Source organism: Variovorax monticola (genome assembly GCF_051216855.1).
Taxonomy (GTDB): Bacteria; Pseudomonadota; Gammaproteobacteria; order Burkholderiales; family Burkholderiaceae_C; genus Variovorax.
This window is the reverse complement of the sequence record NZ_JBPJZP010000008.1, coordinates 283,380-336,690: the sequence shown is the minus strand read 5'-3', so window position 1 is coordinate 336,690 and position 53,311 is coordinate 283,380. Positions and strand designations below refer to the sequence as shown.

56 protein-coding genes (2 of these 56 only partly in view) are annotated in these 53,311 nt (G+C 67.9%); 30 read left to right on the top strand and 26 right to left on the bottom strand.

Going from position 1 to position 53,311, the window contains the following annotated elements:
• Both kefF and kefC read left to right on the top strand, forming a co-directional pair.
• Positions 1-531, top strand: partial view of a glutathione-regulated potassium-efflux system oxidoreductase KefF gene (kefF, locus tag ACSFA5_RS28255; protein WP_435447362.1) — the 3' portion only. The gene continues 201 nt to the left of window position 1, outside the view; only the last 531 of its 732 coding nucleotides appear in the window; the start codon falls outside the window, past its left edge; it ends in the stop codon at positions 529-531.
• 2 nt (positions 532-533) lie between these two features.
• The gene (kefC, locus tag ACSFA5_RS28250) at positions 534-2,393 is read left to right on the top strand and encodes a glutathione-regulated potassium-efflux system protein KefC (RefSeq protein WP_435447361.1); all 1,860 of its coding nucleotides are present in this window, start codon (positions 534-536) and stop codon (positions 2,391-2,393) included.
• 27 nt (positions 2,394-2,420) lie between these two features.
• Here the strand turns inward: kefC and ACSFA5_RS28245 are convergent, their stop codons facing one another.
• Positions 2,421-3,371, bottom strand: a complete 951-nt coding sequence (locus ACSFA5_RS28245; protein ID WP_435447360.1) for a M14 family metallopeptidase — start codon at positions 3,369-3,371, stop codon at positions 2,421-2,423.
• A gap of 4 nt (positions 3,372-3,375) precedes the next feature.
• Positions 3,376-4,380, bottom strand: coding sequence for a Bug family tripartite tricarboxylate transporter substrate binding protein (locus ACSFA5_RS28240; protein ID WP_435447359.1), 1,005 nt, complete (start codon positions 4,378-4,380; stop codon positions 3,376-3,378).
• Between the two features lie 124 nt (positions 4,381-4,504).
• Here ACSFA5_RS28240 and ACSFA5_RS28235 point away from each other — a divergent pair, with 124 nt between their 5' ends.
• Positions 4,505-5,392 (top strand): MurR/RpiR family transcriptional regulator, encoded by an 888-nt coding sequence (locus ACSFA5_RS28235; RefSeq protein WP_435447358.1) that lies wholly within the window; start codon positions 4,505-4,507, stop codon positions 5,390-5,392.
• Here the strand turns inward: ACSFA5_RS28235 and ACSFA5_RS28230 are convergent.
• Positions 5,381-6,280, bottom strand: a complete 900-nt coding sequence (locus tag ACSFA5_RS28230; protein WP_435447357.1) for an amidohydrolase family protein — start codon at positions 6,278-6,280, stop codon at positions 5,381-5,383. The genes ACSFA5_RS28235 and ACSFA5_RS28230 overlap by 12 nt on opposite strands.
• A 103-nt stretch (positions 6,281-6,383) precedes the next feature.
• Between ACSFA5_RS28230 and ACSFA5_RS28225 the strand changes: the two genes are divergently transcribed.
• The 10 genes from ACSFA5_RS28225 to ACSFA5_RS28180 are packed head-to-tail and all read left to right on the top strand — an operon-like array spanning position 6,384 to position 18,724.
• Positions 6,384-7,157 carry a crotonase/enoyl-CoA hydratase family protein gene (locus ACSFA5_RS28225; protein ID WP_435447356.1) on the top strand — a complete coding sequence of 258 codons (774 nt, stop codon included), beginning with the start codon at positions 6,384-6,386 and terminating at the stop codon, positions 7,155-7,157.
• The gene (locus ACSFA5_RS28220) at positions 7,154-9,007 is read left to right on the top strand and encodes a feruloyl-CoA synthase (protein WP_435447355.1); all 1,854 of its coding nucleotides are present in this window, start codon (positions 7,154-7,156) and stop codon (positions 9,005-9,007) included. Before ACSFA5_RS28225 ends, ACSFA5_RS28220 begins: the two co-directional genes overlap by 4 nt.
• A 22-nt stretch (positions 9,008-9,029) precedes the next feature.
• Positions 9,030-9,794 (top strand): SDR family NAD(P)-dependent oxidoreductase, encoded by a 765-nt coding sequence (locus tag ACSFA5_RS28215; protein WP_435447354.1) that lies wholly within the window; start codon positions 9,030-9,032, stop codon positions 9,792-9,794.
• Positions 9,795-9,835: 41 nt separating this feature from the next.
• Positions 9,836-10,972, top strand: a complete 1,137-nt coding sequence (locus tag ACSFA5_RS28210) for an ABC transporter substrate-binding protein (protein ID WP_435447353.1) — start codon at positions 9,836-9,838, stop codon at positions 10,970-10,972.
• A 34-nt stretch (positions 10,973-11,006) separates the two neighbouring features.
• On the top strand, positions 11,007-12,047 hold the full coding sequence (locus ACSFA5_RS28205; protein WP_435447352.1) for a branched-chain amino acid ABC transporter permease: 1,041 nt from the start codon (positions 11,007-11,009) through the stop codon (positions 12,045-12,047).
• A gap of 1 nt (position 12,048) precedes the next feature.
• Positions 12,049-13,860: a branched-chain amino acid ABC transporter ATP-binding protein/permease gene (locus ACSFA5_RS28200; RefSeq protein WP_435447351.1), complete on the top strand. Its 1,812-nt coding sequence runs from the start codon at positions 12,049-12,051 to the stop codon at positions 13,858-13,860.
• A 1-nt stretch (position 13,861) separates the two neighbouring features.
• Positions 13,862-14,599, top strand: coding sequence for an ABC transporter ATP-binding protein (locus tag ACSFA5_RS28195; protein WP_435447350.1), 738 nt, complete (start codon positions 13,862-13,864; stop codon positions 14,597-14,599).
• A 40-nt stretch (positions 14,600-14,639) separates the two neighbouring features.
• A complete protein-coding gene (locus tag ACSFA5_RS28190; protein ID WP_435447349.1) occupies positions 14,640-16,376 on the top strand; it encodes a tannase/feruloyl esterase family alpha/beta hydrolase in 1,737 nt (578 codons plus the stop codon).
• A gap of 35 nt (positions 16,377-16,411) precedes the next feature.
• Entirely contained in the window at positions 16,412-18,178 is a 1,767-nt protein-coding gene (locus ACSFA5_RS28185) for an acyl-CoA dehydrogenase family protein (protein WP_435447348.1), read from the top strand.
• Between the two features lie 54 nt (positions 18,179-18,232).
• Positions 18,233-18,724, top strand: coding sequence for a MarR family winged helix-turn-helix transcriptional regulator (locus tag ACSFA5_RS28180; protein WP_435447347.1), 492 nt, complete (start codon positions 18,233-18,235; stop codon positions 18,722-18,724).
• Positions 18,725-18,749: 25 nt separating this feature from the next.
• Here the strand turns inward: ACSFA5_RS28180 and ACSFA5_RS28175 are convergent, their stop codons facing one another.
• Complete coding sequence (locus ACSFA5_RS28175) at positions 18,750-19,403, bottom strand: TetR/AcrR family transcriptional regulator (RefSeq protein ID WP_435447346.1); 654 nt, start codon at positions 19,401-19,403, stop codon at positions 18,750-18,752.
• Between the two features lie 132 nt (positions 19,404-19,535).
• Here ACSFA5_RS28175 and ACSFA5_RS28170 point away from each other — a divergent pair, with 132 nt between their 5' ends.
• The 3 genes from ACSFA5_RS28170 (at position 19,536) to ACSFA5_RS28160 (ending at position 21,919) form a co-directional block, all read left to right on the top strand.
• The gene (locus ACSFA5_RS28170) at positions 19,536-19,982 is read left to right on the top strand and encodes a VOC family protein (RefSeq protein ID WP_435447345.1); all 447 of its coding nucleotides are present in this window, start codon (positions 19,536-19,538) and stop codon (positions 19,980-19,982) included.
• Positions 19,983-20,010: 28 nt separating this feature from the next.
• Entirely contained in the window at positions 20,011-21,474 is a 1,464-nt protein-coding gene (locus ACSFA5_RS28165; protein WP_435447344.1) for a DHA2 family efflux MFS transporter permease subunit, read from the top strand.
• An 85-nt stretch (positions 21,475-21,559) separates the two neighbouring features.
• Positions 21,560-21,919 (top strand): DUF1428 domain-containing protein, encoded by a 360-nt coding sequence (locus ACSFA5_RS28160; RefSeq protein WP_237676000.1) that lies wholly within the window; start codon positions 21,560-21,562, stop codon positions 21,917-21,919.
• A gap of 15 nt (positions 21,920-21,934) precedes the next feature.
• Here ACSFA5_RS28160 and ACSFA5_RS28155 read toward each other — a convergent pair whose 3' ends face one another.
• Entirely contained in the window at positions 21,935-22,693 is a 759-nt protein-coding gene (locus ACSFA5_RS28155; RefSeq protein WP_435447343.1) for a sulfite exporter TauE/SafE family protein, read from the bottom strand.
• A 129-nt stretch (positions 22,694-22,822) separates the two neighbouring features.
• Positions 22,823-23,653, bottom strand: coding sequence for an intradiol ring-cleavage dioxygenase (locus ACSFA5_RS28150; protein ID WP_435447342.1), 831 nt, complete (start codon positions 23,651-23,653; stop codon positions 22,823-22,825).
• Positions 23,654-23,830: 177 nt separating this feature from the next.
• Between ACSFA5_RS28150 and ACSFA5_RS28145 the strand changes: the two genes are divergently transcribed.
• Together ACSFA5_RS28145 and ACSFA5_RS28140 are read left to right on the top strand one after the other, a co-directional pair.
• Positions 23,831-24,760 (top strand): LysR family transcriptional regulator, encoded by a 930-nt coding sequence (locus ACSFA5_RS28145; protein ID WP_435447341.1) that lies wholly within the window; start codon positions 23,831-23,833, stop codon positions 24,758-24,760.
• A gap of 126 nt (positions 24,761-24,886) precedes the next feature.
• Positions 24,887-25,369: a DoxX family protein gene (locus ACSFA5_RS28140; RefSeq protein WP_435447340.1), complete on the top strand. Its 483-nt coding sequence runs from the start codon at positions 24,887-24,889 to the stop codon at positions 25,367-25,369.
• A gap of 23 nt (positions 25,370-25,392) precedes the next feature.
• Here the strand turns inward: ACSFA5_RS28140 and ACSFA5_RS28135 are convergent, their stop codons facing one another.
• The gene (locus tag ACSFA5_RS28135) at positions 25,393-26,148 is read right to left on the bottom strand and encodes a Crp/Fnr family transcriptional regulator (RefSeq protein WP_435447339.1); all 756 of its coding nucleotides are present in this window, start codon (positions 26,146-26,148) and stop codon (positions 25,393-25,395) included.
• A gap of 56 nt (positions 26,149-26,204) precedes the next feature.
• Between ACSFA5_RS28135 and ACSFA5_RS28130 the strand changes: the two genes are divergently transcribed.
• A complete protein-coding gene (locus ACSFA5_RS28130) occupies positions 26,205-27,866 on the top strand; it encodes an adenylate/guanylate cyclase domain-containing protein (protein WP_435447338.1) in 1,662 nt (553 codons plus the stop codon).
• Between the two features lie 123 nt (positions 27,867-27,989).
• Positions 27,990-28,346, top strand: a complete 357-nt coding sequence (locus ACSFA5_RS28125) for an alpha/beta hydrolase (RefSeq protein ID WP_435447337.1) — start codon at positions 27,990-27,992, stop codon at positions 28,344-28,346.
• 24 nt (positions 28,347-28,370) lie between these two features.
• Here ACSFA5_RS28125 and ACSFA5_RS28120 read toward each other — a convergent pair whose 3' ends face one another.
• From ACSFA5_RS28120 to ACSFA5_RS28095, 6 genes are all read right to left on the bottom strand, one after another.
• On the bottom strand, positions 28,371-29,432 hold the full coding sequence (locus ACSFA5_RS28120; RefSeq protein WP_435447336.1) for a maleylacetate reductase: 1,062 nt from the start codon (positions 29,430-29,432) through the stop codon (positions 28,371-28,373).
• Positions 29,433-29,539: 107 nt separating this feature from the next.
• Positions 29,540-29,953, bottom strand: coding sequence for a DoxX family protein (locus ACSFA5_RS28115; RefSeq protein ID WP_435447335.1), 414 nt, complete (start codon positions 29,951-29,953; stop codon positions 29,540-29,542).
• Positions 29,950-31,338 carry an MFS transporter gene (locus ACSFA5_RS28110; protein ID WP_435447334.1) on the bottom strand — a complete coding sequence of 463 codons (1,389 nt, stop codon included), beginning with the start codon at positions 31,336-31,338 and terminating at the stop codon, positions 29,950-29,952. The genes ACSFA5_RS28115 and ACSFA5_RS28110 overlap by 4 nt, the downstream gene beginning before the upstream one ends.
• The gene (locus ACSFA5_RS28105) at positions 31,335-32,546 is read right to left on the bottom strand and encodes a 3-hydroxybenzoate 6-monooxygenase (RefSeq protein WP_435447333.1); all 1,212 of its coding nucleotides are present in this window, start codon (positions 32,544-32,546) and stop codon (positions 31,335-31,337) included. Before ACSFA5_RS28105 ends, ACSFA5_RS28110 begins: the two co-directional genes overlap by 4 nt.
• Position 32,547: 1 nt before the next feature.
• On the bottom strand, positions 32,548-33,537 hold the full coding sequence (locus ACSFA5_RS28100) for an amidohydrolase family protein (RefSeq protein WP_435447332.1): 990 nt from the start codon (positions 33,535-33,537) through the stop codon (positions 32,548-32,550).
• A 7-nt stretch (positions 33,538-33,544) separates the two neighbouring features.
• Positions 33,545-34,540: a Bug family tripartite tricarboxylate transporter substrate binding protein gene (locus ACSFA5_RS28095; protein WP_435447331.1), complete on the bottom strand. Its 996-nt coding sequence runs from the start codon at positions 34,538-34,540 to the stop codon at positions 33,545-33,547.
• Between the two features lie 74 nt (positions 34,541-34,614).
• Between ACSFA5_RS28095 and ACSFA5_RS28090 the strand changes: the two genes are divergently transcribed.
• The gene (locus ACSFA5_RS28090; RefSeq protein WP_435447330.1) at positions 34,615-35,064 is read left to right on the top strand and encodes a MarR family winged helix-turn-helix transcriptional regulator; all 450 of its coding nucleotides are present in this window, start codon (positions 34,615-34,617) and stop codon (positions 35,062-35,064) included.
• Positions 35,065-35,129: 65 nt separating this feature from the next.
• Here ACSFA5_RS28090 and ACSFA5_RS28085 read toward each other — a convergent pair whose 3' ends face one another.
• The 6 genes from ACSFA5_RS28085 to ACSFA5_RS28060 all read right to left on the bottom strand — a co-directional run bounded on the left by ACSFA5_RS28085 (position 35,130) and on the right by ACSFA5_RS28060 (position 40,682).
• The gene (locus ACSFA5_RS28085) at positions 35,130-35,984 is read right to left on the bottom strand and encodes a DUF5677 domain-containing protein (RefSeq protein ID WP_435447329.1); all 855 of its coding nucleotides are present in this window, start codon (positions 35,982-35,984) and stop codon (positions 35,130-35,132) included.
• A 67-nt stretch (positions 35,985-36,051) separates the two neighbouring features.
• A complete protein-coding gene (gene rtcA / locus ACSFA5_RS28080; RefSeq protein WP_435447328.1) occupies positions 36,052-37,089 on the bottom strand; it encodes an RNA 3'-terminal phosphate cyclase in 1,038 nt (345 codons plus the stop codon).
• The gene (locus ACSFA5_RS28075) at positions 37,086-37,214 is read right to left on the bottom strand and encodes a hypothetical protein (RefSeq protein ID WP_435447327.1); all 129 of its coding nucleotides are present in this window, start codon (positions 37,212-37,214) and stop codon (positions 37,086-37,088) included. Before ACSFA5_RS28075 ends, rtcA begins: the two co-directional genes overlap by 4 nt.
• Positions 37,211-38,197 carry a ribonuclease Z gene (locus ACSFA5_RS28070; RefSeq protein WP_435447326.1) on the bottom strand — a complete coding sequence of 329 codons (987 nt, stop codon included), beginning with the start codon at positions 38,195-38,197 and terminating at the stop codon, positions 37,211-37,213. The genes ACSFA5_RS28075 and ACSFA5_RS28070 overlap by 4 nt, the downstream gene beginning before the upstream one ends.
• A gap of 64 nt (positions 38,198-38,261) precedes the next feature.
• Positions 38,262-39,485, bottom strand: coding sequence for an RtcB family protein (locus ACSFA5_RS28065; protein ID WP_435447325.1), 1,224 nt, complete (start codon positions 39,483-39,485; stop codon positions 38,262-38,264).
• Between the two features lie 45 nt (positions 39,486-39,530).
• Entirely contained in the window at positions 39,531-40,682 is a 1,152-nt protein-coding gene (locus tag ACSFA5_RS28060) for a slipin family protein (RefSeq protein WP_435447324.1), read from the bottom strand.
• Positions 40,683-41,378: 696 nt separating this feature from the next.
• On the opposite strand from ACSFA5_RS28060, the gene rtcR reads away from it, so the two are divergent.
• The 6 genes from rtcR (at position 41,379) to ACSFA5_RS28030 (ending at position 46,471) form a co-directional block, all read left to right on the top strand.
• The gene (gene rtcR / locus ACSFA5_RS28055) at positions 41,379-42,998 is read left to right on the top strand and encodes an RNA repair transcriptional activator RtcR (protein WP_435447323.1); all 1,620 of its coding nucleotides are present in this window, start codon (positions 41,379-41,381) and stop codon (positions 42,996-42,998) included.
• A 125-nt stretch (positions 42,999-43,123) separates the two neighbouring features.
• Positions 43,124-43,651: a 2'-5' RNA ligase family protein gene (locus ACSFA5_RS28050; RefSeq protein WP_435447322.1), complete on the top strand. Its 528-nt coding sequence runs from the start codon at positions 43,124-43,126 to the stop codon at positions 43,649-43,651.
• A 22-nt stretch (positions 43,652-43,673) separates the two neighbouring features.
• Positions 43,674-44,267: a 3'-5' exonuclease family protein gene (locus ACSFA5_RS28045; RefSeq protein WP_435447321.1), complete on the top strand. Its 594-nt coding sequence runs from the start codon at positions 43,674-43,676 to the stop codon at positions 44,265-44,267.
• Positions 44,264-45,124, top strand: coding sequence for an alpha/beta hydrolase (locus ACSFA5_RS28040; RefSeq protein ID WP_435447320.1), 861 nt, complete (start codon positions 44,264-44,266; stop codon positions 45,122-45,124). Before ACSFA5_RS28045 ends, ACSFA5_RS28040 begins: the two co-directional genes overlap by 4 nt.
• Before the next feature lie 2 nt (positions 45,125-45,126).
• Positions 45,127-46,104 (top strand): bifunctional Delta(1)-pyrroline-2-carboxylate/Delta(1)-piperideine-2-carboxylate reductase, encoded by a 978-nt coding sequence (gene lhpI, locus ACSFA5_RS28035; RefSeq protein WP_435447585.1) that lies wholly within the window; start codon positions 45,127-45,129, stop codon positions 46,102-46,104.
• 136 nt (positions 46,105-46,240) lie between these two features.
• Positions 46,241-46,471 (top strand): hypothetical protein, encoded by a 231-nt coding sequence (locus ACSFA5_RS28030; RefSeq protein WP_435447319.1) that lies wholly within the window; start codon positions 46,241-46,243, stop codon positions 46,469-46,471.
• A gap of 29 nt (positions 46,472-46,500) precedes the next feature.
• Here ACSFA5_RS28030 and ACSFA5_RS28025 read toward each other — a convergent pair whose 3' ends face one another.
• Together ACSFA5_RS28025 and ACSFA5_RS28020 are read right to left on the bottom strand one after the other, a co-directional pair.
• Positions 46,501-46,863 carry a hypothetical protein gene (locus ACSFA5_RS28025; protein ID WP_435447318.1) on the bottom strand — a complete coding sequence of 121 codons (363 nt, stop codon included), beginning with the start codon at positions 46,861-46,863 and terminating at the stop codon, positions 46,501-46,503.
• 118 nt (positions 46,864-46,981) lie between these two features.
• Positions 46,982-47,587: a TetR/AcrR family transcriptional regulator gene (locus ACSFA5_RS28020; protein ID WP_435447317.1), complete on the bottom strand. Its 606-nt coding sequence runs from the start codon at positions 47,585-47,587 to the stop codon at positions 46,982-46,984.
• A 126-nt stretch (positions 47,588-47,713) separates the two neighbouring features.
• On the opposite strand from ACSFA5_RS28020, the gene ACSFA5_RS28015 reads away from it, so the two are divergent.
• Positions 47,714-48,247 (top strand): DinB family protein, encoded by a 534-nt coding sequence (locus tag ACSFA5_RS28015; protein ID WP_435447316.1) that lies wholly within the window; start codon positions 47,714-47,716, stop codon positions 48,245-48,247.
• A gap of 32 nt (positions 48,248-48,279) precedes the next feature.
• Here ACSFA5_RS28015 and ACSFA5_RS28010 read toward each other — a convergent pair whose 3' ends face one another.
• Complete coding sequence (locus tag ACSFA5_RS28010) at positions 48,280-48,696, bottom strand: hypothetical protein (protein WP_435447315.1); 417 nt, start codon at positions 48,694-48,696, stop codon at positions 48,280-48,282.
• 325 nt (positions 48,697-49,021) lie between these two features.
• Between ACSFA5_RS28010 and ACSFA5_RS28005 the strand changes: the two genes are divergently transcribed.
• Positions 49,022-49,600 carry a DJ-1/PfpI family protein gene (locus tag ACSFA5_RS28005; RefSeq protein WP_435447314.1) on the top strand — a complete coding sequence of 193 codons (579 nt, stop codon included), beginning with the start codon at positions 49,022-49,024 and terminating at the stop codon, positions 49,598-49,600.
• Between the two features lie 59 nt (positions 49,601-49,659).
• Positions 49,660-50,076 (top strand): ribbon-helix-helix domain-containing protein, encoded by a 417-nt coding sequence (locus ACSFA5_RS28000; RefSeq protein WP_435447313.1) that lies wholly within the window; start codon positions 49,660-49,662, stop codon positions 50,074-50,076.
• A gap of 309 nt (positions 50,077-50,385) precedes the next feature.
• Here the strand turns inward: ACSFA5_RS28000 and ACSFA5_RS27995 are convergent, their stop codons facing one another.
• The 4 genes from ACSFA5_RS27995 to ACSFA5_RS27980 form a co-directional block, all read right to left on the bottom strand.
• The gene (locus tag ACSFA5_RS27995; protein WP_435447312.1) at positions 50,386-50,841 is read right to left on the bottom strand and encodes a PIN domain-containing protein; all 456 of its coding nucleotides are present in this window, start codon (positions 50,839-50,841) and stop codon (positions 50,386-50,388) included.
• Positions 50,842-50,849: 8 nt separating this feature from the next.
• Entirely contained in the window at positions 50,850-51,998 is a 1,149-nt protein-coding gene (locus ACSFA5_RS27990; protein WP_435447311.1) for an ImmA/IrrE family metallo-endopeptidase, read from the bottom strand.
• A 204-nt stretch (positions 51,999-52,202) separates the two neighbouring features.
• Positions 52,203-53,213 carry a Bug family tripartite tricarboxylate transporter substrate binding protein gene (locus ACSFA5_RS27985; protein ID WP_435447310.1) on the bottom strand — a complete coding sequence of 337 codons (1,011 nt, stop codon included), beginning with the start codon at positions 53,211-53,213 and terminating at the stop codon, positions 52,203-52,205.
• Positions 53,214-53,310: 97 nt separating this feature from the next.
• Position 53,311: a 1-nt sliver of a Bug family tripartite tricarboxylate transporter substrate binding protein gene (locus ACSFA5_RS27980; protein ID WP_435447309.1), read on the bottom strand. It continues 1,019 nt past the right edge of the window; a 1-nt sliver of its 1,020-nt coding sequence is all that appears in the window; the start codon falls outside the window, past its right edge; only part of the stop codon is in view: it crosses the right edge, with 1 base visible at position 53,311.

Here is a 53,311-nt window from a genome sequence, read left to right as displayed (position 1 = left end):
CTCGCCCAGGCCCGGCTGGTGGTGCTGCTGCACCCGATCCAGTGGTATTCGATGCCCGCGCTGCAGAAGCTCTGGGTCGACGACGTGCTCGCCTACGGCTGGGCCTACGGCCCCGGCGGCAACGCGCTGCAGGGCAAGGACCTGTGGCTGGTCGCCACCACCGGCAGCCCCGAGGCCAGCTACCACCCGCAGAACTACCACCGCTATTTTTTCGACGCCTTCCTGCCGCCCTACGAGCAGACCGCCGCGCTGTGCGGCATGCGCTTCCTGCCGCCGCTGCTGTTCCACGGCGCGCGCAGCGCGCCCGAAGCCGAGGTCGCCGCGCACATCGAAACCTTCGCCCAGCGCCTGGGCAGCTATCCCGCGTGGCCCGAGATCGAGGAGATCGACGCCTGCGTGGCCTGCCCCGTGCCAGAGAGCGACCGGCCGACGGAGGACGACATCGGCAAGATGGCGGGCAGCGCCTTTCACGCCGCCATGACGCGCGGCCTGGCGGTGGCGTCCGCCGCGGCCACCGACAAGGTGGCCTGAGCATGGAACACGCACCCGCCTGGCTGACCAGCAGCCTGATCTACCTGGGCGCCGCCGTGCTGGTGGTGCCGCTGTCGAAGTATCTCGGGCTCGGCTCCATCATCGGCTACCTCGTGGCGGGCATCGCCATCGGTCCCTGGGGCCTGCGCCTCGTGTCCAGCGTGGAGGACGTGCTGCACTTCGCCGAGTTCGGCGTGGTGCTGATGCTGTTCCTGGTCGGCCTCGAACTGGAGCCCAAGCGCCTGTGGAACCTGCGCCGGCCCATCTTCGGCTGGGGCGCCGCGCAAGTGCTGAGCTGCGCCGCCGTGCTGTTCGCCGCCGGCTATGCCGTGGGCGCCGAATGGCGCGTGGCGCTGGTGGCGGCGCTGGGCCTGGCGCTGTCGTCCACCGCCATCGCGCTGCAGGTGTTCGGCGAGCGCAACCTGATGAAGACGCCCGGCGGCCAGGCCGGCTTCTCGATCCTGCTGTTCCAGGACGTGGCCGCGATCCCCATCCTGGCGCTGCTGCCGCTGCTGGCCGGCGCCACCGCCGCCGAGCAAGCCGTCACCGGCCTGGACCGCGCGCTGGAGGCCGCCAAGATCCTCGGCGTGATCGGCGGCATCATCCTCGGCGGCCGGCTGCTGCTGCGCCCCGTGCTGCGCTGGATCGCGCGCAGCAACACGCCCGAGATCTTCACCGCCGCCGCACTGCTGCTGGTGGTGGCCATCGCCGCGCTGATGCAGCTGGTGGGCCTGTCGATGGCGCTGGGCGCCTTTCTCGCCGGCGTGCTGCTGGCGGAAAGCGAGTACCGGCGCGAGCTGGAGACCGACATCGAGCCTTTCAAGGGCCTGCTGCTGGGCCTGTTCTTCATCGCCGTGGGCATGTCGATCGACTTCGGCGTGCTCATCGCCAGCCCCTGGATCATGGCCGCGCTGGTGGTCGGCTTCATGGCCGTCAAGCTGGTGGTGATCTATTCGCTCGCCAAGGCCATGGGCATCGCCTACCAGGAGCGCCCCGTGTTCACGCTGCTGCTGGCGCAGGGCGGCGAGTTCGCCTTCGTGGTGTTCCAGGCGGCGGGCCCCGACGTGCTGCCGCCCGAAATCACCTCGCTGCTGATCGGCGGCGTGGCGCTGTCGATGCTGCTGTCGCCGCTGCTGCTGGTGCTGCTCGACAAGTTCGTGCTGCCGCGCTACAGCCGCAACACCGGCCCGCAGCTGGAAGAAATCTCGGAGCAGCAGGACGCCAAGGTGCTCATCTGCGGCTTCGGCCGCTACGGCCAGATCGTCGGGCGCATGCTGATGTCGCAGGGCCTGCGCGTGACCGTGCTCGACCACGACGCCGACACCGTCGAAGGCCTGCGCCAGTTCGGCTTTCGCGTGTTCTACGGCGACGCCACGCGGCTCGATCTGCTGCGCACCGCCGGCGCCGGCTCGGCCAAGGCCATCGTGGTGGCGGTGGACGACATCGAGCAGTCGCTCGAAATCGTCGACCTGGTGCGCGAGAACTTTCCGCAGGCCCGCATCATCGCGCGGGCACGCAACGTGACGCACCTGTTCCAGCTGCGCGACCGCGGCGTGACCGATGTCGAGCGCGAGGTGTTCGAGTCCTCATTGCGCAGCGCCCGCTCGGTGCTCGAGGCGCTGCACTGGCCGGCGCACGAGGCGCGCGAATCGGCCATGCGCTTTCGCCTGCGCAACCTGAAGCTCACCGACGAGATCTATCCGCACTACAAGGACCGCGCCAAGCTCATCGCGGCCAACAAGGAAGGCCGCCAGCAGTTCGAGGAGCAGATGGCGCGCGAACGCGAGGAGCGCCAGAAGCGCTCGGGCCGCGACTGGGATCGGCTGGAAGAAGACGAGCCGTCCGCGCAGCGCGAGCCCTGACAGGCGCGCGCCCGCGTGCGCCGGCGCCTAGACAGCCACCGTCAGGTAGACGCCTTCGCGCCCGACCAGCGCGGCGCGCGTGGGCATGAAGATCGTGCAGTCGTCGCAGGGCGAGCGAATTTCCTGGCCCGCATCGACGGCGATCAGCTCGCCCTTCTGGAAGGTCTCGAAACCGAGCACGGGCCGCGCGAAGGCAAAGCCCTCGGTCTTGACCATGTGCACTTCGAGCAGCCGGAAGCGGCGCGCGGGCGCCCTTGCCGGTACGCCCGGCAATGCGTCGACCAACCCCAGGTGCGCCAAAAAGCGCAGCGTCACGTCGGTGGCCAGGTCGGCCGCCGACTGGCTGAAATGCTGGCCGCATTCCACCACCAGCGCACCGCCGTCGACGCCTGCTTCACCATGCCGGCCGTAGGCCGTCACGCCCGTGCCGGGCGCGCCACCCAAGGGCATCACCAGGTGCACCAGCGGGTTGCCGATGGCCAGCGCCAGCCCCGCGTTGCGCTCGAACTCCGGGTACACCCAGAAAGGCTGCACCGGCGCGCGCGTCGAGTGGATGTCCAGCACGTAGTCGGCCGCGTCCAGCACCGGCCGCAGTTCGCGTGCGCGGCACAGCTCGGGGCTTTGCTCCGCGCCGTCGAGCATAGCTTTCGACCAGATGCGGTTGAGGTTGTGCACCAGCTGGCGGTTCTCGTAGGGCCGCTCGATGTCGAAGGCCTCGTAGGCCTCGACGTTCGCGAAGCTCACGGTGAGCGTGCCGATCTTCGGGCGCACGCCCGCGTCCAGCAGGTGGGTGGCCGCGACCATGCCGCAGATCTCGTTGCCGTGCGTCAGTGCATTCACCAGCACGTGCGGCCCGGGCCGACCCGATGCGAAGCGGTGTACGTAGTCGATGCCGGTGTTGCCTTGCCGGTAGGCCGAGATGTCGCGCGGCAGCACCTCCAGCGGCGCGGTGTCGGGGGCGAACGATGTGTCGGTCATGGCGTCACTCGCCCCGGATGCCGGCGCGCCGGACCATCTCGCCGTAGACCACGAGCCGCTCTTGCATCATGGCCGTGAACTGCGCGGGCGTCTGCACCTCGGGCGTGAGCGAGCCGCGCGACAGCAGCGCCTCGGCCATGGCCGGCTGGTCGGCCACCGAACGCACCGCCTTGTGCAGCGCGGCAATGACCTCGGGCGGCGTCTTCGCGGGCGCGGCCAGGCCGATCCACGAAGTGGTGTTCAGCACCGGGTAGCCCAGCTCGGCGAAGGTCGGCACGTCGGGCAGCGCCGCGACACGCGTGGGCGACGCCACGGCCAGCGCGCGCAGCTTGCCGGCCTGGATGTGCGGCAGGAAGGGCGCGAGGTTGTCCAGCCCGAACTGCACTTCGTTGGCGATCAGCGCGGTCACCAGCGGACCGCCGCCGCGGTAGGGCACGTGCGTGGCATCGAGCTGCAGCTGCGACTTCATCAGTTCCACGTTGAGCTGGCCCATGCTGCCCGGCCCCGCGCTGCAGAAGTTGAGTTGGCCCGGGCGAGACTTCACCAGCGCGACGAACTCCTTGAAAGTCCTGGCCGGCACGGCGGGGTTGACCAACAGCACGTTGATGGAGCGCGCCAGCTGGCTGATGGACGCAAAGTCCTTGATCGGGTCGTAGCCCGGGTTGGCCTGCGTGAGCGGGTTGGCCAGGTGCGAGCTCTGCGAGGACACCACCAGCGTGTAGCCGTCGGGCTTGGCGCGCGACACCTGCGCGCTGGCGATGGAGCCGCCCGCGCCGCCCCGGTTGTCGATGACCACCGCGGTGCCCAGTGCCTTCGACAGCGGATCGGCATACAGCCGCGCGATCAGGTCCACCGAGCCGCCCGCGGGGAACGGCACCACCAGCGTGACAGGGCGCGACGGCCAGGCGTCGGCCCGCGCCGCCAGCGGCGCCAGCGGCGCCAGGGCGGCAAGACCGGCGCCGAGCAGCGTGCGGCGGCGCAGGGCGGGAACGGTGAAGTTGGAATTCATGGGGCGTCCTGATGCGGTGGGTCGGGTTTAAAAGTGCGCGCATTGTTGCAAGACGATTTCATTTTTGCAATGAGTATTGCAAAATTGGGGCTGGCTTCCCTCGGCATGCAGAATGCCCGCGACCATGAATCTGAACCAACGCATCTCGGGCTACGGCAAGAAGCTCACCAAAAGCGAGCAGCGCCTGATCGCGGAACTGCAGGCGCGGCATCCACAGGGACTGCTCGACTCCGCAACGGGCCTTGCAGTGAAGGTCGGCACCAGCGCCTCCACCGTGGTGCGGTTGCTCGCCAAGCTGGGCTACGAAAGCTATGCGCAGGCGCAGCTGGAAGCCCGCCTGGAAGTCACCGCGCTGCTGGCCTCGCCCGCCACGCGCGCCGACGCCGTCATCGGCGACGACGCCTCCATCCGCACCTGCCTGGACAACGCGCTGCTGCACGACCAGCACAACCTGGCGGCCACCTTCGCCGCGCTCGACGTGGGCGCGTTCGAAGGCGCGGTGCGCCTGCTCACGCAGCGCAAGGTGCGCGTGCACGTGCTGGGCCAGCGGCACGGCGCGCAGTTGGCCAACCACCTGGCCCTGCACCTGAACATGTGCCTGCCCGACGTGCGCTCGATGACCTCGGCGAGCCCGCTGCTGCTCGAAGACCAGTTGCTGTGGATCGACGAACACGACGTGCTGCTCACGCCCACCTTCAGGCGCCACTCGCTGGCCATCGTGCGCGCGGCGAAGTACTTCCGCGAGAAGGGCGCGAAGGTCATCGTGATGACCGACGGGCCGACGGCCCCGGCCGCCGCATCTGCCGACCACCTGCTGCTGGTGCGCACCTCGAGCGCCTCGCCGTTCGACTCCTACACGGCGGCGCTCTCGGTCTGCAACGCACTGATCACCGCGGTGGCGCAGCGCCGCAAGAAGGAACTGGGCGCTGCGCTGCAACGCGGCGACGCCCTGTGGGAACAGCACTGGAACGACGCGGCCGACCCGGCGCGCCGCGCGGGCTCAAGCCGCTGAAGCGCCCGGTGCCGGCGCAGCGGCCGCGTCCAGCCTCAGCAAACGCACTGCGTTGCCCTTCAGGATGCCCGGCATCACCTCGGGCTTGAAGCCTGCCACCTCGAAGTCGCGCATCCAGCGGTCGGGCGTGATCAGCGGGTAGTCGCTGCCGAACAAAATGCGGTCCTTCAGCAGCGTGTTGGCGTACTGCACCAACTGCTTCGGAAAGTACTTCGGGCTCCAGCCCGACAGGTCGATCCACACGTTGGGCTTGTGCGTGGCCACGCTCAGCGCCTCGTCCTGCCAGGGAAAGCTGGGGTGGGCCATGACGATCTGCATGTCGGGAAAGTCGATGGCCACGTCGTCCAGGTGCATCGGGTTGCTGTATTCCAGCCGCAGGCCGCCACCGCAGCGCATGCCCGAGCCGATGCCGCTGTGGCCGGTATGAAAGATCGCCGGCAGGCCGTACTCGGCAATCACCTCGTAGATCGGCCAGGCCATCCTGTCGTAGGGGTGAAAGCCCTGCACCGTGGGATGGAACTTGAAGCCCTTCACGCCGTGCTGCTCGATGAGCCGGCGGGCCTCGCGCGCGCCCATCTTTCCCTTGTGCGGATCGATGCTGGCGAAGGCGATCATCATGTCGCTGTTGTTCTTTGCGTGCTCCGCGATCTCCTCGTTCGGGATGCGGCGGCGGCCCATGTTCGACTCCGCGTCGACCATGAACATCACCAGCCCGATCTTTCTTTCACGGTAGTACGCCACGCTCTCGGCAATGGTGGGCCGGCCGCTGGCGCCGAAGTACTTGTCGGCGGCGCGGTCGTACTCCTCGCCGTAGTTGTCGAACGGGTTCCAGCAGCTCACCTCGGCGTGGGTGTGGATGTCGATCGCAATCAGGTTCTGATGGTCCATGTGGTTGTCTCCGGTACGGGTAAGCCCTAGGGAATCGAGGCCTCAAGTGCCTTGAATTGATTATTTCTCATAACCATAATCCAACGCAACCCCGAACACCATCATGACCAATCCAGACCTTCACATCGAGATCCGCGACGAAGTCGCCATTGTTCGCCTCACGCGCGGTGCCAAGCGCAACGCGCTGTCCGACGGGCTGATCCTCGCGCTGCGCAACACCTTCGAGACGCTGCCGTCCACCGTGCGCGCCGCGGTGCTCGACGGCGAGGGCCCGCACTTCTGCGCCGGCCTCGACCTGAGCGAACTGAAGGAGCGCGACGCCGGCCAGGGCATGCAGCACTCGCGCCTGTGGCACGCCGCGCTCGACCTGCTCCAGCACGGCCCGGTGCCGGTGGTGGCTGCGCTGCACGGCGCGGTGGTGGGCGGTGGGCTCGAGCTGGCCAGCGCCTGCCACATCCGCGTGGCCGACCGAAGCACCTTCTATGCGCTGCCCGAAGGCTCGCGCGGCATCTTCGTGGGCGGCGGCGGCTCGGTGCGCATTCCCAAGCTCATCGGCGTGGCGCGCATGACCGACATGATGATGACCGGGCGCGTGTACAACGCCGAGGACGGCGAGCGTGCCAACTTTGCCCAGTACCTGGTCGACGAAGGCACGGCCTTCGACAAGGCCCTGGAGATCGCCAGGCGCATCGCCACCAACGCGCCGCTGACCAACTACGCGCTGATGCACGCCCTGCCGCGCATCGCCGAACAGTCGGCCGACCACGGCTTCTTCACCGAGGCGCTCATCTCCGGCATCGTGCAGGCCGCGCCCGAAGCCAAGGCGCGCGTGCGCGACTTCCTCGAAGGCCGCGGCGCCAAGGTGAGCAAGGGATGACCGCCGTTCGATACCGCCCGCTGGCCTTCGGCGTCACGCGCGCCACGCTGCGCGACGGCGCGCCGGGCACGCAGTACCTGAAGGCCGAGACGCAGCTCGAGGCCTACCGCGACCGCATGACCGACCGGCTGCAGCACTGGGCCGACACCGAGCCCGAGCGCACCTTCATCGCCCGCCGCGAACGGCTGGCCGACGGCAGCACCGGCGACTGGATCCGCGTGAGCTACGCGCAGGCACTGCACAAGGCGCGCGGTATCGGACAAGCCCTGCTGGACCGGGGCCTGAACGCCGAGCGCCCCGTGGCCATCCTCAGCGAGAACGGCATCGAGCACGCGCTGCTCGCGCTCGGCTGCCTGTACGCCGGCGTGCCCTACTGCCCCGTGTCGCCGCCCTACTCGCTCGTGAGCCAGGACTTCGAGAAGCTGCGCCACGTCTTCGACACACTGACCCCCGGCCTGGTGTTCGCCACGGACGCCGCGCGCTACGGCCGCGCGATCGCCGCCGTGGTTCCGGCCGGCACCGAAATCGTGATCGCCGACGGCACGCTCGAAGGCCGCGCCGTCACCTCGTTCGACGCGCTGGCCGCCACGCCCGCCACGCCCGCCATCGACGACGCGATGCGCGCGACCGGCCCCGACACCATCACCAAGTTTCTCTTCACCTCGGGCTCCACCAAGATGCCCAAGGCCGTCATCAACACCCACCGCATGTGGTGCGCCAACCAGCAGCAGTTGCGCCAGTCGATTCCGGCCCTGGGCGACGAGCCGCCGGTGCTGGTCGACTGGCTGCCCTGGAACCACACCTTCGGCGGCAACCACAACGTGGGCATCGTGCTGGACAACGGTGGCACGCTCTACGTGGACGACGGCAAGCCCACGCCCGGCGGCATGGCCGAGACGCTGCGCAACCTGCGCGAAATTGCGCCCACCATCTACTTCAACGTGCCCACCGGCTTCGAGGCCATCGCGCAGGCGATGGAAACCGACGCCGTGCTGCGCCGCAACCTGCTGTCGCGCGTGAAGATGTTCTTCTACTCGGGCGCCGCGCTCTCGCAGCCCGTGTGGGACAGCCTGCACAAGACGCAGGAATCGGAAGTGGGCGAGCGCATCGTCATGGGCACCGGCCTGGGCATGACCGAGTCGGGCCCGTTCGCGCTGTACGTGACCGGCCCCGACGTGAAGTCGGGCGACGTGGGCCTGCCCGCGCCCGGCATCGAGCTGAAGCTGATCGACGTCGACGGCAAGACCGAGGTGCGCTACCGCGGCCCCAACATCACGCCGGGCTACTGGCGCGCGCCCGACGCCACGGCCGAGGCCTTCGACGACGAAGGCTTCTTCTCCACCGGCGACGCCGTGAAGTGGATCGCCGACGACAACATTCACCGCGGCCTGCGCTTCGACGGCCGCATCGCCGAAGACTTCAAGCTGGCCACCGGCACCTTCGTGAGCGTGGGCCCGCTGCGCGCGAAGATCATCGCGGCCGGCGCGCCCTATGTGCAGGACGCGGTGCTCACCGGCATCAACCTGAAGGAAGTCGGCGCGCTGATCTTCACGACGCAGAAGGTGCGCCAGCTTGCAGGCCTCGGTGCCGACGCCCCCATGCAGCAGGTGCTCGAAAGCGCGGCGGTGCAGGCGCACTTCCAGCAGGTCGCCAACGACCTGGCAGCCGCCGGCACCGGCAGCGCCAACCGCATCGCGCGGCTGCACCTGATGGCCGAGCCGCCTTCCATCGACAAGGGCGAGGTGACCGACAAGGGCTCCATCAACCAGCGCGCCGTGCTCAAGCACCGCGCCGCGCTGGCCGATGCGATGCACGGCGGCACCCTGCCCTTCACCCTCACACCGCGCTAGACATTCCAGGAGACCACACACCATGAAGATCGAAGGACAAGCCGCCCTCGTTACCGGCGGCGCATCGGGCCTGGGCGAAGCCACCGCGCGCGAACTCGCGCGCCTGGGCGCCAAGGTCGCCGTGCTGGACCGCAATGCCGCGCTCGCCGAGAAAGTAGCTGCCGACATCGGCGGCGTGGCGTGCGTCTGCGACATCACCGACACCGACAGCGTGAACGCCGCGCTCGACAAGGCCGAGGCCGCGCACGGCCCCGCGCGCATCCTGATGAACGTGGCCGGCATCGGCAGCGCCAAGCGCATCGTCGGCAAGGACGGCAACCCCGCGCCGCTCGAAGACTTCGTGCGCGTGGTCAACATCAACCTCGTCGGCGGCTACAACATGGCGCGCCTGTTCGCGGCGCGCTGCGCCAGGCTGGCCGCGCTCGACAACGGCGAGAAGGGCGTGATGCTCTTCACCGCGTCGGTCGCAGCCTTCGACGGCCAGGTGGGCCAGCAGGCCTACAGCGCATCGAAGGGGGGCCTGGTCGGCATGACGCTGCCGATGGCGCGCGACCTGGCACAGCACGCCATCCGCGTGTGCACCGTGGCGCCGGGCCTGTTCGCCACGCCGCTGCTGCTGGAGCTGCCCGAGGCGGTGCAGCACTCGCTGGCCGCGTCCATTCCCTTCCCGCCGCGCCTGGGCAAGCCTTCGGAATTCGCCGAGCTGGCCTGCCACATCGTGACCAACGGCCACCTCAACGGCGAAGTCATCCGCATCGACGGCGCGCTGCGCATGGCGCCGCGCTGAGCTTTCCTTCTTTCTTCCCGCTTCCACATCAGGAGACAACGATGACCTTCAAGAAGACCGCCCTGGCCGCCGTGCTGGCGCTCATTGCCATGGGCGCCGCCCATGCCGACATCACCATCGGCGTGGTGCAGCCGCTCACCGGCCCGGCCTCGGGCCTGGGCATTCCGGTGAAGAACGGCATCGCCATCTGGCCCAAGACCATCGCCGGCGAAGCCCTCAAGGTGGTGGTGCTCGACGACGCCACCGACCCCACCACCGGCGTGAAGGATGCGCAGCGCCTGGTGACCGAAGACAAGGTCGACCTGATCGTCGGCTCCAGCGCCACGCCGGTCGCCATTCCCATGGCCGACGTGACGGCCGAAGCCGGCACGCCGCAGCTGTCGACCGCCCCGGCCGGCCTGCCGCCGGGCAAGGACAAGTGGTTCTTCCGCCTCCCGCAGTCGAACGACGTGATGGCCTTCGCGGTGGTCGCGCACATGAAGAAGCAGAACGTGAAGACGGTCGGCTTCCTCGGCTACACCGACGCCTACGGCGAGCTGTGGCTCAAGGCACTCACCGCCGAAGCCGCCAGGAACGGCATCAAGATCGTCGCCACCGAGCGCTTCGCGCGCGCAGACACCAGCGTGACCGGCCAGGTGCTCAAGCTCACGTCGGCCAACCCCGATGCCATCCTGATCGTGGCCTCGGGCAGCGGCGCGGGCATGCCGCAGAAGGCGGTGATGGAGCGCGGCTTCAAGGGCAAGGTCTACCAGACGCATGCCGCCGCCACGCAGGACCTGATGCGCACCGCCGGCAAGGACGCCGAAGGCACCTTCGTGGTGTCGGGCCCGGCCACCGTGGCCGAGCAACTGCCCGACAGCCACCCGTCGAAGGCGGCCGCCGTGGCCTTCGTGCAGGGCTACGAAAAGGCCTATGGCGCCGGCTCGCGCAACCAGTTCGCCGGCCACGCGGCCGACGCGCTCACGGTGCTCGAAAAGGCCGTGCCGGTCGCGCTGAAGAAGGCCAAGCCCGGCACGCCGGAGTTCCGCGCCGCGCTGCGCGACGCCTTCGAAGGCATGGGCCGCACGGTGCTCGCGCACGGCGTGCTCAACTGGACGGCGCAGGACCACTGGGGCTACACGACCGAGACCGGCGTGATGCTCAAGGTGGTGAACGGCGCGTTCAAGGTCGAGCAGTAATCCATCCGCGCAGCAGCCGCAACCGACACAAGCCATGGATTTCTCGATCGCCAGCATCCTGACGCTGGACGGCCTCACCAATGGCGCGATCTATGCCCTGCTGGGCATGGGCATCGTGCTCGTCTTCACGGTGACCCGCGTCATCTTCATCCCGCAGGGCGAATTCGTGGCGTACGGCGCGCTGACGCTGGCGATCTTCCAGACCGGCAAGACGCCTGGCACGGTGTGGTTGCTGCTCATCCTGGCCGGCGTGGCCGCGCTGATGGACCTGGTCACCACCTGGCGCCACAGCGGCAGCGCGGCCAGCGGCCTGAAGGCGGCACTGCGCACGCTCGCGGCGCCGGTGGTCATCTGCGCGGCGTCGGCCTGGGCCGGCCCGCGCAACCTGCCGCTGGGCGTGCAGGCGCTGCTCACGGTGTTCATCGTCACGGCCTTCGGCCCGCTGGTGTACCGCGTGGCCTACCAGTCGCTGGCGGGCGCGAGTTCGCTGGTGCTGCTGATCGTCTCGGTCGGCGTGCACTTCGCGATGACGGGCCTGGGCCTGCTGTTCTTCGGCGCGGAGGGCTTTCGCAACCCGCCGTTCTGGGACGAGCGCATGGCGCTCGGTCCGCTCAACGTGAGCGGGCAGGCGCTGATCATCTTCGGCGTGTCGGCGGCGTTGATCGTGCTGTTGTGGCTGTTCTTCGAGCGCAGCCTGTACGGCAAGGCCTTGCGCGCCACGGCGGTGAACCGCCTGGGCGCGCGGCTCATGGGCATCTCGACGCAGGCCGCGGGGCAACTGACTTTTGCGATGGCGGCGCTGATCGGCGCGCTGTCGGGTCTGCTGATCGGGCCGACCACCACGGTGTTCTACGACTCGGGTTTTCTCATCGGCCTGAAGGGTTTCGTCGCCGGCGTGATCGGCGGGCTCGCGAGCTATCCGGGTGCGTTGCTCGGTGCCTTGGCGGTGGGCGTCATCGAGGCGTTCGGCTCGTTCTGGGCCAGCTCGTTCAAGGAAGTGATCGTGTTCACCATCATCCTGCCGGTATTGCTGTGGCGCTCGCTGACCAGCGGCCATTCGGACGAGGAGCATTGACATGGAAGCGCTCCTGAACCCTTCCTCGGCCCGCGTGCCCGACAAGAGCGCCCTGCGCACCTGGGGCCCGCTCGCGCTGATCCTGGTGCTGGTCGCGTTGCCGCTGTTGCCGCTGCCCGACTTCTGGATCATCCAGCTCAACTACATCGGCATCTACACGCTGCCGGTGCTGGGCCTGGTGCTGCTCACCGGCGTGGGCGGCCTCACCTCCTTCGGGCAGGCGGCGTTCGTGGGCATCGGGGCGTACACCACCGCCTACCTCACGGTGAACACGGGCCTGTCACCATGGGTCACGCTGTTCATCGGGCTGGCGTTGACCGGCCTCAGCGCCGCGCTCATCGGCGCGATCACGCTGCGCATGTCGGGCCACTACCTGCCGCTGGCGACCATTGCATGGGCGCTGTCGCTGTACTACCTCATGGGCAACCTCGACGCGCTGGGCAAGTACGACGGCATCCTGGGCGTGAAGGGGCTGTCGCTGTTCGGCTTCGAGTTCGGCCAGCAGCGGTTGTTCTATGGCGTGGTGTGGGCCTTCGCAATTCTGGCGGCGTTCGCGGTGATTCGCCTGCTCGACTCGCGCAGCGGCCGCGCCATCCGCTCGCTGGCGGGCGGCTCGCAGATGGCCGAGGCCATGGGCGTGAACACGCTGCGCTTCAAGATCGGCATCTTCGTGCTGGCGGCCATGCTCGCCTCGGTCTCGGGCTGGCTGTTCGCGCACTTCCAGCGCACGGTGAACCCCTCGCCCTTCGGGCTGAAGATGGGCATCGAATACCTCTTCATGGCGGTGCTCGGCGGCGCGGCCCATGTGTGGGGCGCCATTGCCGGCGCGGGCATCGTCAAGCTGCTCGAAGACCAGCTGCAGGTGCTGCTGCCCCGGCTCATCGGCACGGCCGGCAGCTACGAGCTGATCGTGTTCGGCATCATGATCGTGCTGGTGCTCAAGTACCTGCCCGACGGGCTCTGGGCCTTCGTCGACCGGCGCCTGCCGCGACCGCGCCGCAGCGTCGACTGGCAAGGCGCCAAGGACCTGCCCGCGCGCACCAAGCCGGCCACCGGCGAGGTGGTGCTCGACGTGCAGGCCATCCGCAAGACCTTCGGCGGGCTGGTGGCGGTGAACGACATCAGCTTTCAAACGCGCGCCGGCCAGATCGTCGGCCTCATCGGGCCGAACGGCGCGGGCAAGTCGACCACCTTCAACCTGGTGACCGGCGTGCTGGCCCTGTCGGGCGGCGCGGTGCGCTTCCGGGGCGAAGCCATCGGCGGGCTGGGCGCGCGGCAGATCGCGCAGCGCGGCGTGTCGCGCACCTTCCAGCACGTGAAGATGGTGGCCGACATGACGGTGCTGGAAAACGTGGCGCTGGGCGCGCACCTGCGCGGGCGCAAGGGCGCCATCGCCGCGATGCTGCGCATCGACCGCGCGGAAGAGCGCGCATTGTTCCGCGAGGCCGAGCGCCAGCTGCAGCGCGTGGGCATGGGCGACCACCTGCACGAGTTGGCGGGCAACCTGGCCATGGGCCAGCAGCGCCTGCTGGAGATTGCGCGCGCGCTGTGCGCCGACCCGGCCCTGCTGCTGCTCGACGAGCCCGCGGCCGGCCTGCGCCACAAGGAAAAGGAAGCGCTGGGCCAGGTGCTTCGCCAACTGAGCGGCGAAGGCATGAGCGTTCTGCTGGTCGAGCACGACATGGGGCTGGTGATGGACATCTGCGACCACATCGTGGTGATGGAGTTCGGCACGCACCTGATGGAGGGCACGCCGGCCGAAGTGCAGCAGAGCGACAAGGTGCGCGCCGCGTACCTGGGCACGGAACATTGACATGACGACAACACCTTTGCTCCGCATCCGCGACCTGCACGCCGGCTACGGCCGCGCCGAGGTGCTGCACGGCATCGACCTGGAGGCCGGCCAGGGCAGCGTCGTGACCGTGATCGGCCCGAACGGCGCCGGCAAGTCCACGCTGCTCAACGCGCTGATGGGCGTGCTGCCCGCCAAGGGCGTCATCGAATTCAAGGGCCAGCCGATTGCGGCGCTGTCGCTCGAAGAACGCGTGATGCTCGGCATTGCACTGGTGCCCGAGAAGCGCGAGCTGTTCGGCACCATGCCGGTGGAAGACAACCTGGTGCTCGGCGCCTTCCGCCAGGTGCGGCTGCGCAACAAGCAGTGGCGCGACCGCATCGACGAGGTGTACTCGCTGTTCCCCCGCCTGAAGGAACGCCGCGCCCAACTGGCCGGCACGCTCTCGGGCGGCGAACGGCAGATGCTGGCCGTGGGCCGCGCGCTCATGTCGCGCCCCACGCTGCTGATGCTCGACGAACCAAGCCTGGGCCTGGCGCCGCTGGTGGTGCAGGAGATTTTTCGCACGGTCGATGCGCTGCGCGCCACGGGCGTGACCATCCTGCTGGTGGAGCAGAACGCGCGCGCCGCGCTCGAAGTGGCCGACCACGGCTACGTGCTCGAAATGGGCAGCGTGAGCCTCGAGGGCGAAGCGAAGAAGCTGGCCGTCGACCCGCGCGTGATCGACACCTACCTGGGCACCGCCAGGAAGGCGGCCTGACAACAAAGAACGCCGCGGCCATCGGCGGCAAGGAGACGACATGACACTGCACCGCCACCTTCCCCTCGGCCTGTGCGCGACCGCGCTCGGCGTCGCCGCATTGCTCGCGGCATGCGCCAGCCGTGTGCCCGCGCCGCATGCGCCGCTGGCCGCCGCACGCCCCGGCACGCTGCAGGCCTGCACCGACCTGGCCGCCCGCGCCGCGCTGCCGGGCACCGTCTACACCTCGGTCACCGATGTGCCGGCCGGCACCGTCACGGTCGGCGGCATGACCATGGCCGCGCCCGCGCACTGCCTGGTGCAGGGCCGCATGAACGAACGCACGAGCCCCGTCGACAACCAGCGCTACGCCATCGGCTTCGAGATGCGGCTGCCCGCCGCATGGAACGGGCGCTTCTTCTACCAGGCCAACGGCGGGCTCGACGGCGTGGTCGTTCCCGCGCTCGGCGGCATCGGCGGTGGCGGCCCGCGCAGCAGCGCGCTGCAGATGGGCTTTGCGGTCATCAGCGCCGACGCGGGGCATGCCGGCGCGATGGGCCCGCGCTTCGGGCTCGACCCGCAGGCGCGGCTCGACTACGGCTACAACGCCGTCGCGCAGCTCACGCCGATGGCGAAGAACCTCATCGCCAAGGCCTACGGCCGCGGCCCCGACCGCTCCTACTTCGGCGGCTGCTCCAACGGCGGGCGGCACGCGATGGTGGCGGCGGTGCGATCGGCAGACCTGTACGACGGCATCCTCGCGGGCGACCCCGGCTTCAACCTGCCGAAGGCGGCGGTCGCGCAGCTCTACGGCGCGCAGCAGTACGCGGCCGTTGCGCGTGCGAAGACACCCACGGGCGAGCCCGACCTGCAGAGCGCCTTCACGCCCGCCGAGATGAAGCTGGTGGCCGACCGGGTGCTGCAGCGCTGCGACGCGCTCGACGGCCTGGCCGACGGCATCGTGTCGAACGTGCAGGCCTGCAAGACGCGCTTCGACATCCAGACCGCCGTGCCCACGTGCGCAGCAGGCGCAGCGGGTGCACGCGACGGCACGTGCCTGAGCGCACCGCAGAAGAATGCGCTGGCCAACGTGTTCAAGGGCGCGCGCAACAGCGCGGGCCAGCCCGTGTACAGCAGCTTTCCGTTCGACGCGGGCGTGAGCGGCGCCAACTGGCGCGAGTGGAAGTTCGCGAGCCCGCAAACGCGTGACGCGGGCGCCGTGGCCTTCATCTTCAGCACGCCGCCGCTGGCCGACCGCGCGCAGGGCCTGCCCTTCGCGCTGGGCTTCGACATGGACCGCGACGCACCGCGCATCGCGGCCACCGACGGCGTGTTCCGCGAATCGGCGCTGTCGTTCATGACGCCGCCAGCCGCCGCCGACCTGGGCGCGCTGCGCGACAAGGGCGGCCGCATGATCGTCTACCACGGCACCAGCGATCCGGTGTTCTCGTCCGACGACACGGCCGCCTGGTACGAGCGCGTGCAGGCCGCGAACGGGGGCGACGCGTCTTCGTTCGCGCGCTACTTCCCCGTGCCCGGCATGAACCACTGCGCGGGCGGCCCGGCCACCGACCAGTTCGACATGCTGAGCGCGCTGGTCGACTGGGTCGAGCAAGGCAAGGCGCCTGCGTCCGTCACTGCTTCCGCGCGCGGCGCGGGCACGCCGGTGCCCAATGCCGAAGTGCCGGCCAGCTGGTCGGCGCAACGCACGCGGCCGCTGTGCCCCTACCCGCAAGTCGCCACCTACGCCGGCGGCGACACCGAGCGCGCCGGCAGCTTCGTCTGCAAGGCCCCCTAGTTTTTTTCCGAACCCGTGCCGAACCCGAGCCCCCGATGGACTACCAGCCCCGCCCCGACGACATCCGTTTTTTGCTGAATGCCGTGCTCGACGCGCCCGCGCGCCTGCGTGCGCTCGCGCCCTTCGCCGAGGTCGACGAGGCGCTGCAGTCGCAGGTGCTCGAAGAGGCCGGCCGCTTCGTCGGCGAAGTGGTGGCGCCGATCAACCGCGGCGGCGATGAAATCGGCTGCCGCTTTGCCGATGGCGAAGTGATGTCGCCGCCCGGATTCTGCGAGGCCTACCGGGCCTTCGTCGACGGCGGCTGGCCCGCGCTCTCCGCCGCCACGCAAGACGGCGGCCAGGGCCTGCCGGCGGTGCTCGAAGCCGTGCTCTACGAATGGCTCGGTGCCGCGAACCACGGCTTCACGATGGCGCCCGGCCTGCTGCATGGCGCCTACGCCTGCCTCAAGCACCACGGCAGCGAAGAACTGAAAACACGCTATCTGCCAAAGATCGCAAGCGGCGAATGGCTCGCGACCATGTGCCTCACCGAGGCGCACGCGGGCAGCGACCTGGGCCAGGTGCGCACGCGCGCCACACCGCAGATGGGGCAAGCCGACGGCAGCCTGCGCGTGAATGGCGGCAAGATCTTCATCTCCGGCGGCGAGCACGACCTGACGCCCAACATCGTGCACCTCGTGCTGTGCCGCTTGCCCGATGCGCCCGCCGGCCCCAAGGGCCTGTCGCTGGTGCTCGTGCCCAAGCTGTTGCCCGACGGCGCGCGCAACGCGGTGCACTGCGAGCGCATCGAGGAGAAGATGGGCCTGCACGGCAGCCCCACCTGCACGCTGCGTTTCGACGACGCCACCGGCTGGCTGGTCGGCGAGCCCGGCCGCGGGCTGGCCGCTATGTTCGTGATGATGAACTCGGCGCGCCTGCATGTGGCGCTGCAGGGCATCGGCCTGCTCGACGCCGCCTGGCAGAAGGCCGACGCCTATGCCGCCGAACGCCGCCAGATGCGCGCGCCCGGCCCTGTGCCCGCGAGCCGCGGCAGCGAGAGCGCCGACCTCATCGCAGAGCACCCGGCCGTGCGCCGCATCCTCGACACGCAGCGCGCCTGGATCGACGGCGCGCGCACGCTGGCCTACCGCAGCGCGCTGATGCTCGACGTGGCCGCGCACGACGCCGACCCCAAGGCGCGCGAGCGCGCGCAGCGCTGGTGTTCGTTCGTCACGCCGGTGCTCAAGGCCGCGTGCACGCAGCAGGCCTTCCAGGGCGCGAGCGAATGCCTGCAGGTGTTCGGCGGGCACGGCTACGTGCGCGAGTGGGGCATCGAGCAGGTCGTGCGGGACGCGCGCGTGACAATGATCTACGAGGGCACCAACGAGATCCAGGCCATCGACCTGCTGGTGCGCAAGGTGCTGCCTGACGCCGGCGCGGGCATGTCGGGCGTGCTGCTGGAGCTGCGCGACACGCTCGACGCCTCGCGCGAGGCCGACGCCGACGTGCAGCGCCGGCTGGCGCAGCTGCGCTACCTGGGCACCACCGTGGCCATGGCCGCGCATGCCAACCCGGTGCTGCCGTATGAAGTGGCCGACGACTACCTGCGCGTGACGATGCTCACGATGATGGCGTGGGCCTGGGCGCGCATCGAGGCGGTGGCGCCGCAGGACGCCGGCAAGGCCCGCTCGGCCGCTGCCTTCCGCCGCTGGGTGCTGCCCGAGTTCGAGATGCGCCTGGGCATCGTCAAGAAGGCCTGCGAGGCGGTGGCGCTCACGCATTCGGCACAGCAGGTGGGGGAGCGCCCCGGTGTCGCGCAATAGCCGTCGGGCGGCGGGCCGGACGTCGGGGTCGATCCGCGCGGTTACGCTCGGGCCATGGCGTCTTCCCCGAAATCCGTTCCCGCAAAAGGCGAGCTGAGCATGGCCTCGCAAGGCAAGCCGGACCGGCTCGACGCGCGCATGCTCGAAACCCTGGTGGGCTACAACGCCCGCCGCGCATGGCTGATCGTCACCGACCTGTTCGCGGAGCGCATGGCGCCCTACGGCCTCAAGCAGATCGACTTTTCCGTGCTCTCGCTGCTTGCGCACAACCCGGGCGCCACGTCGCGCCAGCTGTGCAACACGCTGGACATCCTGCCGCCCAACCTCGTGAGCCTGGTGGCCACGCTGGACAGCCGAGGCCTCATCGAGCGCCGGCCGCATCCGCACGACGGGCGCGCCGTGGGCCTGCACCTCACGCCGGCCGGCGAAACCCTGATCCGCGAGGCCGAGCAGGCCGTGGTGCAGCTCGAAGCCGAAGCCAGCGCCAGGCTCAGCGCGCGCGAGCGCGAGACGCTGATCAAGCTGCTGCAGAAGATGTATCTCTAGGCCCGGCTTGCTGCGGGCCTGATGGCTAGAGCCCGCGCTCGACCATGTCGATGAGGCGCTGGCCCAGCGGCTGGATCACCTCGGCGCCCATGCCGCGCAGCGGCCCGTCGATGATGAGCAACGCCAGCCCGTGCACCGCCGACCACGCCAGGTACTCGGCGTTCGGGCGCCGTGCCGGGTCGAGCACGCCCGCATCCACGAGCCGGTCGATCGCCTTGCCCAGCAGCTGGAACGGGTCCATCCCGCTCGCGCCGGCCTTGGCCGGGCCGATGTCGCCGCGGCCTTCGTCGGAAATCACGAACGCGGTGCGAAACAGGCCCGGTTCGGCCTGCGCGAACCCCAGGTAGGCGGCGCCGATGGCGCGCACCTGCGCGCGCGCGAAGTCGGCGGGCGGCTGGTCGCAGGGCAGCGCGGCCAGTTCCTTTTCCATTGCGCCCGCCGCCGCGGCCAGGGCCGCCCCGCGCACGGCCAGCAGCAACTCGTGCCGGCTGCCGAAATGCCGGTACGCCGCGTTCGGCACCACACCCACGCGCCGCGTGGCTTCGCGCAGCACCACTGCGTCGGGGCCCCCGTCGCGCGCCAGCTCGATGCCCGCATCCAGCAAGGCCCGGCGCAGGTCACCGTGGCGGTAGGTGCTGCGGGCGGCAGGCAGGCTTTCAGGGACGTTGTTGAGCTTCATCGAAATTCCATGTGGACACTGTCCATTGTCCCTGTTAATCTTTGTGTACGGTGTACACAATGTAGTCCCATCGTTTGCAGCGCCTGACACCGGGGCGTTCAGACGCACCCTCACCCGTTCAAAGGAATTGCCATGAAAGTCCAGTCCTACCTCTCGTTCGAAGGCCGCTGCGACGAAGCGCTCGGCTTCTACAAGAAGGCGCTCGGCGCCGAGGTCGTGCAGCTGATGCGCTACAGCGAGGCACCCCCCGCCACATCGTCCCCGCCTTCGGACAACGCCGACGCCAGCTGCGGCGGCGCCATGCCCGCCGGCGACAAGGTGATGCACGCGGTGGTGCGCATCGGCGAGACCGAGCTCATGGCCTCCGACGGCCGCTGCTCGGGACAGGCCGAGTTCAAGGGCGTGATGCTCGCGCTCACCGCCGCCACCGACGCCGAGGCGCGCCAGTGGTTCGACGCACTGGCCGACGGCGGCCAGGTGCTGCAGCCGCTGATGCCCACCTTCTTCACCTCCAGCTTCGGCATGCTGAACGACCGCTTCGGCCTGGGCTGGCTGCTGGTGGTGGCGCAGCCGGGCTGACCAACCGCACGCAAGGAACCCACCCCCCATGACTGCGCAACCCGACAACCGCAAGCGCTGGCTCGCCCTGATGGTGCTGTGCCTGGGCGTCCTGATGATCGTGCTCGACACCACCATCGTGAACGTGGCGCTGCCCTCCATCCGCACCGACCTGGGCTTCAGCGAGACCTCGCTGGTGTGGGTGGTGAACGCCTACATGCTGACCTTCGGCGGCTTCCTGCTGCTGGGCGGGCGCCTGGGCGACCTCTACGGTCACCGGCGCGTGTTCCTCGCGGGCCTGGTGCTGTTCACGCTGGCTTCGCTGGCCTGCGGGGTGTCGACCTCGCAGGGCCTGCTGGTGGCGGCGCGCGCGGTGCAGGGCCTGGGCGGCGCGGTGGTGTCGGCCGTGTCGCTCTCGCTCATCATGAATCTGTTCACCGAGCCGGCCGACCGCGCCAAGGCCATGGGCGTGTACGGCTTCGTGTGCGCGGGCGGCGGCAGCATCGGCGTGCTGCTGGGCGGGCTGCTCACGAGCACGCTGAGCTGGCACTGGATCTTTCTGGTGAACCTGCCCATCGGCGTGGCGGTGTACGCGCTGTGCGTGGCGCTGCTGCCCGGCGCGCGCGGCCACGCACACGGCGAGAAACTCGACGTGGCCGGCGCGGTCACGGTCACGCTGTCGCTGATGCTCGCGGTGTACGGCGTGGTCAACGGCAACGAGGCCGGCTGGGGCTCCGCGCAGACGCTGGGCCTGCTCGGCGCGGCCGTGGTGCTGCTGGCCGCGTTCATCGCCATCGAGTCGCGCGTGCGGCATCCGCTGATGCCGCTGGGCCTGTTCCGCCTGCGCAGCGTGGCGGTGGCCAACGTGGTGGGCGTGCTGTGGGCCGCGGCCATGTTCGCGTGGTTCTTCATCTCGGCGCTGTACATGCAGCTGGTGCTGAACTACACGCCGATGCAGATCGGCCTGGCCTTCCTGCCGGCCAACGTGATCATGGCGGTGTTCTCGCTGGGCCTGTCCGCCCGCATCGTGATGCGCTTCGGCATCCGCAAGCCGCTGGCCGCGGGGCTGTGGCTCGCGGCCATCGGCCTGGCACTGTTCGCGCGTGCGCCGGTCGACGGCAGCTTCGTGCTCGACGTGCTGCCCGGCATGATGCTGCTCGGCCTGGGCGCGGGCATGGCCTTCAACCCGATGCTGCTGGCCGCCATGAGCGAGGTGAGCCCGGCGGAGTCGGGCCTGGCCTCGGGCGTGGTGAACACCGCCTTCATGATGGGCGGCGCGCTCGGCCTGGCCGTGCTGGCCAGTGCCGCGGCGGCGCGCACCGCGTCGATGGAAGCGGCCGGCGCGCAACTGCCACTGGCGCTCACCGGCGGCTACAACCTGGCGTTTCTGGTCGGCGCCGTGTTCGCGGCGGCGGCGGGCCTCATCGGGGTCTTGCTGCTTCGCTCCGCCGTGCCGGGGCCGACGCAGAACGACAACGAAAAAGCCGCGACCCGTGGCACGGCGGCATCGTGAGGCAAGCGCGATGCAAGCGCCGCTCGCGCCTCTGGTGCCGGTCTTCTTTCTTCAACGTTTCCACGCCTTGTTCAGGAGAACCACCATGGCCCGCTATGTAGACGGATTCATCGTCGCCGTTCCCACCGCCAACGTGGAGGCCTACCGCAAGCTGGCGCGCAAGGCCGGCAAGGTGTGGATGGAATACGGCGCACTCGAATACGTGGAATGCATCGCCGACGACGTGAAGCCCGGCAAGCTCACCTCGTTTCCGCAGAGCGTGAAGCAGAAGGCCGACGAGACGGTGGCCTTCTCGTGGATCACCTACAAGTCGCGCAAGCACCGCGACACGGTGAACGCCAAGGTGATGGCCGACCCGCGCATCGCGTCGATGGACCCGAAGACCATGCCATTCGATGCGAAGCGGATGATCTTCGGCGGCTTCAAGAGCATCGTCGAACTCTGAGCCGGCGCGCTGGGCTCAGGCGAAGAAGCCGTCGTAGACGAGCTTCAGGCCCGTGAGCAGCATCCCTAGATAGACGAAGCGATAGAACCACGTCGCATCGATGCGCCGCGCAATGCGGATGCCCACCCACACGCCCAGCGGCGCGAGCGGCATCAGCGCCACCGACGTGGCCAGCGTGCGCAGGTCGATCAGGCCGAGCCATGCGTAGGGAATCCACTTGCTGAGGTTCACCACGAAGAAGAAGTACGCCATGGTGGCCGTGAACACCACCGGCGTGAGCCGCAGCGGAATCACGTAGGCGTTGATCGGCGGGCCGCCCGCATGCGCGATGAAGCTGGTGAAGCCCGACACCGTGGTCAGCACCGCGCCCACGCCGCGCGAGGGCAGCGGGTCGTCGGGCTTGGGCGGGAACAGCAGGCGCTGCGCCAGGAACAGCAGCGTGAACACGCCCACGATGCCCGCCACCGTGTGCGCCGACAGCATGCGAAACAGCAGCGTGCCGATCACCGTGCCCAGCAGGCCGAACGGAATCAGGAACTTGAGCAGCGAGCGGTCGAAGTCGCGCCGGAACGCCGCCAGGCCCAGCACGTCCATCAGCAGCAACAGCGGCATCAGGATGGCGGCGGCCTGCGGCACGGTGACGGCCAGCGCCATCATCGGCACCGCGAGCGAACCGAAGCCGGCGCCGAAGCCGCTCTTGCTGATGCCGAGCAGCAGCACGGCGGGAATGGCGACCGCGTAGAAATGCGGGTCGGTGATCAGGGGAAAGGCCATGGGAAAACGCAGCGCAAAAAAAAGCCCACCGGGTCGGTGGGCGGGGCAAGCGTAGCAGGATGAGGCCGCGCCCGCTGGCCGGACGGCGAGCGCCTCTCTTGCAAGGGACGCCGGTGGCGCTCGGGCCGGCTACTTCAACGGGTTCAGCACAAAGTCGAAATCGAGCCGCCAGCGGCCGTCGGCCTGCTGCGTCCACGGCGCCACCAGCGACTGGCGCACCGCGAACACCGCGTCGGAGTCGAGCCATTGGTCGCCCTCGCGAAACACATGGGTGATGAGCGGCTCGTAGCCCGGCGCCTCGATCTTGAAATGCAGGTGCGCGGGCCGCCACGGGTGGCGTTCGGTCGCGCGCAGCAGGTCGCCCACGGGGCCGTCGACCGGAATGGGGTAGGCCTCGGCCAGCACGCTGCGAAAGTGCAGCGAGCCGTCGGGCGCGGTGCGCAGGCGGCCGCGGTTCTCGGAGTGGTCCAGCCCTTCGTGCTGAACGTCGTAGTGGCCGCCCTCGTCGGCCTGCCACACGTCGACCACCGCGCCGGCCACCGGCTCGCCGCCCAGGCCGCGCACCGTGGCATGCACGTCGCACGGGGCGCCGGCGGCGCCGTTGGCCACGTCGGCGCCTTGCGCGTACTCGGGGGCGCCCTCGAAGTAGAAGGGGCCGAACACGGTGGCCTCGGTGCAGCCGGCGGGCTTGTCGTTGTTCATGGCGATGGTGAGCATCGACAGGCCCAGCACGTCCGACAGCAGGATGAACTCCTGGCGCTTGTCGTCGCACTTCTGGCCGGTGGCCGTGAGGTACTGGATGCCCTGGAACCACTCGGCCTCGGTGAGCTTCACCTCGCGCGCGAAGGCGTGCAGATGCTGCACGAGGCTGGTCATGATCTCGTGCAGGCGCGGACTGGGCGTGTCGGCGAAGCGCGCGAGCACGGCCTGCGTGATGTTGTCCTGATTGAGGTTGCGCATCGTGGTTGTCTCCATGGATCTCGGGGGTACGGCGCACTGTAGGCCCCGGCCGTATCCCCTGGAAGCACCCGGGGCGCAAATGATTTTTCCGCCCAGCGGAACGGTCGACCCCGGCACTGCGCCAAAATCCCCCGGCCCGACAAAAGACAAGGCCGAAAAGCCCGGAGACACACGCCCATGGACCGCTGGACCGAGATCGCCCTGCTCGTGCAGATCGCCGACGCCGGCAGCCTGAGCCGCGCGGCCGAGGCGCTGGGCCTGTCGAACGCCGCGGCGAGCCGCCACCTGAGCGCTCTCGAAGCCCGGCTGGGCGCGCGGCTGGTGGAGCGCAACACGCGCCGCCTGTACCTGACCGACACCGGGCGCGAGTTCTGCGGCCGCGCCCGCACCATCCTGGCCGACCTGTCGGACGCCGAATCGACGGTGAACGCCACCGCGCTGAACCCGACCGGGGTGCTGCGCATCACCGCATCGCTGTCTTTCTCGGTCCACCACATCGCGCCGCTGCTGCGCGAGTACACGCAGCGCTATCCGGGCGTGACGGTGCACGTGGAGGCGGCCAACCGCTACTTCGACCTGATCGACAACAACATCGACGTGGCGATCCGCACGCGCGAGTACGAGCCCGACTCGAACGTGACGATCCGCCGGCTGGGCGAGACGCGGCGCATTCTGGCGGCGTCGCCGCGCTACTTCGCGCAGCACGGCTTTCCGAAGACGCTGGACGAGCTCGCGCAGCACAAGCTGCTGATCTACACCCACGCCAACAACCCGAACGAGCTGCGCTTCAGCCGCGCGGGCCAGACCCGCACGGTGTCGGTCACCGGGCTGCTGGAGTCGAACGACGGCCAGGTGCTGCGCGCCGCCGCGCTCGACGGCATGGGCATCCTGGTGCAGCCGACCTACATCGTCTACGACGACATCGTGGCCGGCCGGCTGGTGCCCACGCTGGACGACTGGGACCTGCCGCACCTGGCCATCAACCTGGCGTACCCCAGCCGCAAGCACCTGTCGGCCAAGGTGCGCAGCTTCATCGACTTCATGGCGGCGCATTTCGCAAAGATGGACTACGAGCGCAAGTGGAGCGGCCACTTCGGCGGCCACTGACCGCGCCAGGCGGTCTTTGCGCCCAAACATGTGCGTAAACGCACATCCGGCATTCGGGCCGTTGCGCACACTGGAACCGCAACCGCCGCATTCCGTGGCGGACCCTTCCCGTTTCAAGGATCTGCCATGACCACCCAGGCTGCTGCCGCCAACACCCCGCGTGCGCCGACCGCGTTGCCGCTGTCGTCCCTTTCCCCGGCGCACACCGCGAACGCCGACGACGCCGGCAAGCTGCTGATTCGCGTCGCAGTCGGCTTGCTGGTGCTGCTGCACGGCATCTTCAAGCTGTCGGCCGGCGTGGGCTTCATCGGCGGCATGCTGGCCAAGGCCGGGCTGCCGGGCGGGCTGGCCTACCTGGTGTACGTGGGCGAAATCGTCGCGCCGCTGCTCATGATTGCCGGCGTCTTCACCCGCGCCGCCGCTGCCGTGGTGGTCGTCAACATGCTGGTGGCCTTCGGCCTGGTGCACATGGCCGACCTGTTCGCGCTGGGCAAGCAAGGCGGCTGGGCGCTCGAACTGCAGGGCCTGTACCTGTTCGGCGCGCTGACCGTGGTGCTGCTGGGCGCGGGGCGCTTCAGCGTCGGCGGACGCAACGGCCGCTACAACTGAGTTGCCACTGAGCGCCTTGCGGCTCAGCCGGCGTCGCCCCTGACCTGGGACACCATCAGTTCCAGGCGGGCCACGTCGGCCACCAGCAGGGCCTTGTCGTCCTTGCGCAGCACGCCGCTGCGCACCAGCACGTTGAGCTCGCGGGTCACCTGCTCGCGGTTGGTGCTGATCTGGCTGGCCAGCGCCGCGTGCCTGGGCGCCGGGTCGAGCCGGGCCTGGTTGCCGTCCTCGCCATGCGCGCCCGCGGCACGGGCCAGGCGCAGCAGTTCGGCATGCAGCCGGTTCTGCACGCCCAGGGTGCTCAGGTCGATCACCCGTTCCGACAGCTGGCGCACCAGCGAGGCCAGCCGCTGCATCACGCGCTCGGCCACCAGCGGCTCGTCGCGCAGCAACGCCATGAAGGCGGTGCGGTCCAGGCTGGCCACCACGCTGGGCTCCAGCGTGACCACGTCGGCGGAACGCGGTCCGCCGTCGATGGCGGCGATGTCGCCGAAATACTCGCCGGCCTCGGAGTCGCGAAAGGTCACCTGCCGGCCGTTGGCCGAGTAGGTCGTCACCCGCACCCGGCCCGAGACCAGCAGGAACACCTCGCCCTGCTGCTCGGCGCGCAGCAGCAAGGGCTTGCCCGCCTCCACGCTGTGCCACAGGCATTGCTGGGCCAGCAGGTCCAGGCGTTGGTCGGGCAGGCCTTGGAGCAGCGCGACATGGCGCAGCGCGAGGCTGGAGCGAACAGACGCGGAAGAAGAAGAGAAAGAAGAGGGGGGTTCGGGTTTGGCCATGCCAGGGGTCGGTGAGGGCGCGCGCATTATGCTCGGGTGCCGTTTCGAACCCGTTCATGGACAGACGTTCCCGCCCCACCCCTTTTTCACTGAGACCGCCCACGCGGCGCAATCTCCGCTGGGTGAGCGGCCTGGTGCTGATGGCCTACATCACGTTCCATCTGCTGAACCATTCGCTGGGCATCTATTCGTTCACGGCGGCCGAGACCGTGCTGCGCGGCGTGCAGACGTTCTGGCACAGCCTGCCCGGCACCGCGCTGCTGTACGGCGCGGCCGCCACGCACCTGGCGCTGGCCGTCGTCGCGCTGTGGGAGCGCCGCACGCTGCGCATGCCGCCGCTCGAAGGCCTGCGCGTGCTGCTGGGCTTTGCGCTGCCGCTGCTGCTGGCCACGCACCTCACGGCCATGCGCGGCGCCTACCTGGCCTACGGCATCGAGGGCTCCTATGTGCGCGTGGTCTGGGGCCTGTGGGACTGGCGGGGCGCCGCCGCGCAGCTCGGCATGATGCTCGCGGCCTGGGCGCACGGCTGCCTGGGCCTGCACTTCGCGCTGCGGGCGCAACCGGCCTACCGGCGCTTCTCGCACCTGCTGCTGGCCGTGGCGGTGGTGCTGCCGGTGACGGCGGCGATGGGCTTCGTGTCGATGGGGCGCGAGTTCCAGTGGACCGGCGTGCCGCAGGCGGTACTGCCGACGCCCGAGCAGGGCCAGGCGCTGAACGCGGCTGAAAGCGACATCAAGTGGCTCTACGGCCTGGCGCTGCTCGCCCTGCTGGCGGCGCGCTGGGGACGCAACGGCTTCGCGCGCTGGACACGCCAGCCTTCGGTCGTGCTGCGCTACCCCGGCCGCACGGTGCAGGTGCCGCGCGGCTGGAGCGTGCTGGAGGCGAGCCGCTCGCACGGCATAGCGCATGTGTCGATCTGCGGCGGGCGGGCGCGCTGCTCCACTTGCCGCGTGCGCGTGGCGGGCGCGGCCGAGCACATCGGGGAGCCAGGCCGCGACGAACAGCGCACGCTGGAACGGGTGCGCGCGCCGAACGATGTGCGCCTGGCCTGCCAGCTGCGCCCGCGCGGCGACATCGAGGTGACGCCGCTGTTCGCGCCGCTGCCCAACGAGGGCCGGCCCGCGCCGGTGGGCAACTTCGGGCGCGAGCGCGACGTGGCTGTGCTGTTCGTCGACCTGCGGCGCTGGTCGGGCCTGTCGGAGCGGCAGTGGCCCTTCGACCTGGCCTATGTGCTCGACCGCTACTTCGCCACCGTGGGCGCCGCCGTGCGCGAGAGCGGCGGCGTGCCCAACCAGTTCATCGGCGACAGCGTGATGGCCATCTTCGGGCTCGAGGGCGACCTCCCCACGGCCTGCCGGCAGGCGCTGCGCGCGACCGAACTCATCGGCGAGCGCATGGACGCATGGAGCGAAGGCTTCGAAGCGCAGTTCGGCCAGCGGCTGGAGTTCGGCATGGGCCTGCACGCGGGGCGCGCGGCGGTGGGCGAAGTGGGCTACCTGGAAACCACCACCTTCACCGCCATCGGCGAAGTGGTGAACACCGCGAGCCGGCTGCAGGACCATTCGAAGACGGCCGCATCGCGGCTCGTGGTGTCGCTGTTCGCGGCCGAGCAGGCGGGCGTGGCCGGGGCCATGGGCCCGCCCGAGATGCTCGCCGTGCGCGGCCGCTCCGAACCGCTGGCGGTGCTGTACGCACCGCACGCGACAGTCCCCGGGTAGTCCCGGGACTTTGCCGAAAGCGGTGCGCAAACGCACATCGCCAACCACGATGCGGTTTCACACTGCATACCGTGGCAACGACGAATGTCCGCCGCCCACAGAGACAACCAAGGGACTCTCACCATGAACACCAGGCAACTCATCGCCATCTCCGCCGCCGCCCTCGCCCTGCTGGGTGCCGCCGGCGCACACGCCGAGACCTACGAAGGCGTGCACGCCGTCACGTCGTACGCCAGCCGTGCCGACGTGCAGGCCGAAGCCGTGGCCGCCGCACGCACCGGCAACCCCTATTCGGACAGCGCCGCCGAAGGCACCGTGGCCGTCAACTCCACGCTCGATCGCAACGCCGTGCGCGAACAGGCTGTTGCCGCCGCCCACAACCCGCTGCAAAGCCTGGACCGCCGCGCGTTCTACCGCGACCAGGTGCCGTCGGCCTACAGCAAGCCGACGGTGTCTTTCACGCGCCAGGCCGGCCTGTAAAACGCCCCGCGGCCCTGCCACGCATCAGGGCCGCACACCCTCCCAGGCGTTCTGCAGCAAGGCACGGATCGCATCGCGCTCCAGCGGGCGCGGGTTGGGGTACTGGTTCTGCAGCGCATGCGCGCAGGCCAGGTCGAGATCGGACTCCTTCATGCCGATATCGCGCAGCGCGACCGGCGCGCCGTTGTCGCGCGCCAGGTCGTACACGGCCTGTGCGGCGCTGATTCCGCCCAACGCCTTGACGATGCGCGCCATGGCCTGCGGCGCCGCCTCGGCGTTGTAGGCCAGCGCATGCGGCAGCACGATGGTGTGCGTCTCGGCATGCGGCAGGTTGAAGCTGCCGCCCAGCGTGTGGCACAGCTTGTGGTGCAGCGCCATGCCGACGTTGCCCAGCACGGTGCCGCACAGCCAGGCGCCGTAGAGCGCGTCGCCGCGCGCGCCCAGGTCCTGGGGCGTGGCGCGGATGGCGGGCAGCGCGCGGCCCAGCGCGGCAATGCCTTCCTGCGCCATCAGGTCCATGATCGGGTTCGAATCGACCGCGTAGAGCCCTTCGGCCGCGTGCGCGATGGCGTTGATGCCGCTGGTCACGCTCATGCCCACGGGCAGCGTCAACGACAGCTCGGGGTCGTAGATGACGGTGCGCGGCAGCACCTTGAAATCTTTTCCCGTCTTCTTCATGCCGGCCTCGGTGATGCCGTAGATCGGCGTCATTTCCGAGCCCGCGTAGGTGGTCGGAATGGCCAGGATCGGCAGGCCCGAGTCGAGCGCAATGGCCTTGCCCAGCCCCGTGGTCGAGCCGCCGCCGATGGCCACCGCGCAGTCGGCGCCCAGGCGCTGCGCCGCCGCGCGGGCTTCACGCGCGGTCTCGATGGGCACGTGCATCACCGCGCGGTCGAACACGCCGGCCGCGTGCGCGCCCAGCATGTCGGCGATGCGCTCGGCCTGCGGCCGTTGCTCGGGCGTGGACAGCACCAGGGCACGCCGCGCGCCCAGCGCATCGATCTCGCGCGCCAGGTGCTGCAGCGACCCGGCACCGAACACCACCCGCTGGGCAACGCTGTTGTAGATGAAGGGCTGTAGAGGCATGGTGCTGGCTTTCTTCGGACGCGATCGTGCGGCCACGCGAGTGTTCCACTGGCGCCGGACCCGGTTCAACCCCACGGGCGGAAAGGAGTTTTCCGCCCAGTTGCGGCTCAAGTGGCCGAGTCGGCCTTGCGCTCGCCCATGCCGGCCTGGGCCATGAGGAGCAGAAAGCCGCCGACCATCGCCACGTTCTTCAGGAAGTTGTTGAGCTGGCCGGCGAACTGCGCCGCATCGGCGGCCCAGAACGCATGCGCGGTGAAGGCAGTGGCCAGCGTGAACAGCGCCAGCGCGCCCGCCACCCATTGCACGCGCCAGCCGGCGACCAGCAGCAGCCCGCCGCCCACTTCGAGTGCGATGGTCAGCGGCAGCACCACCTCGGCCATCGGAATGCCCAGCTTGGCGAAGTAGCCGAGAGTGGCGCCGTAGGTCAGGAGCTTGCGCACGCCGGCCACGAGAAAGATCACCGCCATCAGCACGCGGGCCGCCAGGATCCAGTGGCGCGAAGGGTTCGTCGTTGCCGTCATGCCGTTTCTCCCTGGCGCACCGCAGCGCCGTTGAATTTCAATCGCCCCATGCACAGCACCATCACGCACGACAGCAACGCCGGCACGGCCGCCGCGATGAAGAGCGCACCGGTCGTCCAGTGCAGCCCGATGAGCCAGCCCGCCAGCACCGGCCCCACGATGGACCCCGCACGGCCGATGCCCAGGCTCCAGCCCATGCCGGTGGCGCGCACCGTGGTCGGGTACACGCTCGACGCCAGCGCGATGAGCGCGGGCTGCGCGCCCACCACGCAGAAGCCGCTCACCGTCACCACCGCGAGCAGCAGCGCCAGCGGCATTGCCGGCTGGCCGATGACCGCGATGGTCACCACCGCCACCGCAAAGACGGGCACCAGCACGCGGTAGAAGCCGATGCGGTCGATCAGCGGCCCCATCGCCACCGTGCCCACCACGCCGCCCACCTGCAGCAGCGTGCCGACCAGCACTGCCGTGCCGCCGCTGTAGCCGGCACTGGTCGCGATGGTGGGCAGCCAGTTCGCCAGGAAGAACAGGTTGAGCAGGTTCATGAAGTTGATGCCCCACAGCAGCAGCGTGGCGGGCCCGCGCCCTGCGCGGAACAGCTCGGCCACCGGCGCGCCGTCCTGCCGGGCCTCGTGCACCACGAAGCGGGTGTCGGGGCCGATGCGCTGCTCTGGCGCGATGCGGGCGAGCCAGCCGTGCACGCGGTCGAGCTTGCGCCCGCGCAGCACCAGGAACTGCATCGACTCGGGCATGTAGCGCCACATGAGCGCGGCGATCGCCAGCGGCACGATGCCGCCGAACACGAACACCGCCTGCCAGCCGCCCATTGGAATGAGAACGGCCGACACCAGACCGCCCAACACCGCGCCGCCCGTGAAGCCGCACGACACCCACATCATCAGCGTGACGCGCCGGCGCTGCGGGCTGTACTCGCTGGCCAGCGCACTGGCGTTGGCCATGATGCCGCCCAGGCCGATGCCGGTGATGAAGCGCATCACGAGCAGCTCGTCGAGCGTGTGCACGAGGGTGGTCGCCAGCATGCACAGCGCGAAGAACACCGTGGCACCCAGCAGCACGGGCCGACGTCCGATGCGGTCGGCCCAGGTGCTCAGCACCAGCGAGCCGACCAGCATGCCGAACAGGCCGGCGCCGAACACCGGGCCGAGCACGGCCTTGTCGATGCCCCAGGCCTTGACGATGGCGGGCGCGACGAAGCCCATGGCCTGCACGTCAAAGCCGTCCATGACGACCGCGCAGCCGACCAGCAGCAGGATCCATTTCTGGAAACTGCTCACGGGGTGGCTGTCGATCAGCGCGGGAATGTCGATGGCCGCGGCGGCGGTGCCGCCACCGCTGGCGTCGAGAGATTGCGGCAGGATCTTCACGCGACGGCCTCGTCGAGGCAGTTGGCGGCCGTCCAGCCGTAGAGCCATTCGAGCGCGTCGTAGAAGCGCTCTTGCGGCCGGCCCTGCCACATGCTGTTGCGCACCAGCCGCTCCGCGCCCTTGGCGTGGTAGATGCGCCCCATCTCACGCGCCGACAGCACCACGCGCGCCGTGCGTGCGACACGCGAGCGCTCGTACAGCGAGAGTGCGCGGGGCCAGTCGCCCTTTTCTCGGCGCAATGCGAGGCCCAGCGTCACTGCGTCTTCGCAGGCCGTGCAGGCGCCTTGCGCCAGGTACTGCACCATCGGATGCGCGGCGTCGCCCAGCAGCGTGGCGCGGCCGAAGGTCCATTGTTCGATGGGGTTGCGGTCGGCCGTGGAATAGCGCTTCCATGCCTTCGGAATGCGCAGCAGTTGCCGCACCTGCTCGCAGGTGGTGCCGAAGTAGCGCTGCACTTCGGCCGGGTCGCCGTCCATCGAGCCCCATTCCTCGGGCTGGTCGCTGTGGAAGGTGACGGCGATGTTGAACTTGTCGCCGCCCTTCAGCGGGTAGTGCACCAGGTGGCAGTTGGGGCCGACCCAGATGCAGGGCGCGGTGAAGCGCAGCGCCTCGGGAAACTCCGCCGTGTCGACCACCGCGCGGAACACCACATGGCCCGACACGCGAATGCTGTCGCCCACGTACTGCTGCCGCACCGCCGAGCGCACGCCGTCGCAGCCGATCACGGCCTGGCCTTGGTGCCGGCCGCCCTGCGCGTCGATGAGCGTCACGCCGCGGTCGTTTTGCTCGATGTGCACCACCTTGGTCGACGTGAGGAACTCGATGCCGTCGGTCGTGGCCTTCACGCCTTCGAGCAGCGCGCCGTGGATGTCGGCGCGGTGGATCACCGCGTAGGGGTTGCCGAAGCGCTCGCGGAACGCGCCCGACAGCGAGATGCTCGCCACGCGCTTCGCGTCGATGGCGTCGAACATCACCATCTCTTCGGTGTACACAGCCTTGGCGCGCAGGTGCTCACCCACGCCCAGCGCGTCGCAGGCCGCGAAGGCGTTGGGGCTCAGCTGGATGCCCGCGCCGATCTCGCCGATGTGCCCGGCCTGCTCGATCACCTTCACGCGGTAGCCCTCGCGCACCAGGGCCAGCGCGGCGGCCAGGCCGCCGATGCCGCCGCCGGCCACGAGCACGGGGCGGGTGTCTTTCACTGCGCTCATGTCACTTCAATCCGAAGAGCTTGCGGGCGTTGTCGCGGCCGATCTTCTGGCGGTCGTTCTCGCTGATCTCGCAGCTGTCGAACCAGCGGGCCGCGTCCTCGTGCTTCTCGAACGGGTAGTCGACCGAATACATGATGCGGTCCGCGCCCACCTCGAGCATGGTCGACAGCAGCGTCGGCGTGCGGAAGTTGCCGCTGGTGGTGATGTGCACGTTGCTGCGCAGGTACTCGCCGATTTCCTTGTCGCAGGGCATGCCGCGGCGGCCCTTGCGCAGGATGTGGTCCACGCGCCAGATGTTGAACGGAAGGCCCTCGCCGAAGTGGCCGAGGATCATCTGCAGATCGGGGTGGCGGTCGAACATGCCGCTGGACATCAGGCGCAGCGCGTGGATGCTGGTCTCCACCGCAAAGGCCCAGGTCGGCCCGGTGAGCCAGTGCGCGCCGTCGTAGATGGGCTCGCGGCTCGGCAGCGGGTCGCGCGGGTGCATGTAGAAAGGCTTCTTCAGCGCGGCGGCCGTCTTCCAGAAGTCGTTGAAGCGCGCATCGTCGTAATAGACGACGGTGTGCGCGTCGCCCACCTGCGAGAAGCCGTTGAACAGGAAGCCATGAAAGCCCAGTTGCGTCACGCAGCGTTCCAGCTCGCGCGCGGCGGCCTCGGGGTCTTGCATGGGCAGCGCGGCAAAACCGCCGAAGCGCGTGGGGTGGCGCCTGACCTGCTCGGCCAGCACGTCGTTGGCACGTTGCGCCACCTCGATGGCGCGCTTGGCCTCGGGAATGCCCTGCACGGCCGGCGAGTTGAGCGAGAGGATCGACAGCTCGGTGCCCCACTCGTCCATCTTCTCCAGGCGCTGCTGCTCGAAGTCGAGCAGGTTGCTCTTCAGGCCCTGCCACACCTCGGGGCGAGCATAGACCTGCGAGTCGGCAATGGTCAGGTCGATGGCGAAATGCTCTTCGAGCGCGATCTTGTTCTTCATGGGTGTCATATGGGACATGGGGTTGTCACTCCGGTTTGATGTTCAGCTTGTCCAGCACGTCCTGCCAGGTCTTGCGGTCGTCGGCGATGTAGCGCGCCAGCTGTTCGGGGGTGCCGGGGCGCGGGTAGGTGCCGAGCTCGCGCGACTTGGCCACCACGTCGGGCAGCAGCAGCGCCTCGTTCATGTCCTTGTTGAGCTTCGCAAGCACGACCGGGTCGACGCCCTTCTTCGCGATCACCGCGAACCAGCCGTGCGCCACCGCGCCGGGCACCGTCTTGCTGGCGAGCGGGAACAGCTCCAGCCCGGCCTCCACGCGGTCGCCCATGCTCGCGAGCACGCGCATGCGCCCGCCCTGCACGTTGCCGGCGACCACGTTGTAGGTCTCGACCATCATCTGCGTCTGTCCGCCGAGCGTGGCCTGCATGGCCTGCGCGCCGCCGGGGTAGTGCACCTCGAGAAACTGCGCGCCCGACTGCAGGCCGAGCAATGCCGAAGCCAGGTGCGGCGCGGTGCCACGGCCGTTGTCGGCCACCTCGACGCCCTGCGGCTTGGCACGTGCGGCGGCGATGAAGTCGGCCAGCGTCTTGTAGGGCGAGTTGGCCGGCACCGCGAGCATGAAGGGCGCCACGGCCGCGAGCGTGACCGGCACGAAGTCGCGGTTGAAGTCGTAGGTCACGCCCTTGATGGTGCTGGGCGCCACCGAGATCGCCGAGCCCTGCACGAAGCCGAAGGTGTAGCCGTCGCTTTGCGCCGCCAGGATCGCGTTCATGCCGATCACGCCGCTGCCGCCGGGCTTGTTGTCGACGATCACGCCCTGCCCCCACTTCTCGCCGAGCTTGGCACCCACATGGCGGATCAGCACGTCGGGCGCCGAGCCCGCGGGGAACGGCACCACGAAGCGCACCGCCTGCGTGGGCCATCTGGCGGCTGCGCCCTGGGCATGCACCGGTGGCACCGACGCGATGAAAGACAGCGCGAGGGCCCATGCAACGGCGCCTCTTGGTGAAGGCTTCAGGCTCATGATCGTCTCCGTATTTGCTTGATTATTCAAGTAATTGCGGCGGACTATATACTTGATTGTTCAAGCATGTCTAGATGAAAACCCTGCCCCAAGATCACGACCTCGAGAAGGCGATTCCCTTCCTTCTGGCCCGCGCCGGCGCCCGCATGGGCAACGCCTTCGCGAAGGCGCTGAAGCCCTACGGACTGGCCCTGAGCGAATGGCGCGTGTGCGCGGCACTGCAGCACACGCCGCGGCAAACGCTGTCGGAGCTGGCCACGCATGCGTCGACCGACCTGTCGGCGCTGTCGCGCATCGTCGACCGGCTGGCGACGCATGAACTGGTGGCGCGCGAGAAGTGCGACACCGACAAGCGCGCGGTGCGCATCGCGCTCACCGAACGCGGGCTGGCCCTGACGCTGGAGCTGATTCCGCTCGCGCAGCACTACGAGGCCGTGGCGACCTCGGACTTCAGCGCGGCGGAGGTGAAGACCTTGCGCGCGATGCTGTTGCGGCTGTATGCGAACGCGACGCCGCTTGCCTGAGCGAGCGGGTGAGCACTATTCGGCACGCCTTCCACGGGAAAAAACTCTGCTTGTTGCTCATCAGTTCAGGTCGACGAGCTCGCTTCATACATGTGCTTTTGAGACATGGCGAACTCCTGGTGATATTTATTGCTCTCCTGATGGAGAGCATCAAGTGCTTCATCCAAGGATCTCTCTTTTCTATTTCCGCCGGTTGCGTGTTCCATCGCACGCCAGCATAGAAAAAATAGAGAAGTCTGAGCGACTGCAAGGCGGGCGAAGTGAGCTCGTTCTTGCAACAGCTTCGCTCCTGGATCGCGAGTCGCCCTGTCGTACATGAGATCCATGGCAGTCTGATCTGCGTGGATGAGGTGACTACTAAGCCCGTAACTATGCAAAAGTGAGCCATAGCCAGTGAGATCCAGTGTCGGCTCATCGACTTTCTCGAGTACTCGAACGATCTCAGAAAAAGACCACTTCTGCTTCAACGCTTGCCGTTTCGTTTTGGGCCATCGAGAGCGAAGTTCCGCTTCCCTGACTGGGTCTAGGACCACGCCGCCAATGAGCATGGCTGATTCAGCATCATGCAAGTTCTTGACGGCTGACCTTGCCTTCTCAGAACGCTGGATGTCCTCGATTTCGCTCAAAAGCACTTGGTACTCAATGATTCTTTGGGACCGCTCTGACGGCTCCGCAACGCTTACGAAAAGAAAGCGAGTGACGCACTCAAGAGCGGAGCGCATCAATATGTCGCAGTCCCAAAGTTTCCATTCTTGAAGCAGAAGGTTCACCGATTGGCATCTGGAAGAGTAGTACTGCATGAGTCGCCCAGAGAAGCGTGCGTACTCGGGATCGGTTTCTCGGCAGCCTTCGATGGCTTCGGCAAGGACATCTCGAATTCTCGAATAGACAGAAACAGATGAGTGAACAAGATGAAGCATGCGGGAAACCCTATTTCTATTTATGCTCATTCCGGGCGTTACTCAATGGAGAGCCACGCTGATTGCATCAGGCTGGAGAGACCTGCACGGTCGAACCTGTGTTGCTTTCGGCGATGTCGAAGCGCACCGGCAGAAAGCGCTCGATCACCGCGCAATTGGTGCGCGTGTGCTCGGTCACCTCGCTGCAGGTGAAGGCGCAGGCCTTCTTTCCCTGCCATGCAGCGAGCGCCAGCAACAGCGCCAGCTGGTCCGCCAGGTGCGGACCGACCGCCGCCTCGCTCTTCTGGAATTCACGCACCTTCTTCACCAGCCCGTGCGCCACCTGCTCGGCGCTCAGCGACTTCTCGCCGAAGGCCGTGAACACCTCGGTGACGTGCTCACAGGCCAGCGTGGCCAGCAGCGCGTTGCCCGGGCCCTCGTTCTGGCGCACCGCGCCCAGACGCAGTTGCTCGCCGGACCAGCCCATCGCATCACCGAGCGTGTGCAGCTCGCGCGTCGATACGTGGCGCGGCAGTCCGGGTGCCAGGCACTCCGCGTAGCCCGTCTGGTGCGCGCCGCGCGCCATCAGGTCGAAAGGCTGCAGCGCGCCGGCCGCCGGCACGATGACCGCCTCGACCTCGCCGCCACCGGCCGGGTAGAAGCCGCAGCGCCGCAGCGTGAGCTGCAGGTCGGCACCCAGGCGGCGCACCAGCGGCGCGAAGGCGCGCTCCAGGAAGTGGAACGGCGGCGCCATCGGGTTGTGCGTGCCGCCGCTGAGGTGCACCGTGCTTTGCGCACCGGCCAGCAGCAGTGGCGGCAGCACCGTCTGCAGCACCAGCATGCAGCTGCCCGCACCGGCAATCGCAAAGCGGTAGTCGCCCGCGCGCACCGGGCCGGGCACGAAGCGCAGCGACTGCGAGCCCAGCTCGGCCCCGTCGACCTGCGCACCACTGATGGCCGCGGCGGCGTTCACGCACGCAAGGTGCTGGCGCATGAGGCCGGGCTTGGCGCGGCCCGCGCGGATCTTGTCGATGGCCAGCGGCTGGCCCGTGGCCACCGACAGCGCAAGGCCGGTGCGCAGGATCTGTCCGCCGCCCTCGCCTTGCGAACCGTCGAGCTCGATCATGCGCGGCCTCCTTCGCCTGCAACCGTTGCCATTGCCACCGCCGTGGCCCCCGCCGTTGCCGCATCGAAGCGCAGCACGGTCTCGCAAAGGAATGCATCCAGTCCCGAGCCGTCGTTGTCGTTCATCGGTCTTCTCCCATCTTCATTTTTTCTTCTCGCGCACGCGTCACGGTCAACGTGCCGGCGCTGTCGAGCGCAAATACATCCAGGTCGTCGGCCAGAAACGCATGGCCGCCGTAGTGCGCCTGCGTCTCGGCCATCAGCGCCGCCATGCCTTCTTCGTTCTGGTGCCGCGCGCTGAAATGCGTGAGCACCAGATTCGGCACGCCGGCGGCCTGCGCGGCTTCGGCCAGCAGGCGCGCGGAACTGTGCATCGGACCGGGTCCGACCTTGTCGAGCACCTCGTGCGTGTAGGTGGCCTCGTGCACCAGCAGCTGCGCGCCCTGGCAGGCGTCGTGCAGCAGCGCAGGCGCGGCGTTGTCGCCGCCCAGCACGGCCGCTGCGATGGCGATCTGCGTGTCCGCGAAGTCGGCGCTGCGCAGCACTTTGCCGTCGAACGGCACGTCCTCGCCGGTCTGCAGCGCGCGCCATGCGGGGCCGGGCGGCAGGCCGGTGGCCCTGAGCGCATCGGCCATCAGCCGGGCGCGGCGGGTCTGCACCTGCACGCGGTAGGCGTGGCTGGGCACGCGGTGGCGCAGCACATGCCGCTCGATGCGCACGCCGGGCGCCTCGTACACCAGCGCCTGGTCTTCGACGTCCACATGCTCGACCTCGTAAGGCAGGTGCAGGTCGGTCAGCGCGCGCGTGGCTTGGAACCATTGCCACACCGGCAGCGGCGCAATCAGTTTCAGCGGCTTGGTGCGCTTGCCCATGCCCGCGCTCGCGAGCAGGCCCGGCAGGCCATAGCAATGGTCGCCGTGCACATGCGTGATGCAGACGGCGGCCATGTCGTGCAGGGACAGCGGCGTTTGCAGCAGCCGGTGCTGCGTGCCTTCGCCGCAGTCGACAAGAAACCAGTCGGCGTTCAGCACGGTCTGCACGGCAAGGCCGGAGACGTTGCGGTGGCGCGTGGGGGTGCCTGCGGAGGTTCCCAGAAAAGTCAGTTTCATCATCACTTCAATCACTCCCTGCGCATCGGCGCGCTTGCGGCGGCGTTAGCCACGGCCGTCATCGTCACCCCTTCACACACACCACCTGCTTGAGCGTGTAAACGACCTCCACCAGGTCCTGCTGCGCCGCCATCACCGCGTCGATGTCCTTGTAGGCCATCGGAATCTCGTCGATCACGTCGGCGTCCTTGCTGCACTCCACGCCTTCGGTCGCGGCGATCTGGTCGGCCACGGTGAAGAGCTTCTTCGCCTTCGTTCGGCTCATCTTTCGGCCGGCGCCGTGGCTGCAGCTCATGAAGCTCTCGGGGTTGCCCTTGCCGCGCACGATGTAGCTCTTCGCGCCCATGCTGCCGGGGATGATCCCCAGCTCGCCGGCCTTGGCGCTCACCGCGCCCTTGCGGGTGACGAACACGTCTTGCCCGAAATGCGTTTCGCGGCTCACGTAGTTGTGGTGGCAGTTCACCACTTCCACGTGCGCCTCGAAAGGCTTGGTAATGACTTTGCGCGCGGCCGCGACCACGCGCTGCATCATCACTTCGCGGTTGGCGCGCGCGAACTTCTGGGCCCAGCCCACCGCGCGCACGTAGTCGCCGAAGTACTTGGCGCCTTCCTCGAAGTACGCCAGGTCCTGGTCGGGCAGGTTGCGCTGGTGCAGCTCGGCGTCCTTCTTCGCCAGTTCGATGAAGTGCGTGCCGATGGCGTTGCCCACGCCGCGCGATCCCGAGTGCAGCATGAACCACACGGTGCCCGCTTCATCGAGGCACACCTCGATGAAGTGGTTGCCCGTGCCCAGCGTTCCCAGGTGCTTGTGGTTGTTGGTGTTCTTGATGCGCGGGTAGTCCTCGCAGATCAGGTCGAACTCTTCCACCAGCGTGGCCCAGGCCGCATCGGTTTCGTCGGGCGGCGTTTCCCACGAGCCCTTGTCGCGGCCCATGCGCTTGGGGTTGCTTCCGTGCGGCACGGCGCGCTCGATCGCCGAGCGCAGCGGGCCCAGGTTGTCGGGCAGGTCGCGCGCGTTGAGCGTGGTCTTGCAGGCCATCATTCCGCAACCGATGTCCACACCCACCGCGGCGGGAATGATGGCCTTGAAGGTCGGTATGACCGAACCCACGGTCGCACCGATGCCGTAATGCACGTCGGGCATGGCCGCGATGTGCTTGAACACGATGGGCAGGCGGGCGGCGTTCTCGAGCTGCTTCTGCGCTTCGTCTTCCACGGGTACGCCGTTCGTCCACATCTTCACAGGCACGCCGTTGGCTACTTCGTGCAGCTTGTAGTTCTGTTCCATTTTTCTTTTCTCTCTCTGTCTGACTGACTGTCTATTCTTCATGACTCAGGAAGGGTTCGGCCGCAGCGTCACCAATCCATTGAGCACCTGGTCCAACCCACCGACCACCGAGATCTTGTCGATGCGCTCGGCCACGCGTTCCAGCGTTTCGAGTTCCTTCATCCGCAACGCGATGGGGTTGCCCTCCATCAACTTGGCGGTGTTGAGCAGCGACCGGGTGGCCGACGTTTCCTCATGGCGGCGGATCACGTTGGCCTGGGCCGACTTCTCGGCCTCCACCACCTGCGCGAGGATGGTCTTCATCTCGCCCGGCAGGATGATGTCCTTCACGCCCACGCTCTCCAGCGCAATGCCCGAACCCTGCAGCCGCTCGCGCACCTGCGCCAGCACCGTCTGGTCGATGGCCGCCTTGTTCTCCAGCAGCGCGTCGAGCGTTTGCTCGCCCACGGCCGCGCGCAGGCCGAACTGCAGTTCGCGATACACATGCTCGGCCGGCTTCGGCATCTGGGCCATCGCCTGCCGCACGTCGACGAAGCGCCACACCGCCGACAGGTTCAGCCGCAGCCCGACCTTGTCGCGGGTCAGTATTTCCTGCCCGCTCACTTCGGCGATCTGCGAGCGCAGGTCCACGCAAGTCACCGCCACCTGACGGTTGAAGCGCCAGAAACCGTGGTTCCCCGGCGGCAGCATCGCCTGCATCTGCCCTTCGAGCGTCAGCACGCCGGCGTGGAACTCGGGCACCTGCACCAGCAGCACGCCTTCGAGCCCCTGCACCGCACGCGGACGCAGGGCCACGCTCTGCAACTTGGCCAGCAGTTCGGCCGGCAGGCGCGCATCGGCCGCCACGTCGATCACCTCGACACGCTGCTCGCGCAGTCCGCGCCAATACAACTTGCGCGTGGCAGGCGGCAGGATCTGCACCAGCACGCCGTCTTCATGGCGCAGGCCGACCTGCGTTTCGCCAAGGGACACCTGCACGAACTCGCGTGCCACCAGTTCGGGTTCGCGCACCAGGAAGTAGTCGGCCAGTTCATGCTCGAACACCGGCTCAGCGAGTGCGAAGCGCTCCAGCTTCAAGGTGTCGAAGCCCGCGAACACGCGGTGCATTCCCGGGCCGAGCAGCTGCTCGAAGTCGCCATTGCGCAGCAGCAGCGCGCGTTCGTTCTTCTTGATGGTGTATTTGTTGAAACCCAGCATTTTTTCTCCTCTTTGTTCAGCTCTGTGATTCGTTTCGTTCGGTCATTCAATCCAGGCCCTCGAAAGGGCAGGCGGCGGGCACAGCGGGAGGCCAGGCTGTCGTGCAGCGGTCGCGCGGCCTGGCAAGTGCCTCCCGGCGTCGCGTGTGCAACGCCGTCACCTCCCACCGCCGCGCGATGACTGCACGCAGTTCCTTGCCGCACACGCGGTGCGCAAGCCGCCTGCGCTTGGCACGGTGTCGCGCACCCGCAGGGCCTCCTTGCCCTGCGCCGCACGCTCCGGTGTGCCGGGGCGGGGGGCTTTCGCCCCGTCAGATGGCGGTGCAGGCACCGCCGGGTTTTTTCGCGGGAATCGAACCCACAACGCCGTGCGGTCAGCACGGTGCTCAACCATGAGCAGAACTGAATCAAGTTCAGCTGCCAGCCAGTTCAGCCGCGGCATACCGCCGACCCAAGACAGGTCTGGTCTGCGGCACCGGGCCGCTTTGATGCGGCACCTCGAGCGGATGAACTGCATCCGGACAAGTCTTCTATTGCAGCAGGCGTGCCAGGCGTGGCAAAACGGCCATGAAACCACGCTCGAACCAAGGAAAGTCATTGATATACATAGACATTTTCTTTTCCCCGCACGGGCGCCACATCAAGTTCTGCCGCTACTATTTCCATAGTCCATATAAATTCAGCTAGTTTTATATCCATGAAGCCAACAGTCGTCATCGGTTTTCTAGGCACCCAGCTCGACGCCGGCCAGGGCGCGGGCCGCTGGAACAAGTGGCGCCCCACCGTCTCGCTCGCGCAGCACGAGGACATGGTCGTCTCGCGCATGGAGCTGCTCTACACGCTGCGCCACAAGGCGCTGGCCGAGGTGGTGAAGGCCGACATCGTGTCGGTGTCGCCGGAGACCACCGTCAACCTGTTGCAGATCGAGCTGGCCGACCCGTGGGACTTCGGCGAGGTCTACACGCGCCTGTACGACTGGGCGCGCGCCTACCCCTTCGACACCGAGCGCGAGCAGTACTGGACGCACATCACCACCGGCACGCACGTGGCGCAGATCTGCATGTTCCTGATGTCGGAGTCGCGCGTGGTGCCGGGCGTGCTCGCGCAGACCTCGCCGCCGAAGCGCCAGCGCGAAGGCGAGCCCGGCAAGTGCACGCTGATCGACCTCGACCTGTCGCGCTACGACGTGATCGCGCAGCGCTTCGGCGCGGAGCAGCGCGATGCGGTCGCGTTCCTGAAAAGCGGCATTGCCACGCGCAACGTGCGCTTCAACACGCTGATCGACGAAATCGAGCATGTGGCCGTGCGCTCGCGCGCGCCGATATTGCTGGTGGGGCCGACGGGCGCGGGCAAGTCCTTTCTGGCGCGGCGCATGTTCGAGCTGAAGCAGGCGCGCCACCAGATGAGCGGGCCGTTCGTGGAAGTGAACTGCGCCACGCTGCGCGGGGACGGCGCGGCCTCCACCCTGTTCGGGCACAAGAAGGGGGCGTTCACCGGCGCGGCCAGCGACCGGCCCGGGCTGCTGCGCACGGCGCACCAGGGCGCCCTGTTTCTCGACGAGATCGGCGAGCTCGGGCCCGACGAGCAGGCGATGCTGCTGAAGGCCATCGAAGAAAAGCGCTTCTTCCCCGTGGGCGCCGACAAGGAGGTGGAAAGCGACTTCCAACTGATTGCCGGCACCAACCGCGACCTGCGCCGCGACGTGGCGCAGGGGCGCTTTCGCGAAGACCTGTTCGCGCGCATCAACCTCTGGACCTACGACCTGCCCGGCCTCGCGCAGCGGCCCGAGGACATCGAGCCCAACATCGACCACCTGCTGGCCCTGCACGCCACGCAGAACCACCGCGTGGTGCGCTTCAACGCCGAGGCGCGCGCGGCCTACCTGCGCTTCGCGCAGAGCGCCGAGGCGCTGTGGAGCGGCAACTTTCGCGACCTGTCGGCCAGCGTCACGCGGCTGGCCACGCTGGCCGACGGCGGGCGCATTGCGGTGGCGCTGGTGGAGGCGGAGATCGCGCGGCTGCGCTGGCTGTGGAAGCGCGAAGGGCCGGCGGCCGCGCATGAGGGATGGGGCGGGAGCGATGGCGATGTCGACCTGGACGCGCTGCTCGGTGAAGAGCGCAGCGCCGCGCTCGACCTGTTCGACCGGCTGCAGCTCGAGTCGGTGGTGCGCGTGTGCCGCCAGTCTCGCAGCCTGAGCGATGCGGGCCGCGAGCTCTTCCAGGCCTCGCGCGAACAGCGCAGCGTGGTGAACGATGCGGACCGGCTGCGCAAGTACCTCGTCAAGCACGGGCTCGACTGGAACCAGGTCGGCCGCTGACGGAGTCGGCGCTCCCTACCGACGCGACAGACATTCAAGGAGAAAGCCGGACCGATGAAGCGCATGCGTGCCATGAAGAGCACTCCGGTGTCTGCGTTCACGCAGACTAGCTATCCTACGACCCGATGGCCATCTCCGCATTCGTCGTGAAAGTGCCCGCGGCCGAGCCGCTGGCCGGGGACCTGCGACGCCGCTTCGACCGCACCGTGGCGCTGGGGGTGCCGGCGCACATCACGGTGCTGGTGCCGTTCATGGACCCTTCCCTGGTCACCGCCGACGTGATCGAGCGCGCGGACCGCGCGCTGCAACGCACGCCTTCGTTCGCGTTCTCCCTGGGCAAGGTCGGGCGCTTTCCCGAGACCGCGTACCTGGCACCGGAGCCGGCCGCGCCCTTCGTCGCCATGACGCTGGCGCTGGTGGCGGCCTTTCCGGGCTTCCTGCCCTACGGCGGCGAACATGAAGGCGTGATTCCACATCTGTCCGTGGCCCATGGCGATGCGCGGCATGCGGAGGAAGCGTCTGTCGAACTGCAGGCGCGGCTGGCTGCATCGGGCGCCGTGCATGCGACCTGCACCGAAGTCACGTTGATCGAAAACTCGAGCGGGCGCTGGCAAGACATGCATGTGTTCCGACTGCCCCCAGCCACGCCCTGAGCCGTGCGCATCGACTGAAACCATGACCGAGATCTACATCAGCACCGACGTCGAATCCGACGGCCCCATCCCCGGCCCGCACTCGATGCTCAGCTTCGGCTCGGCCGCCTACACCGCCGACAAGCAACTGGTCTCCACGTTCAGCGCCAACCTGCACACCCTGCCCGGCGCCGAGGCCGACCCCAAGACCGCCGCGTGGTGGCAGACCCAGCCCGAGGCCTGGGCCGCCTGCCGCTCTGATCTGCAAGACCCCGCGCACGCCATGAAGGCCTACGTGGCCTGGCTCGATGGCCTGCCCGCGGCACCCGGCGCCCCCAGGCCGCGGCCGGTGTTCGTGGCCTACCCGGCGGGCTTCGACTTTCTGTTCGTCTACTGGTACCTGATGCGCTTCGCGGGCGAGAGCCCTTTCAGCCATTCGGCGCTCGACATGAAGTCTTTCGCCATGGCCATGCTCAAGCTCGACTACCGCGACAGCACCAAGCGCGCGATGCCGCGCCGCTGGTTCGACAAGCTGCCGCACACGCACGTGGCGCTGGACGACGCCATCGAGCAGGGAGCGCTGTTCTGCAACATGCTCGCCGAGAACCGCGCCGCAGGCCAGGGCGCAAAGCCATGACGGGCGGCACCGTGCGCCGCTGGTGCGGCAAGCTGGCGCTGTGCACGCTGCCGCTGCTGCTGGCGGGCTGCGTGCAGTCGATGTTCTATTACCCCGACAGCGTGCGCTACGAAACGCCCGATGCGCTCGGCGTGCGCTACGAGAGCGTGCAGTTCGCCAGCGCCGACGGCACGCGCCTGAGCGGCTGGTTCCTGCCCGCGGAAGGCCGCCAGAACCCGAAAGAGGCCAAGGGCACCGTCGTGCACTTCCACGGCAACGCGCAGAACATGAGCACGCACTGGCGCTTCGTGGCCTGGCTGCCGAAGCGGGACTACAACGTGCTGGTGTTCGACTATCGCGGCTACGGCCAGTCCGAAGGCAAGCCAGAGCCCAAGGGCGTGTTCGAGGACGCGAACGCCGCGCTGAACTACGTGCGCACGCGCGCCGACGTCGACCCCGACCGGCTCTTCGTCTTCGGCCAGAGCCTGGGCGGCACCAACGCCATCGCGGTGGTGGGCTCGGGCAACCGCGCGGGTGTGAAGGCGGCGGCCATCGAGTCGACCTTCTATTCGTACTCGTCGATCGCCAACGACAAGTTCAAGGGCGCCGGCCTGTTCGTGAGCGACACGTACGCGGCGTCGAAGTACGTGGCGGCCGTGTCGCCCATTCCGCTGCTGTTGATCCACGGCACGGCGGACCAGGTGATTCCCGTCGAGCATTCGCGGCGCCTGCTGGCCGATGCGCGCGAGCCCAAGCGGTTGATCGAAGTGCCGGGCGCCGGCCACCTGGAACCGATGACGGGGCAGCGCTTCGGCCACGCCTACCGCAAGGCGCTGATCGATTTCTTCGACGCGGCCCTGCACCCCTTGCAGCAATGACGATGAAACACTTCGACGAAGCCGCCACGCGCGCCCCGCTGGGCTTCGAGCGCTTGGTGCCCGCACTGCGCGCCGCCTTCGCAGGCCAGGCCCAGGTGCCGCCGCGCCACGTGCACGGCATCGAGACGGCCACGCAAGACGACAGCGGCCAAGGCATGCAGAGCACCACCAAGGGCACCGTGCTCATCATGCCGGCGTGGAGCGACGCGGGCTTCCTGGGCATCAAGACCATCAACATCTTTCCGGGCAACAGCGCGCACGGCCTGCCCGGCCTGCACGCGACCTACGTGCTGTACGACGCGCACACCGGCGTGCCGCTGGCGATGATGGACGGCAACGAGATCACCGCGCGCCGCACGGCGGCCGCGTCGGCGCTGGGTGCGTCGTTTCTGGCGCGGCCGGATGCACGCCGCCTGCTGGTGCTGGGCACCGGCCGCATCGCGCGCATGCTGCCGGCCGCGCAGGCGAGCGTGCGGCCCATCGACGAGGTGCGGGTGTGGAACCACCGCCCCGAAGGCGCCGAGGGGCTGGCCGCGCAATGGCGCGCCGAGGGCTGGAACGCACAGGCCGTTGCCGGGCCCGGCCTGGAAGCGGCCGTGCGCCAGGCCGACATCGTGAGCTGCGCCACGCTGGCCACCGCGCCGCTGGTGCGCGGCGACTGGCTGGCGCCGGGCTCGCACCTGGACCTGATCGGCAGCTTCACGCCCGCCATGCGCGAGGCCGACGTGCAGTGCTTTGCTGGCGCGCGCACCTTCGTTGACACCGACGAGGCGCTGCAGAAATCCGGCGACCTGCTCGACGCGATGGCGGCCGGCACGCTGCGTGCGCAAGAAGTGCAAGGCACGCTGGCCAGCCTGTGCCGAGGCGAGCGCGGTGGCCGGGCCAGCGACACCGAACGCACCGTGTTCAAGGCCGTCGGCAGTGCGCTGGAAGACCTGGCCGCCGCCACCCTGGTGTGGCAATCGCGCGACGCGGCCTAATTCTTCTGGCGTAGCGCCAAGGCGCAAAAGTGCCTGCGCAGAGGCATTTGCCTACATCCGGATACGTCATGTAGCCAATGGCGCATGCCGTGCGGCGTGGCTATCGTTGCCTGCAACATCGACCGAGGCCCACCGCATGCTCAGCACCGAACACAAAGCCAACATCCTGCGCAAGGCCGGGTACGCCGTGCCGTCGGTGCCCGGAAGCGCGGACAGCTTCTACCAGACGCCGCAGTGCTGGGGCAAGGCGATCGAGACGCTCTACGTGTCATATGCCGCCAACCGCGCTGCCAAGAGCCTGCGCGACGCGGAAGAGGCTCGAATGCTGGCGATGCTGCAGTCGCGATCGGCCCGGGCCTGCGCCTGAGCCCTTGACCGGCGCCCGAGCCCTGCGGCTCAGGGCTTCTTCTGCTTTTCAGGCGCGTCGCCGCTGCCTCCGCGCGACATCTGGCCCGCCTTCATGGCCTCGCGGTTCGCGGCACGGCGCTTGGCCGATGCGGCACGCCGCTGCTCCCTTGTCATCTTCGGCCCGGTGGTCGGGCGAACCTCGCCCTCCTGTATCTGCGGTCCGCGCGCTGCGGCGGCGCCTTCAACGCGGCGCTCCTTGCGCGCCTCGGTGCGCTCTGCGCGCGTGGTGGGCGGCGACGGCATGGCCTTTCCCTGGGACGGGTCCGCTTCGCCGGAAGACTGCGCGGACGCCACCGACACGACCATCATCTGGGCCAGGGCCAGACAGACGGGCACGAGCACTTTTTTCATCGCGATGACCTTTCAGGGGAGAGTGGGAACAGGGCCGGCGGCATTGTGTTCACTGTCGGGGCATTCTGTCTACCGACCCGCCCGCGAGCCGCGGCGCAAGGATGCCGTGGCGCGCCGGTCATTCGCGGCTCTGCCGGCGGTCGCGCAGGTAAGCCAGCACCAGCCTGACGAGTTCGCTCCGCATGGCCGGCGCGGCCAGGTCACCACGGCGTGCCGCCGCATGCACGGCCCCTTCGACCGCCGACGAAAGCATGCGGGCGGCGGTGTCGCCATCGGCATCGGCATCGGGCTTTGGCCCCGCGCTCTCGGTCACCAGCGCCCGGTAACGCCGCCGGTACTCCGCCTCGAACTCCGGGTAGGTCGAGCGCGGCGCGAGCGGCACCTCGTCGACCAGCACGCGGTGCAGCACCTGGTCGATCGAGTGCGCGGCAACGACGCCGTCGACGAAGCGCGCCACCCGCCGCTCGAGCGTGACGGGTTCTTCTTCACCGGGCCCCGCCAGCGCCACAAGCACTTCGTCGAGGTGGCGCTGCCGGATCGCCTCGGCAAGGGCCAGCTTGTTCGGAAAGTACTGGTAGAGCGAGCCGACGCTGACACCGGCGACCTCGGCGATCTCGTTGGTGGTGAAGCGGGCCCATCCGCGGCGCGCCAGAACGCGAGTTGCGGCCTCGACGATCGTGTCCACCGTGACGCGCGAACGCTGCTGCAGCGGTGTCTTGCGCATGGTGCGGCGCTGTGGGGGAATGCGAGTACCCAAGTTCGAGGCTCCACTCAAGAATGAGACCGCACGCTCGCGGTGAATCGTCATGAAACGCGCAGTGTGCATTCCATTGTTCAAGAGGAGATTGTGATGAGTGCGCAGACGCTGCTGACTTCGTTGTATCGCTACAAGGCCTGGGCAGACGAGGGCCTGCTGGCGGGCCTGGCCGCGCTGCAGCAAAGCGGCCCGCCCGATGCGTACCGCACGGCGATGCTGGTCTTCGACCACGCCTGCATCGTGGACCGCATCTTCGTTGCCAATCTCCAGCAGGTGCCGCACGGGTACACGGCCACGGGCGAGCGGGAAGCACCGCCGCTGGAAGAACTGGCGCGGGCGGTCAGGCAAACGGACGGCTGGTACATCGACCATGTCGCGAGCCTGGGCCCGGAAGCACTGGCGCAGCCCATCGAGTTCACGTTCACCGACGCAAGCCCGGGGCGCATGACGCGCGAGGAAATGCTGGCGCACGTGGTAACCCATGCGGGCTACCACCGGGGCGAGGTCGGCCGCATCATGACGCGGCTGACCGGCGCGTCGCCACCCGACACCTTCACCGGTTATCTGCACCAGGCCGAGCCCGCGCGGCGCTTGCGCAGCGGCCGACCCGGGCCGGGCCGAGGTTGACCGGCGCCCGGCTTGCTCGACGACTTACTTGTTTACTTGCTTTGTGCGGACTGCAGCACGGGGTTCTGCATGGTCGAGATGACCTTGCTGTTCACGCGCGAGCCGCCGGTCACGTTCTGGTCGGGTGCCGCGGCCGTGGCCATGGCTTCCTGGTAGACCTGGGCCGGGTCGCGTTGCGACGTGAACGGGTCGGCGCCACGCGAGCCGCGCGTCACGTTCTGGTTGGGCGCGTGGGCCGTGTCCACGGCTTGCTTGTAGACAGCCTCGGCATCGGCCGTGGAGGTGAAGGGGTCGGCACCGCGCGAGCCGCGCGTGACGTTCTGGTTCGGCGCATGCGCGGCGGCGATGGCTTCGGCTTCGACAGCTTCGCGCGTGCGTTGCTGGGCGTTGACGGAAGCGACGGCGAGCAAGGCGACGGCGGCGGCGAGGGCGAGTTGGGTGGTCTTCATGGTTCGTCTTTTCTGTGAGTTGTCTGGCTGTTTGGATGGAGTCGTCCCGGAGATGCGGGAAAACCCTGAGCAAGGCTAGTCAAGGCAAAAGGCAGATCCGTGACGGCCCCAGGCGCGAACGGGCTCTTGCACCCGCACTGCAGCGCGGGCGAATTTCTGATAGCTGCCGCGGTCTGGTGCGCTGGGTCTTTTGCGCGTCTGCCCACTCGACTCACCGTCACAGCCGGCTGCTACCCGCTGTGCCCTGCGCCTTCGAATAATGCGGCGACGGCCCGCGCGCCAGCGCCGGGCCGCATTTCAACCTCGTTCGAAGGAGACAACACAGATGGCTCGCAAGATCCTCATGCTCTGCGGCGACTACGCCGAAGACTACGAAACCATGGTGCCCTTTCAAACCCTGCTCGCCGTGGGCCACACGGTGCACGCGGTGGCGCCCGACAAGAAGGCCGGCGACTGGGTGCACACCGCCATCCACGACTTCGAGGGCGCGCAGACCTACAGCGAGAAACCGGGCCACCGCTTCACGCTGAACGCCAACTTCGACGACGTGCGGCCCGAGGCCTACGACGCGCTCGTCATTCCCGGCGGCCGCGCGCCCGAGTACCTGCGCATGCACAGCCGCGTGGTCGAGATCGCCAGGCACTTTCTGGCGACCGACAAGCCCGTGGCGTCCGTGTGCCACGGCGCGCAACTGCTGGCGGCCACGGGCCTGCTCAAGGGCCGCAAGGTGTCGGCGTACCCGGCGTGCCAGGTCGAGGTGGAGCTGGCCGGTGCCGAGTACATGGGCATTCCGGTCGACCAGGCCGTGACCGACCGCAACCTGGTCACCGCGCCTGCGTGGCCCGCGCACCCGGCGTGGCTCGCGCAGTTTCTGGTGGTGCTCGGTACGCGCATCGAACATTGATGAAACGGTGGGCGGCGCTACAGTGCGTGCGTCGCCCACCATCCCACACAGGAGGCCGCATGTGCGAAGTCTTCATCAGCGCCGACCCGCAGAGCTACGACGCGCGCACGCGCTCGGTGCGGCTGCACGGCGTGGTCACCAGCATCCGGCTCGAGAACCTGTTCTGGCAGGTGCTGGAGGAAATCGCGCAGCGCGACGGCATGGTCGTGGTGCAGCTCATCGAGCGGCTGTACGACGAGCTGGTCGCGGCGCGCGGCGAGGTCGGCAACTTCGCGTCTTTTCTGCGCGTGTGCGCCTTGCGCTACGAGGCGATGCTGGCGCAAGGGCGCATTCCGGCGGACACCTCGGTGGCGATTGGCTCGCTCGATGCGAAGGCGGTGCTGCATGCGTTGCCGGAGGGTTGGGGAAGATCGCAGAAGCAGCCTTGCGAGACGAGCGTTCGCCCTTTTCGCACAGCGGTCCAGCAGCAGGCATAAACGCCATTTCAGCCGCGCGGATTGAAGCCAAATACTTGTTCCTGCGTTGGTTCTTCCCTGCTTCCCACCGGGCGGGCTATGTGCCTGCGTGTTACGGGACTGGGGACTTTAAGAACAGGTGGAGCGGTATCTTTCTCACCATTGTTGAGAGAAGTCGCCAAGTGACCTTGCCACTGATTCCAAGCTGCCACATCAAAATTTGCGCAATATCAAATATGCGGCTAAAGCGAGAGAGAAGAACTGAACGTGTTCGATCTTCAATTTTAACGATGGGCAAATACAGGCGCACGGCAAGAGTTTTTGCCTCCGTTAGAAGGTCCAGTTTTCCTTTTCCATGAAGCCTTCGAGATCTAGGTAAGGAACCTTGAAATACTCGCAGATGTTCGGGATTTTCACGGCGTTGGGCTTAAGCTTTTCCTTGGTCACAACCGTACCGCCGACAGCAGCCGCACGAGCGATGATGAAGGCATCTGCGTTGCGTCCACCACGCATGATCTTCTGCCTCTCGATATTGGCCTGGAAGTGTGGCACTGAGTAGATTTTGGCGACGAATGCTCCCTCCTTCGCGTCCGGTGTGGCGAAAATTTTGGCATTGTCCTTGGCCCAGTCAGTGTCAGCACCGGCGCCATCATGAAGCTCGTTGTAAGCCTCTCGCGTCGACGTGATCTTGCCAGCTACAACCAATCCATCAAAATTCTTCCATAAAGACACGAAGCGCGAGCGGTAGTAGTGCTTGTGTAGGTGCGAAATGACGTTGGTGTCCAAGACGTACATCAGAGTCCACCTCCCGCGAACTTCTCTGCAAATGTCTGCAGGTTTTTCGGCTTAAGGTTTAAGTACTCCGCTAGTTGCAGATCGTCGAAGCGATGTTGGTAATATCGGGTGAAGGCTAGATCTATGTATCGCGGTCCGAGGTAGGCATAGCGGCTGTTATAGAAATTGCCACTCGACTCTTTGGCAGGCTTTACCTGACTCTCCCAGAACTTTGCCGCTGCGCTGTATTCGGCCGCATCGATCAGCTTGCGATCAAGCAACTTGCGATAAATCACCTCGCGGCTGACGCTGAAATATGCGGCTAGCTGTGCTGCGGTGTCACGGTCGGCCACCCTGCTTTGCATTAGTTTTTCGAAGACATCGTCAGGCACCAGCAATCGCGCTGCCAACCCATTGCAGATCACTTCAATCTTCTGCTCGTTCGCCGGTAGATGATGAATGAAGTCGTCGTCGAGAACGTCGATACCGCTGGTATGAAAAAGCAGATGTCCTAGCTCGTGAAAAAGCGTGAATATTTGGCGTGATTTCGGGCAGCTGTTGTTGACGTAGATGATTGGAAACTGATCGTCATAGAGACAGAAACCGAAGTAGGTCTTGGCGTGGAAAGCGTCCTTGAAAACATAGATTCCTGCTCGGGCGAAAGCGTCGCGCCAAGCTTCCATTGCCTTGTCAGTGCTTTTCCAGCTGGCCTGCTGTTCAATGGTGACACCGAGATACTTGCGGATCTCTGAGGCGAGTGCATCAAGCGAAGTCTGGGATGAAACTTTAATGTCGCGCGTGATGAGCCTAGGGGCCGGGTTCTTGCCGTCGTTTAGTTCCGCCAGATTTAGCTGCATGGCCTGCCCACGCCTGAGAAACAGTCGAACAGTGCGCGGAATGGCGGCGAAATCTGCAGCCGTAAGGGTGCGGAACGACTTCTCGACACTTGGCACATCGGGAGGGGTAGGGAAGAAAAAGACGGCGACCGGCGTCTTAAATTTTTCCGCCATCTGCTCCAGTTGAGGGTATGAGGGCGCTGCTTCACCCGCCTCCCATGCAGCGATCTTCTTGAAAGCCTTGCTGGCATCTTCTATCGAAAATCCCGCACGCTCCCTTGCCCACTGAATGACTGTAGGCGTGACGGGAAGAGCTTCTTTCACTTCGGCCATATGAGGATTGATCCGGCTAGATGATTTACGACATGAAATTATGACTTCATGTGCATGAAAACATTCGCACCTGAAGTCGCTAGCGGCCACTCTTTCACCAATATTGCGATCTTCATAGCTTTTAGATTTTCGCGCAGCGCTTCAACAGATATCCGCTGTCACGTCGCTTATGAACTGCGGCACGGCACATGCAACTTTACCCAATCAATCCAGCGACACGTTGGCCTTGCGAATCACATCCGTGAACCGCGTCGTCTCGCTCGCCACGAACTGATCGAACTGCGGCCGCGTCGTCGGGAACGGCTCGTACCCGAAGCTCTTGAACTTCTCCAGCACATCGGGTTCGGCCAGGCCCTTCTCGATGTCGCGCTTGATCTTCTCCGTCACCGACGCAGGCAGGCCCTTGGGCACCGCGATCGCGTTCCACCCGATCACCTCGAAGCCCTTCGGACCGCCCGACTCCGACACCGTCGGCACATCGGGGAACGCCGCCACGCGCTGCGGCGCGGCCGCTGCCAGAAAGCGCAGCTTGTTCGCACGCTGCAGCGGCCCGGCCGTGGCGCTGCTGCCCAGCGCAAAGGCCAGCTCGCCCGTGGCCACCGACGTGTACAGCTGCGTGGTCTCCTTGTAGATGACGTGCTCCATCTGCGTGCCGGTGGCCGACTCGAAGAGCTCGGAGCCCAGGTGCACCGGGTTGCCGACCGACCACGAGCCGTAGTCGAGCTTGCCGGGGTTGGCCTTGGCGTCGGCGATCAGGTCGCCCACGGTCTTGTACCTGCTGTTGGTCGCGACCGTGAAGAAGAAGTAGGTCTTGAACAGCGGCAGCAGCGCGTCGAAGTCCTTGGCGGTGTCGTAGGGCAGCTTCTTGAACAGCGCGGGGTACGCGGCCAGGTGCACGTTGTCGAGCACGATGATGTCGTGGCCGTCCTTGGCGCCGCGCTTGAAGGCGTCGATGGCGATGAAGCCGTTGCCGCCCGGTCGGTTCTCCACCACCACCGGCTGGCCCCAGGCACGCGAGAGCTTGTCGGCCACCATGCGCGCCACGCCGTCGGGGCCGCCGCCCACGGGGAACGGCGTGATGATGCGCACGGGCTTGGTCGGAAAGGCCTGTGGCTGCTGCGCCGATGCGGTGCCGGGCACCAGCGCGGCGGTGGCGAGCGCGAGCGCGAGCGCGGCCAGGCCGACGCTGCGGCGCGTTGTGTTCGTCTTCTTCATGCTCTGATCCTCTTCTTTCGGTTCTCTTGGTTTGAAACTTTCCCGGCCGCGTTTCTTCGATTGGTTTTCGCGGCTTCTTGCTTTTCGGCTGTAGTGGC

Bases quoted from the DNA above. Each gene is read 5' to 3' on its own strand.
- kefC (WP_435447361.1), top strand. From the start codon at position 534: ATGGAACACGCACCCGCCTGGCTGACCAGCAGCCTGATCTACCTGGGC.
- ACSFA5_RS28245 (WP_435447360.1), bottom strand. From the start codon at position 3,371: ATGACCGACACATCGTTCGCCCCCGACACCGCGCCGCTGGAGGTGCTG.
- ACSFA5_RS28240 (WP_435447359.1), bottom strand. From the start codon at position 4,380: ATGAATTCCAACTTCACCGTTCCCGCCCTGCGCCGCCGCACGCTGCTC.
- ACSFA5_RS28235 (WP_435447358.1), top strand. From the start codon at position 4,505: ATGAATCTGAACCAACGCATCTCGGGCTACGGCAAGAAGCTCACCAAA.
- ACSFA5_RS28230 (WP_435447357.1), bottom strand. From the start codon at position 6,280: ATGGACCATCAGAACCTGATTGCGATCGACATCCACACCCACGCCGAG.
- ACSFA5_RS28225 (WP_435447356.1), top strand. From the start codon at position 6,384: ATGACCAATCCAGACCTTCACATCGAGATCCGCGACGAAGTCGCCATT.
- ACSFA5_RS28220 (WP_435447355.1), top strand. From the start codon at position 7,154: ATGACCGCCGTTCGATACCGCCCGCTGGCCTTCGGCGTCACGCGCGCC.
- ACSFA5_RS28215 (WP_435447354.1), top strand. From the start codon at position 9,030: ATGAAGATCGAAGGACAAGCCGCCCTCGTTACCGGCGGCGCATCGGGC.
- ACSFA5_RS28210 (WP_435447353.1), top strand. From the start codon at position 9,836: ATGACCTTCAAGAAGACCGCCCTGGCCGCCGTGCTGGCGCTCATTGCC.
- ACSFA5_RS28205 (WP_435447352.1), top strand. From the start codon at position 11,007: ATGGATTTCTCGATCGCCAGCATCCTGACGCTGGACGGCCTCACCAAT.
- ACSFA5_RS28200 (WP_435447351.1), top strand. From the start codon at position 12,049: ATGGAAGCGCTCCTGAACCCTTCCTCGGCCCGCGTGCCCGACAAGAGC.
- ACSFA5_RS28195 (WP_435447350.1), top strand. From the start codon at position 13,862: ATGACGACAACACCTTTGCTCCGCATCCGCGACCTGCACGCCGGCTAC.
- ACSFA5_RS28190 (WP_435447349.1), top strand. From the start codon at position 14,640: ATGACACTGCACCGCCACCTTCCCCTCGGCCTGTGCGCGACCGCGCTC.
- ACSFA5_RS28185 (WP_435447348.1), top strand. From the start codon at position 16,412: ATGGACTACCAGCCCCGCCCCGACGACATCCGTTTTTTGCTGAATGCC.
- ACSFA5_RS28180 (WP_435447347.1), top strand. From the start codon at position 18,233: ATGGCGTCTTCCCCGAAATCCGTTCCCGCAAAAGGCGAGCTGAGCATG.
- ACSFA5_RS28175 (WP_435447346.1), bottom strand. From the start codon at position 19,403: ATGAAGCTCAACAACGTCCCTGAAAGCCTGCCTGCCGCCCGCAGCACC.
- ACSFA5_RS28170 (WP_435447345.1), top strand. From the start codon at position 19,536: ATGAAAGTCCAGTCCTACCTCTCGTTCGAAGGCCGCTGCGACGAAGCG.
- ACSFA5_RS28165 (WP_435447344.1), top strand. From the start codon at position 20,011: ATGACTGCGCAACCCGACAACCGCAAGCGCTGGCTCGCCCTGATGGTG.
- ACSFA5_RS28160 (WP_237676000.1), top strand. From the start codon at position 21,560: ATGGCCCGCTATGTAGACGGATTCATCGTCGCCGTTCCCACCGCCAAC.
- ACSFA5_RS28155 (WP_435447343.1), bottom strand. From the start codon at position 22,693: ATGGCCTTTCCCCTGATCACCGACCCGCATTTCTACGCGGTCGCCATT.
- ACSFA5_RS28150 (WP_435447342.1), bottom strand. From the start codon at position 23,653: ATGCGCAACCTCAATCAGGACAACATCACGCAGGCCGTGCTCGCGCGC.
- ACSFA5_RS28145 (WP_435447341.1), top strand. From the start codon at position 23,831: ATGGACCGCTGGACCGAGATCGCCCTGCTCGTGCAGATCGCCGACGCC.
- ACSFA5_RS28140 (WP_435447340.1), top strand. From the start codon at position 24,887: ATGACCACCCAGGCTGCTGCCGCCAACACCCCGCGTGCGCCGACCGCG.
- ACSFA5_RS28135 (WP_435447339.1), bottom strand. From the start codon at position 26,148: ATGGCCAAACCCGAACCCCCCTCTTCTTTCTCTTCTTCTTCCGCGTCT.
- ACSFA5_RS28130 (WP_435447338.1), top strand. From the start codon at position 26,205: ATGGACAGACGTTCCCGCCCCACCCCTTTTTCACTGAGACCGCCCACG.
- ACSFA5_RS28125 (WP_435447337.1), top strand. From the start codon at position 27,990: ATGAACACCAGGCAACTCATCGCCATCTCCGCCGCCGCCCTCGCCCTG.
- ACSFA5_RS28120 (WP_435447336.1), bottom strand. From the start codon at position 29,432: ATGCCTCTACAGCCCTTCATCTACAACAGCGTTGCCCAGCGGGTGGTG.
- ACSFA5_RS28115 (WP_435447335.1), bottom strand. From the start codon at position 29,953: ATGACGGCAACGACGAACCCTTCGCGCCACTGGATCCTGGCGGCCCGC.
- ACSFA5_RS28105 (WP_435447333.1), bottom strand. From the start codon at position 32,546: ATGAGCGCAGTGAAAGACACCCGCCCCGTGCTCGTGGCCGGCGGCGGC.
- ACSFA5_RS28100 (WP_435447332.1), bottom strand. From the start codon at position 33,537: ATGTCCCATATGACACCCATGAAGAACAAGATCGCGCTCGAAGAGCAT.
- ACSFA5_RS28095 (WP_435447331.1), bottom strand. From the start codon at position 34,540: ATGAGCCTGAAGCCTTCACCAAGAGGCGCCGTTGCATGGGCCCTCGCG.
- ACSFA5_RS28090 (WP_435447330.1), top strand. From the start codon at position 34,615: ATGAAAACCCTGCCCCAAGATCACGACCTCGAGAAGGCGATTCCCTTC.
- ACSFA5_RS28085 (WP_435447329.1), bottom strand. From the start codon at position 35,984: ATGCTTCATCTTGTTCACTCATCTGTTTCTGTCTATTCGAGAATTCGA.
- rtcA (WP_435447328.1), bottom strand. From the start codon at position 37,089: ATGATCGAGCTCGACGGTTCGCAAGGCGAGGGCGGCGGACAGATCCTG.
- ACSFA5_RS28075 (WP_435447327.1), bottom strand. From the start codon at position 37,214: ATGAACGACAACGACGGCTCGGGACTGGATGCATTCCTTTGCGAGACC.
- ACSFA5_RS28070 (WP_435447326.1), bottom strand. From the start codon at position 38,197: ATGAAACTGACTTTTCTGGGAACCTCCGCAGGCACCCCCACGCGCCAC.
- ACSFA5_RS28065 (WP_435447325.1), bottom strand. From the start codon at position 39,485: ATGGAACAGAACTACAAGCTGCACGAAGTAGCCAACGGCGTGCCTGTG.
- ACSFA5_RS28060 (WP_435447324.1), bottom strand. From the start codon at position 40,682: ATGCTGGGTTTCAACAAATACACCATCAAGAAGAACGAACGCGCGCTG.
- rtcR (WP_435447323.1), top strand. From the start codon at position 41,379: ATGAAGCCAACAGTCGTCATCGGTTTTCTAGGCACCCAGCTCGACGCC.
- ACSFA5_RS28050 (WP_435447322.1), top strand. From the start codon at position 43,124: ATGGCCATCTCCGCATTCGTCGTGAAAGTGCCCGCGGCCGAGCCGCTG.
- ACSFA5_RS28045 (WP_435447321.1), top strand. From the start codon at position 43,674: ATGACCGAGATCTACATCAGCACCGACGTCGAATCCGACGGCCCCATC.
- ACSFA5_RS28040 (WP_435447320.1), top strand. From the start codon at position 44,264: ATGACGGGCGGCACCGTGCGCCGCTGGTGCGGCAAGCTGGCGCTGTGC.
- lhpI (WP_435447585.1), top strand. From the start codon at position 45,127: ATGAAACACTTCGACGAAGCCGCCACGCGCGCCCCGCTGGGCTTCGAG.
- ACSFA5_RS28030 (WP_435447319.1), top strand. From the start codon at position 46,241: ATGCTCAGCACCGAACACAAAGCCAACATCCTGCGCAAGGCCGGGTAC.
- ACSFA5_RS28025 (WP_435447318.1), bottom strand. From the start codon at position 46,863: ATGAAAAAAGTGCTCGTGCCCGTCTGTCTGGCCCTGGCCCAGATGATG.
- ACSFA5_RS28020 (WP_435447317.1), bottom strand. From the start codon at position 47,587: ATGCGCAAGACACCGCTGCAGCAGCGTTCGCGCGTCACGGTGGACACG.
- ACSFA5_RS28015 (WP_435447316.1), top strand. From the start codon at position 47,714: ATGAGTGCGCAGACGCTGCTGACTTCGTTGTATCGCTACAAGGCCTGG.
- ACSFA5_RS28010 (WP_435447315.1), bottom strand. From the start codon at position 48,696: ATGAAGACCACCCAACTCGCCCTCGCCGCCGCCGTCGCCTTGCTCGCC.
- ACSFA5_RS28005 (WP_435447314.1), top strand. From the start codon at position 49,022: ATGGCTCGCAAGATCCTCATGCTCTGCGGCGACTACGCCGAAGACTAC.
- ACSFA5_RS28000 (WP_435447313.1), top strand. From the start codon at position 49,660: ATGTGCGAAGTCTTCATCAGCGCCGACCCGCAGAGCTACGACGCGCGC.
- ACSFA5_RS27990 (WP_435447311.1), bottom strand. From the start codon at position 51,998: ATGGCCGAAGTGAAAGAAGCTCTTCCCGTCACGCCTACAGTCATTCAG.
- ACSFA5_RS27985 (WP_435447310.1), bottom strand. From the start codon at position 53,213: ATGAAGAAGACGAACACAACGCGCCGCAGCGTCGGCCTGGCCGCGCTC.